Annotated in this window: 36 protein-coding genes and 1 riboswitch (1 of these 37 cut by a window edge); of the genes, 26 read left to right on the top strand and 10 right to left on the bottom strand. The window is 72.4% G+C overall.

The features are described from left to right. Positions 1-512: 512 nt before the first annotated feature. Positions 513-1,784, bottom strand: coding sequence for an ABC transporter substrate-binding protein (locus ISP_RS27020; protein WP_013227014.1), 1,272 nt, complete (start codon positions 1,782-1,784; stop codon positions 513-515). Between the two features lie 227 nt (positions 1,785-2,011). On the opposite strand from ISP_RS27020, the gene ISP_RS27015 reads away from it, so the two are divergent. Continuing rightward, the gene (locus ISP_RS27015; RefSeq protein WP_013227013.1) at positions 2,012-2,962 is read left to right on the top strand and encodes a LacI family DNA-binding transcriptional regulator; all 951 of its coding nucleotides are present in this window, start codon (positions 2,012-2,014) and stop codon (positions 2,960-2,962) included. A gap of 75 nt (positions 2,963-3,037) precedes the next feature. Here the strand turns inward: ISP_RS27015 and ISP_RS27010 are convergent, their stop codons facing one another. Continuing rightward, the gene (locus ISP_RS27010; protein WP_013227012.1) at positions 3,038-4,162 is read right to left on the bottom strand and encodes a lytic polysaccharide monooxygenase; all 1,125 of its coding nucleotides are present in this window, start codon (positions 4,160-4,162) and stop codon (positions 3,038-3,040) included. 168 nt (positions 4,163-4,330) lie between these two features. On the opposite strand from ISP_RS27010, the gene ISP_RS27005 reads away from it, so the two are divergent. Together ISP_RS27005 and mgrA are read left to right on the top strand one after the other, a co-directional pair. Then, entirely contained in the window at positions 4,331-5,524 is a 1,194-nt protein-coding gene (locus tag ISP_RS27005; protein ID WP_013227011.1) for an AGE family epimerase/isomerase, read from the top strand. 32 nt (positions 5,525-5,556) lie between these two features. Beyond that, the gene (gene mgrA, locus ISP_RS27000; RefSeq protein ID WP_013227010.1) at positions 5,557-6,552 is read left to right on the top strand and encodes an L-glyceraldehyde 3-phosphate reductase; all 996 of its coding nucleotides are present in this window, start codon (positions 5,557-5,559) and stop codon (positions 6,550-6,552) included. Between the two features lie 6 nt (positions 6,553-6,558). Here mgrA and ISP_RS26995 read toward each other — a convergent pair whose 3' ends face one another. Further along, on the bottom strand, positions 6,559-7,737 hold the full coding sequence (locus tag ISP_RS26995) for a cellulose-binding domain-containing protein (RefSeq protein WP_013227009.1): 1,179 nt from the start codon (positions 7,735-7,737) through the stop codon (positions 6,559-6,561). A gap of 556 nt (positions 7,738-8,293) precedes the next feature. On the opposite strand from ISP_RS26995, the gene ISP_RS26990 reads away from it, so the two are divergent. The 5 genes from ISP_RS26990 to ISP_RS26970 are packed head-to-tail and all read left to right on the top strand — an operon-like array spanning position 8,294 to position 13,149. Further along, positions 8,294-9,736: a hypothetical protein gene (locus ISP_RS26990; protein WP_235190576.1), complete on the top strand. Its 1,443-nt coding sequence runs from the start codon at positions 8,294-8,296 to the stop codon at positions 9,734-9,736. A 32-nt stretch (positions 9,737-9,768) separates the two neighbouring features. Next, a complete protein-coding gene (locus ISP_RS26985; RefSeq protein WP_013227007.1) occupies positions 9,769-10,569 on the top strand; it encodes an AfsA-related hotdog domain-containing protein in 801 nt (266 codons plus the stop codon). Positions 10,570-10,605: 36 nt separating this feature from the next. Beyond that, complete coding sequence (locus ISP_RS26980) at positions 10,606-11,421, top strand: carboxymuconolactone decarboxylase family protein (protein ID WP_013227006.1); 816 nt, start codon at positions 10,606-10,608, stop codon at positions 11,419-11,421. Then, positions 11,418-12,119 (top strand): HAD family hydrolase, encoded by a 702-nt coding sequence (locus ISP_RS26975; RefSeq protein WP_013227005.1) that lies wholly within the window; start codon positions 11,418-11,420, stop codon positions 12,117-12,119. The genes ISP_RS26980 and ISP_RS26975 overlap by 4 nt, the downstream gene beginning before the upstream one ends. A 28-nt stretch (positions 12,120-12,147) precedes the next feature. Continuing rightward, positions 12,148-13,149, top strand: coding sequence for a zinc-dependent alcohol dehydrogenase family protein (locus ISP_RS26970; protein ID WP_013227004.1), 1,002 nt, complete (start codon positions 12,148-12,150; stop codon positions 13,147-13,149). A 351-nt stretch (positions 13,150-13,500) separates the two neighbouring features. Here ISP_RS26970 and ISP_RS26965 read toward each other — a convergent pair whose 3' ends face one another. Beyond that, positions 13,501-16,260, bottom strand: coding sequence for a cellulose binding domain-containing protein (locus tag ISP_RS26965; protein ID WP_013227003.1), 2,760 nt, complete (start codon positions 16,258-16,260; stop codon positions 13,501-13,503). A 300-nt stretch (positions 16,261-16,560) separates the two neighbouring features. On the opposite strand from ISP_RS26965, the gene ISP_RS26960 reads away from it, so the two are divergent. Next, positions 16,561-17,961, top strand: a complete 1,401-nt coding sequence (locus ISP_RS26960; protein ID WP_071831418.1) for a sugar porter family MFS transporter — start codon at positions 16,561-16,563, stop codon at positions 17,959-17,961. Positions 17,962-18,013: 52 nt separating this feature from the next. Here the strand turns inward: ISP_RS26960 and ISP_RS26955 are convergent, their stop codons facing one another. After that, positions 18,014-18,868 carry an LLM class F420-dependent oxidoreductase gene (locus ISP_RS26955; protein WP_013227001.1) on the bottom strand — a complete coding sequence of 285 codons (855 nt, stop codon included), beginning with the start codon at positions 18,866-18,868 and terminating at the stop codon, positions 18,014-18,016. A 269-nt stretch (positions 18,869-19,137) separates the two neighbouring features. Further along, a riboswitch (S-adenosyl-L-homocysteine riboswitch) is annotated at positions 19,138-19,216 on the top strand. A gap of 14 nt (positions 19,217-19,230) precedes the next feature. Here ISP_RS26955 and metH point away from each other — a divergent pair. After that, positions 19,231-22,860: a methionine synthase gene (gene metH, locus ISP_RS26950; RefSeq protein ID WP_013227000.1), complete on the top strand. Its 3,630-nt coding sequence runs from the start codon at positions 19,231-19,233 to the stop codon at positions 22,858-22,860. On the opposite strand, the gene ISP_RS26945 is transcribed toward metH, so the two are convergent. Both ISP_RS26945 and ISP_RS26940 read right to left on the bottom strand, forming a co-directional pair. Then, the gene (locus ISP_RS26945; protein ID WP_013226999.1) at positions 22,842-23,993 is read right to left on the bottom strand and encodes an FAD-dependent monooxygenase; all 1,152 of its coding nucleotides are present in this window, start codon (positions 23,991-23,993) and stop codon (positions 22,842-22,844) included. The two genes, metH and ISP_RS26945, sit on opposite strands and share 19 nt — an antisense overlap. A 131-nt stretch (positions 23,994-24,124) precedes the next feature. Beyond that, complete coding sequence (locus ISP_RS26940; RefSeq protein ID WP_013226998.1) at positions 24,125-25,531, bottom strand: PI-PLC domain-containing protein; 1,407 nt, start codon at positions 25,529-25,531, stop codon at positions 24,125-24,127. A 270-nt stretch (positions 25,532-25,801) separates the two neighbouring features. Here ISP_RS26940 and ISP_RS26935 point away from each other — a divergent pair, with 270 nt between their 5' ends. Continuing rightward, the gene (locus tag ISP_RS26935; RefSeq protein ID WP_235190577.1) at positions 25,802-28,381 is read left to right on the top strand and encodes an AAA family ATPase; all 2,580 of its coding nucleotides are present in this window, start codon (positions 25,802-25,804) and stop codon (positions 28,379-28,381) included. A gap of 139 nt (positions 28,382-28,520) precedes the next feature. On the opposite strand, the gene ISP_RS26930 is transcribed toward ISP_RS26935, so the two are convergent. Next, positions 28,521-29,417: a hypothetical protein gene (locus ISP_RS26930; protein ID WP_265049862.1), complete on the bottom strand. Its 897-nt coding sequence runs from the start codon at positions 29,415-29,417 to the stop codon at positions 28,521-28,523. Positions 29,418-29,464: 47 nt separating this feature from the next. Here ISP_RS26930 and ISP_RS26925 point away from each other — a divergent pair, with 47 nt between their 5' ends. The 11 genes from ISP_RS26925 (at position 29,465) to ISP_RS26875 (ending at position 40,291) form a co-directional block, all read left to right on the top strand. Then, entirely contained in the window at positions 29,465-31,306 is a 1,842-nt protein-coding gene (locus ISP_RS26925; protein ID WP_013226995.1) for a dynamin family protein, read from the top strand. Further along, on the top strand, positions 31,303-32,775 hold the full coding sequence (locus ISP_RS26920) for a dynamin family protein (RefSeq protein ID WP_013226994.1): 1,473 nt from the start codon (positions 31,303-31,305) through the stop codon (positions 32,773-32,775). The genes ISP_RS26925 and ISP_RS26920 overlap by 4 nt, the downstream gene beginning before the upstream one ends. Next, entirely contained in the window at positions 32,772-34,076 is a 1,305-nt protein-coding gene (locus ISP_RS26915; protein WP_013226993.1) for a hypothetical protein, read from the top strand. Before ISP_RS26920 ends, ISP_RS26915 begins: the two co-directional genes overlap by 4 nt. A gap of 1 nt (position 34,077) precedes the next feature. Continuing rightward, on the top strand, positions 34,078-35,652 hold the full coding sequence (locus ISP_RS26910) for an Hsp70 family protein (RefSeq protein ID WP_013226992.1): 1,575 nt from the start codon (positions 34,078-34,080) through the stop codon (positions 35,650-35,652). Between the two features lie 31 nt (positions 35,653-35,683). Continuing rightward, positions 35,684-36,013, top strand: coding sequence for a divalent-cation tolerance protein CutA (cutA, locus tag ISP_RS26905; protein ID WP_013226991.1), 330 nt, complete (start codon positions 35,684-35,686; stop codon positions 36,011-36,013). A 9-nt stretch (positions 36,014-36,022) separates the two neighbouring features. After that, on the top strand, positions 36,023-36,724 hold the full coding sequence (locus ISP_RS26900; protein ID WP_013226990.1) for an RraA family protein: 702 nt from the start codon (positions 36,023-36,025) through the stop codon (positions 36,722-36,724). Between the two features lie 67 nt (positions 36,725-36,791). Continuing rightward, on the top strand, positions 36,792-37,256 hold the full coding sequence (locus ISP_RS26895; RefSeq protein WP_013226989.1) for a DUF6292 family protein: 465 nt from the start codon (positions 36,792-36,794) through the stop codon (positions 37,254-37,256). A 67-nt stretch (positions 37,257-37,323) separates the two neighbouring features. Beyond that, complete coding sequence (locus ISP_RS26890) at positions 37,324-37,971, top strand: response regulator transcription factor (RefSeq protein ID WP_013226988.1); 648 nt, start codon at positions 37,324-37,326, stop codon at positions 37,969-37,971. Between the two features lie 71 nt (positions 37,972-38,042). After that, positions 38,043-38,441, top strand: a complete 399-nt coding sequence (locus tag ISP_RS26885; RefSeq protein ID WP_230468370.1) for an ATP-binding protein — start codon at positions 38,043-38,045, stop codon at positions 38,439-38,441. A gap of 51 nt (positions 38,442-38,492) precedes the next feature. Next, positions 38,493-39,914, top strand: a complete 1,422-nt coding sequence (locus ISP_RS26880; RefSeq protein ID WP_013226986.1) for a PAS domain-containing sensor histidine kinase — start codon at positions 38,493-38,495, stop codon at positions 39,912-39,914. Beyond that, positions 39,911-40,291, top strand: a complete 381-nt coding sequence (locus tag ISP_RS26875; RefSeq protein ID WP_013226985.1) for a response regulator — start codon at positions 39,911-39,913, stop codon at positions 40,289-40,291. Before ISP_RS26880 ends, ISP_RS26875 begins: the two co-directional genes overlap by 4 nt. 4 nt (positions 40,292-40,295) lie before the next feature. Here the strand turns inward: ISP_RS26875 and ISP_RS26870 are convergent, their stop codons facing one another. After that, positions 40,296-40,685, bottom strand: a complete 390-nt coding sequence (locus ISP_RS26870) for an STAS domain-containing protein (protein ID WP_013226984.1) — start codon at positions 40,683-40,685, stop codon at positions 40,296-40,298. A 255-nt stretch (positions 40,686-40,940) separates the two neighbouring features. Here ISP_RS26870 and ISP_RS26865 point away from each other — a divergent pair, with 255 nt between their 5' ends. Both ISP_RS26865 and ISP_RS26860 read left to right on the top strand, forming a co-directional pair. After that, complete coding sequence (locus ISP_RS26865; protein ID WP_013226983.1) at positions 40,941-41,249, top strand: DUF4326 domain-containing protein; 309 nt, start codon at positions 40,941-40,943, stop codon at positions 41,247-41,249. Positions 41,250-41,295: 46 nt separating this feature from the next. Continuing rightward, positions 41,296-43,869: a tetratricopeptide repeat protein gene (locus tag ISP_RS26860; RefSeq protein WP_013226982.1), complete on the top strand. Its 2,574-nt coding sequence runs from the start codon at positions 41,296-41,298 to the stop codon at positions 43,867-43,869. On the opposite strand, the gene ISP_RS26855 is transcribed toward ISP_RS26860, so the two are convergent. Then, positions 43,866-45,311 carry a phenylacetate--CoA ligase family protein gene (locus ISP_RS26855; RefSeq protein WP_230468369.1) on the bottom strand — a complete coding sequence of 482 codons (1,446 nt, stop codon included), beginning with the start codon at positions 45,309-45,311 and terminating at the stop codon, positions 43,866-43,868. The genes ISP_RS26860 and ISP_RS26855 overlap by 4 nt on opposite strands. 28 nt (positions 45,312-45,339) lie before the next feature. Between ISP_RS26855 and ISP_RS26850 the strand changes: the two genes are divergently transcribed. Together ISP_RS26850 and ISP_RS26845 are read left to right on the top strand one after the other, a co-directional pair. After that, complete coding sequence (locus ISP_RS26850) at positions 45,340-45,828, top strand: MarR family winged helix-turn-helix transcriptional regulator (protein WP_013226980.1); 489 nt, start codon at positions 45,340-45,342, stop codon at positions 45,826-45,828. 180 nt (positions 45,829-46,008) lie between these two features. Beyond that, positions 46,009-47,289 carry the 5' portion of a hypothetical protein gene (locus tag ISP_RS26845; RefSeq protein WP_141748451.1) on the top strand. 123 nt of this gene lie beyond the right edge of the window, so the window shows 1,281 of its 1,404 coding nt (coding positions 1-1,281); it begins with the start codon at positions 46,009-46,011; its stop codon lies beyond the right edge, outside the window.

Below are 47,289 nucleotides of genomic sequence, written 5' to 3'. Positions count from 1 at the left end.
GGTGGTGGGGGGGCCCCGCCGGGGCCCCCCCGGGCGGCCCCCCCCCCCCCCCGGGGCGGCGGCGCCGCGGGCGCGGCGCGCGGGGGTCCGGCCCGCCCGGGGGGGCGGGCGGCGGCCGCCCCGCCCCCCCCGGCCCCGCCCCCCCCCCGGGGGGCGGGCCCGGGCCCCGCCCGGCCCCCCCCCTGGGCCCCCCCCGCCCCCGTGTGGCGCCCGCGCGGGACAGCGGGATCCGGCCCGGTGTGTCCCCGGGCCGGATCCCGCAGCGCGCACCTCCGGCGGTTCAGCCGAGGTCCTTGCGGAAAACTCAGCCGGTCCCGGCCGGCACCCCATCGAAGTCCTTCGGCCCTGGTTCGGTGACGAACCCCCATCCGGGTGTGGAACGCGTGCGAACCCTTGTTTTCCGGCGAAGCGATCGCCCGGCCCACCGAGCGCCCGTGCGCGGCGCTGCGCCCGTGTGCGGGCAGGGGAGTGACCCTGCCCGATCCTGCCGGCCCCGACGAGCGGGTTCCCGGTCAGGGAACGAGCCGGTGCACCCCGATCAGCACCTGCTGCCAGACGGCGGCGGGGTCGGCGCCCTGCTCGACCGACTTGAGCGCCGGCGCGATCACCGTTTCCTGGATCTTGCCGTCGCCCGGCCCCTTGTACTGCGGTTTCCCGACCTTGCGGGCCTGGGCGACGAAGACCTGGCCGCTCAGCGCCCCGCCGAAGTAACCGTTCATCTCGCTGAGCAGGTCCGGGGAGGTGAAGGCCTCGACCTGGCTGGGGAAGTTGCCGCTCACCCGGAACGCGTGCAGCTGCTGCTCCGGCGCGGTCAGCCAGGCGGCGAGCGTGGCGGCCTCCTTCTGGTGCGGGCTCGAGGCCGGCACGGTGAGGTAGGAACCACCCCAGTTGCCGCCGCCGTCCGGGAAGGCGTCGGTGAGCGCCCACTTGCCCGCGTTGCCGACCCCGGCCTGCTGTTCGATGATGCCGAGCATCCACGACGGACAGACCTTCGTGGCGAAGGCGCCGGTGCGCAGGCCGTTGTTGCCGTCGTCTTCGAAGGCGGTGAGCCCGGCCGACTGCCCCTGCTTCACCGCGGCGGTGACCTGGTTCCAGGCGTCCCGCAACGCGGTGTTCGTCTCCAGCGTCGGGCGGTTTTCGCGGTCGAGGTAGCCGACCGGCAGCTGGTTGACCTTGGCGTTGAAGATCTGCGCCGAGGAGTCGAACCACGGCTTGCCGTGCGAGTGCTGGACGTACTTCTCACCGGCCTTGAAGAAGCTGTCCCAGGTCGCGAACATCGTCTTCACCGAGCCCGGGTCGGTGGGCAGGTTGGCCGCTTCGAGCAGGTCCTTGCGGTAGCACATGGCCAGCGGGCCGATGTCCGTGCCGTAGCCGACGAGCTTGCCGTCCTTGCTGCGGCCGGCCTCGTACTTCCACTCCAGCCACCGGCCGGGTTTCACGTCGGGCGGGCCGATCTCGGCCAGGTCGGCGAACTTGTCCGCGTGGGCGAGCACGTCGGCGAGGTGGCCCTCCTCGACGGCCTGGATGTCGGCGAGCTCCTGGCCCTTCTGCAGCTTGTCCAGCAGGTCCTGGTGGTACGGACCGCCCTGCTCGGTCCGGACCTGGCGGATGGTGAGCCCGGGGTGGGTGAACTCGTAACCGGGGATGAGGTCCTCGTAGCCGAACTGGCCGAACGTCGACACCGTGAGCGTGATCCGCTCCGGCGTGGCCGGTCCGCATCCCCCGATCAGGAAGAGCAGGACGACGACGGCGGCGAAGGCCGGTTGTCTTCGGATCTGCCTCATGCGCGCGCACTCCCCATCCGCGGCACGCTCCGGGCCCCCGTTGGCTGGGAGCGCTCCCGGGGCGAGTCTTGTTTCCCGGTGCGGCGGGTGTCAAGGTGCGCGACGGCGGGTGTCCGCGCAAACACGGAACGCGGGCTCCGGCCCCTGCCGGTTCCAGACTCGTGGTGCCCGAGCCCGGGGTGCCCAGGCCCGTGGTGCCCGGACCCGTGGTGCCCGGAAAGGCTGCGATGAAGCGTCCGACGATCACCGACATCGCGAAGGAGGCCGGGGTCTCCAAGGGCGCGGTCTCCTACGCCCTCAACGGCCGCCCCGGTGTCTCGGAGGCCACCCGGCGGCGGATCACCGAGATCGCCCGGGAGCTCGGGTGGGCCCCCAGCAGCACCGCGCGGGCGCTGTCCGGCGGCCGGTCCGGGGCGCTCGGCCTGGTGCTCGACCGGCCCCTGGAGGCGTTCGTCCCGGCCCTGCTCGACGGGTTCGAGGGCGAGCTTCTGGTGCAGGCCGCCCCCGGCCGCGACGCCGCGCTGGCCGTCTACCGCCGCTGGCGTGCCGAGCGGAAGGTCGACGGCGTGCTGCTCACCGCGCCGGGCTGCGCGGCCGAGCTGGTGCGGATCGGCCTGCCGGCGGTCGTGCTCGGCGGGCCGGGCGGCGTGCCGGGCGTGCCCTCGGTGCTCGTGGACGACGTCGCCGGCGCCGCCGAAGCGCTGGCGTACCTCGCGGCACTCGGGCACCGGCACGTGGTCCGGATCGCGGGCGCGGCGGTGTTCGCCGACCCCGCGGCGCGGCGGCGGGCGTTCACCACCGCCGCGACCGGCCTCCCGTACCCGGGCACCGTCCACCCCGAACCGTCGGCCGACGCGGTCCGCCGGGTGCTGGCCGCGCGCCCCCGGCCCACCGCGCTGCTGTGCGACACCGACGACCTGGCGGTGGCCGCGCTCGCGGCCGCGCGCGAACTCGGCCTGGCGGTGCCGAAGGACCTCTCGGTGGTGTCGTGGGACGACACCCCGCTCTGCCGGCTGGTCCGCCCCGCCCTCACCGCGATCCGGCGCCCGCTGGCCGAACTCGGCGCGCTCGCGGCCTCCGTCCTGCACGACGTGCTGGCCGGGGCGCGCCCCGGCGACGTCCACACCTCCCGGCCGCGGCTGATCACCCGCGGCAGCACCGGCCCGGCGAACGGGTGAAGGCCGCTTCGGGGATCTTCGCGTTCCCCGAAGCGGCCTTCACCGGTCTGTCCACTTCTGTCCACTCAGGACGGTTCAGGTGCCCTGGCACGTCGGCGACGGCGCCGCGCTGCCTCCGGTGGTGTTGACGACCAGCCCGAAGGTGGTCGTGCCGTCGGCCGCGACGGAGCCGTTCCAGTTGGCGTTGCGGACCGTGACCGCCGAACCGGACTGGCTCAGCGTGCCGTTCCACACGCTGGCGATCGTCTGGCCCGCGGGCAGGGTCCACCCGGCCTGCCAGCTCGTGAACGGCCTGGTGCCGTGGTTCATCACCGTCACCGTGGCCTGGTAACCGCCGCTCCAGGTGTTGGTGATTTCGTACATCGCCATGCACGAGCCCGCCGGGGTCGTCGGGGTGGTCGGCGTGGTGGGCGTCGTGGGTGTGGTGGGAGTCGTCGGTGTCGTCGGGGTGGTGGGTGTCGTCGGGGTCGTGGGCGTGGTCGTCGTGCCGGTGCCCGGGTCCTTCACACCGGTGACCTCGCCGTGCCCGCCGTCGAAGGTGACGTCCGAGCAGCCGTAGAACGTCTCGGCGCTGTCCGAGCGCTTCCACACCGAGTAGATGATGTGCCGGCCCGACTTGTTCGACGGCAGCGCACCGCTCCACTTGTACTGGCCGTCCACCGTGCCGACCTGCCCGGTCACCGGTGGGTGGTCCACCGTCAGGAACGGCTGGTCCTCCAGCGAGTCCCAGGTGAGCGGCTGGTTCGGGTTCCACCCGTCCTTCGTCACGTACGTGTAGAACCAGCCCGGGTGCGCGGCCCACGCGTTGTAGGAGAAGTCGAACTGGGCCCCGGAGGTGAGGTGGGTCAGCGGCCACGCGCCGACGCCGTCGAAGCCCGCGTAGTTCGGGTTCCCGCCGGAGCACAGCTTCCCGTCGGGGATGAACCCCCGCGTGCGCCCGGCGCCGTCGGACCGCAGCACGGCGAACCAGTTGTACAGCGAATTGGCACCGCTGACGCCCACGGCGGCCGCGCAGGCCGGGTTGATGGGCTTGATCTCGCCGGTCGAGCTGAGCCCGTCCTGCCAGCACAGGAAGGTCCGGCTGCCCGGCTTCATCATGGCGCCGTGCGCCTCGGCCGTGCCGGTGTTCAGCAGGATGGCGGTCAGGCTCGCCAGCAGCACGGTGACGGCGGCGAGGATGGTACTTCGTCTCCTGGTCACGTCAGTCCCTTCATTGGGTTGCGTGCGTCGAAGACTGGGAGCGCTTCCAAGGTCAGGATACGCGGTGGGGGTCACTTCCGGAACAGCCCGCGATGGCCGGGGCGGGGACCTTGGCCTACGTTGGCGGGGGCTCCTCGAACGGGGCGGGCCGGTGGAGAAAGGCAGAGAGTGGACAGTCCGTCTTCGGTTCCCGCCTGGGTGCGGGCCGAACCCGCCCGGCTGCTCGGGTTCGCCCGCGGCGCGGTGCACCCGGCCGGGGGGTTCGCCTGGCTCGACGACGCCGGGCGGCCGGTGCTCGACCGGCCCGTCGAGACCTGGATCACCTGCCGGATGACGCACGTCTTCGCGCTCGCGTCGCTGCGGGGCGCCGACACCGGCGAGCAGGTCGCGCACGGCGTCGCGGCGCTCACCGGGCTGCTTCGGGACGCCGAGCACGGCGGCTGGTACGCCTCGACGGCGGTGGCCGAAAAGCGGGCTTACGAGCACGCGTTCGTCGTGCTGGCGGCCGCGAGCGCGGCCGCGGCCGGTGCCGAAGGCGCCCGGCCGCTGCTGGCCGAGGCGCTCGAAGTCGTCGAACACCGGTTCTGGGAGCCCTCGGCCGGGCTCGTCGCCGACGTCTGGGACCGCGGCTGGACGCGCCTGGAGGACTACCGCGGCGCCAACGCCAACATGCACACCGTGGAGGCCTTCCTGGCCGCCGCCGACGTCACCGGCGACGCGGTGTGGGCGGCGCGTGCACTGTCCATTGTGGAGCGCCTGGTCCACGGCGAAGCCCGCGCGCACGGCTGGCTCCTCCCTGAGCACTACGACCCGGACTGGCGCGTCCGGCTGGAGTTCAACCGCGGCGAACCCGCCCACCCGTTCCGCCCGTTCGGGGCGACCATCGGGCACCTCTTCGAATGGGCGCGGCTGGCCGTCCACCTCGGACGGGCGCTCGGGGCCGCCGCGCCGCCGTGGCTGCTGCCCGACGCGGCCGCGCTGTTCGAGGCGGGCGTGCGGTACGGCTGGGCCGTCGACGGACGGCCGGGGTTCGTCTACACGACCGACTTCGCCGGGACGCCGGTGGTGCGCACCCGGCTGCACTGGGTGGTCACCGAGGCGATGGCCGCGGCGTGGACGCTGCACCGGGAAACCGGTGACCCGGCCTACCTCGCCCGCTTCGAGGAATGGTGCGCGCACGCCGAAGCCTGCTTCGTCGACCGCGAACTCGGTTCGTGGCACCACGAACTCGACCCGGACAACCGTCCCGCCGCGACGGTGTGGGCCGGCAAGCCGGACGTCTACCACGCCTACCAGGCGACCCTGCTGCCGGACCTGCCGCCCGCGGCGTCGTTCGCCGGCGCGGTGATCACCCGCGGCTAGACTGCGGGGGAACCTCTTCGACAAGGAGCACCATGTCGCCTTTCGCCGCGGCTGAAGACCGATACGCGGACATGCCCTACCGGCGGGCCGGGCGCAGCGGGCTGAAGCTGCCCGCCGTGTCGCTCGGCCTGTGGCACAACTTCGGGGACGACAAGCCCCTCGACGTCCAGCGCGCCGTGCTGCGCCGGGCGTTCGACCTCGGCGTGACGCACTTCGACCTGGCCAACAACTACGGCCCGCCGCCCGGCTCGGCCGAGGCCGGCTTCGGGCGGCACTTCGCCGCCGACTTCCGCCCGTACCGCGACGAGATCCTGGTGTCGTCCAAGGCGGGCTACCTGATGTGGGACGGCCCGTACGGCGAGTGGGGCTCCCGCAAGAACCTCCTGGCGAGCCTCGACCAGAGTCTGGCCCGCACCGGGCTGGACTACTTCGACATCTTCTATTCGCACCGGCCGGACCCGGAGACGCCGATCGAGGAGACGATGGGTGCGCTCGACACCGCGGTCCGCTCGGGGAAGGCGCTGTACGCGGGGATCTCGAACTACTCGCCCGAGCAGACCGAAGCCGCGCTCGCCGCGTTGCGGGAGCTGGGCACGCCGCTGCTGATCCACCAGCCGCGGTATTCGATGCTGGACCGCTGGGTCGAAGACGGCCTGCTCGACACCCTGGACGAGCACGGCGTCGGCTCGATCGCGTACTCGCCGCTGAGCCAGGGCCTGCTGACCGACCGCTACCTCGAGGGCATCCCGGCCGACTCCCGTGCGGCCGGCGCCAGCCCGTTCCTGACCAGCGACCGGCTGACCGAAGACACCCTGGCGACCGTCCGCGCGCTGAACGACATCGCCGAGCGGCGCGGGCAGACGCTGGCCCAGCTGGCCATCGCCTGGGTCCTGCGCCGCGGCCGCGTCACCTCCGCGCTGATCGGCGCGAGCAGCGTCGCCCAGCTGGAGAACACCGTCGCGGCCACCGCGAACCTCGATTTCACCGACGAGGAGCTGGCCGAGATCGAGAAGGTCCTCGGCCGGTAGCCCTGCTCAGCAGCCGATCCGCGAAGTGCCGACGGCGACGTCGTCGAACCACAGCGTGTCGGCGTCGCCGGCGTAGCTCTCCCAGCCGAGCCGCAGGTCGATCAGGGCCGGGTGCCAGGCCCGGTTGAGCCACTGCTGGTCGATGTCGGGGGTCGGGACGCCGTCGACGACGAGCCCGGGTACCGCGGTGGAGTTCAGCCACGTCCGCAGCTGGCCCGCGCCGCCGTCGACCTCGAACTCGAAGCAGGACCAGGTGCCGGTGGCCAGCGGGACGCTCTGGGCCACCCCGGCCGGGCTCTGCGCGGGCAGCGTCGCGTCGTCGGACTCGCGGTTCCACTGCAGCGCCCGGTTCTGCCCGCCGGCCCGCAGGTCCCGGCCGTTGTCGGCGGTGTCGCGCAGGGCCATGAAGGCGACGTGCCCGGTGGGCAGCGCCGTCGTGTGCCGGACCCAGAACCGGCCGAAGAGGTGGGACGAGCCGACACCGGTGAGGCTGGTGCCGAGGAAGGCGTGGTTGCAGTAGCCGCCCTGGCCGGTGACCTTGACCGAGCGGCCGCCCGAGTGCGCGACCGAGGTGTCGACGGCGACCGTGCCGGTGCCCGAGCAGTTGGCCGCGCCGACGGTCCAGCGGCCGCCCGGGGTGCTGCCGGTCTGCTGTTCGAAGTCGTCGCAGATCGCGGCACCCGCACAGCCGGCGGGCGGCGGCCCGGACGTCGTCGTGGTCGGGGTGGTGGTGGGCGTCGTCGGCGTCGTGGAGGTGGTCGGCGTGGTCGTGGTCGGGGGAGCGGGGTCGCCGCACGAGACGCCGTTGAGCGCGAAGTCCGTGGGCGTGTCGTTCGTCCCGCTGTAGGTGCCCTGGAGGCCGAAGGAGACCGAGCCGCCGGCGGGCAGCGCGCCGTTGTAGGACAGGCTCTGCGCGGTGACCGCGGTCCCGCTCTGGCGGACGGTGGCGTTCCACGCGGACGTCACGGACTGGTTCCCCGCGTAGTGCCAGGTGAGCGTCCAGGAGGAGGCCGCGGTGGCGCCGTTGGTCACCGTGATGTCGGCGGTGTACCCGCTCTGCCACTGGTTGACGCGGTAGGCGACCGAGCACGCGGGCGCGGCGGTGGCCGGACCGGCCACGACGATCGCGGTGGTGCCCGCCGCGGCGAGGCAGAGCGCGGCCAAGGCGCCGGCGAACCTGTTCATGGGGTGGCTCCTCCTCCGGACGCGGACAGGGGCGCCGTGGCCTGCACCACGGCGCCCCTGGGTGGTGGCCGCGTTCTGGCGAGGCGACCTGGCATGGGAGCGCTTCCAGCCGCGGGAAAGGTAACCCCGGTGTGTCGCGCTTGTAAAGAGGGACCCGGACGCGGGCCGATCCGGTGGTCCGTTTTCCGCAGCCGGTGCGCCCGGCCTCGCCACTGAACGCTCCTGAACGGCCGAACTCGTTGGGGCGCGGGACATGTCCCGGTCGCCCTGCGCCACCGGTCCGCGGGTCCGGACGCCGCCGTTGGGGTGGATTCCGGAAAATCGTCCCAAGATCACGGACGGGCGCCGAACCGGGGAAAATGGGAGCGCTCTCAGTCAGGCTCGCAAAAGTGCGTCCGGCCGGAAACCCTTGTTGCGCACTCAACTTCCTTGTTGCGTCCTCAATTTCTCGCAAATCACACGTTTTCCGCCTTCGTGACGACCTGGGCCGCCGCGGACACGCTGCGGTAGGGTCGTCGTGGGGAGCCCCCGAACTCCGGAAATCGTTGGATGAACGATGAGTCGACAGGCCAAACCAGGGAGCAAGCCCTATCGTGCACAACTGCGGGACCGGCTGACGGCGTTGGGCTTTCCCGAGGAGGCGATCCCGGCCCAGGTGGCGAAGAACCTGATCGTCGAATGCCGGATCCCGCCGCGCGCCGCGTGGCGGCTGGCGTCGGAGCTTTCGCTCGACGTCGCGGCGCACCAGTACAACGCCGTCACCGGCGACCCCCGCGCGGGCATGCGCGGCACGCGGATCTGGGAGTACGAGCAGTGGCCGGATCGCGGCGTCCGGCCCACCGTCGCGGCGCTGCGGGTACTGGCCCAGGTCTACGGCACCGGCTGGAAATGCCTGCTGGGGCTGCGTGATCTCGAGCAGCTGCCGGCCAAGGACCTCGCCGAGTACCACGCCGACGCCGAGCCCGCGGTCGTCACGGTCGCCCAGCCCGAGGTGCCGCCGGCCCGCACCCCGGCCCAGGCGGAAGAGGAGTTCGGCGCCGGCGCCCTCGGCGACGCCCTCCTGCTCACGACGACCAACGTGGACGATGTCCAGCTCGACGACCTGTGGTCGGACCTCGACTTCCTCGGCGGCGCCTACACCCGGATCGCGCCCGACTCGATCCTCGGCCAGCTCGCGGTGATCGCCGACCGGACCGCGTCCCTGCTGAAGGGCCGTCAGCGGCCGAAGCAGACGCAGGACCTCCTGCTCATCGGGGCGAAGTCGAACGCGATGATGGCCTGGATCGCGGGCGACCTCGGCCGGTACCGGAGCTCGCGCGAACTCAATTCCGCCGCGTGGCTCTACACCCAGTACGCCGACGACTTCCTCGCCCGGCGCTGGGTGCGCACGTCCCAGGCCCGCGTGGCGTTCTGGGCCGGCAACGGCATCGAATCCGCGAAGCTCGCCGCCGACGGGCTCAACTACCACGTGGGCGGGCGGCTCACCGACGCCCCGCTCATCCTCGCCGAGGCGCGCGGCTGGTCCTCGGTGCAGGCGGAGCGGAAGGTGCTGGACGCGATCGCGCGCTGGACGGCCATCGAAGACCCGGACCTGGGGGCCGGTGGCGAGGACAAATTCTTCAACATCACGAAGGACCGGCGGCACTACATGGCCGGCAACGCGCTGCTTTCGGTCGGGCAGGCCTCGGCCGCGCTGCGCGAGTTCACCACCGCCCGCGAGGCTTTCGAGCAGCTGTCGACGGAAAACCGCTGGGAAGCCATGGATCCGATGATCCGGATCGACACGGGCCGCGCACACCTGCGGCTCGACGACCTCGAAGGGGCCGCCGCGCAGGTCGGACCGCTGCTGGACGCGGGCGTGGGCAAGCAGCCGGACATGGTGCGCGCCATGCTGAAGCTGATGGTCACCGAGCTGGCCGGCCCGCGCTGGCGGGCGGCCACGACCGCCCGCAACCTCACCGAGGCCCTCCTGGACGCCCACGCTTCGGCGCGCCCGTGACACCAGACTCGACCCGGACGGAGGCGCCCGAGGTGGCACCGCACGACGTCTCGTGCCCGAAGACCCCGTGCGCGGCCTGGGCGTTCGAGGGGCACACCCGGCGGGACGTCGTCGTGGTCGCCGACCGCTTCGCGCAGTTTGCCCGCGAGGACCGGGTGTTCACGCTGTCGGGCCTGCTGGCCATGCTCGGCTCCGGCGGTCCGGTGGCGCCGGGCTGCCACTGGATCGTCCACTTCGGCCAGGGCATCGACGCGACCGACGGCGAGCTGCTCGAAACCGCGTGCGAGAAGAGCGAAGGGACCGTGTGCCTCGCGGACCCGGCCGCGGTCCGGCGGCCGTCCGAACCGCCCGTCGTCGTCCACAAGAGCCGGCCGGAGAACGTCCTGCTCGCCGGCGTGCACAGCCCGGCACCCGCGCACTGCCGGGCCGAGCTGCGGATCCACCGCGACAACGAGCTGGTCCTCGACCACCACACCGGCGAGCACGTGCAGGGCATCGTGATCATCGAGGCGATGCGGCAGATCTGCATCGCGCAGTTCGAGACCGCGATCCGCCCCGGGCTCACCCCGGCGGCGTACGCCGGGGTGTGGAAGCGGATCGACCTGTCCTTCCAGGACTTCCTGTTCCCGCTCCCGGCCACGGTCGAGTCGCTGATCGTCGAATCCGACCTCGACCGGGAGACCAACCTCAAGTTCCGCGCCACGACGTCGGTGCGCCAGCAGGGGCGCACCGTGGCCACCGCCGGCATCGAGTACTCGATGATCGCGCAGGGGCGCGTCGGCACCCTCGAACGCCGCAAGGCAGGCCAGGCCACCCGGGCCTACCTCGGCTGAAGGCCGAACCCCGATCCGGAAGGAAACCACCCCACGATGTCCGACCTGCAACAGCAGGACCGCTCCGCGTCCTTCGCCCAGGGCCTGAAACTCATCCAGCAGCTCGGCGGGGCCGACCGGCCGGCCGTGCTGGACCTGTTCGAGAGCATCGGGGAGGCCGAGTTCGGCGAGCAGTGCGTCGGGTTCATCTACGGCGACGTCTACCACCGGCCCGGCCTGGCGCTGCCGGAGCGGCAGCTGGCGACCGTCGCCGCGCTCACCGCCCTCGGCTACGCCGGTTCGCAGCTGCAGTTCCACGCCAAGGCCGCGCTGAACGTCGGCTGCACCCGCCGTCAGCTGATCGAGGCGGTGATCCACGTCAGCTCCTTCGCCGGGTTCCCGGCCACGCTCAACGCCCTGACGGCGCTGAAGGCGGCCTTCGACGGCCTGCCCGACGAGGAGCCGGCGCCGGCCGAGGAGGTCGCCGAAGTGCCGTGGGCGGGCATCGAGGACCGCTACGAGCGCGGCCTGGCGGCGATGCGGGCCGTCGACGGCGAGGCGGGGGAGCAGGTCGCCGCGGGACTGCGGGACATCGCTCCGGACCTGGCCGTCTCCATCGTCGAATTCACCTTCGGCGAGATCTACAGCCGGCCGCACCTGAGCCTGCGCCACCGCGAGATCGTCACGATTGCGGCCTGCGTCGCCCTGGGCACCGCGCTGCCGCAGCTGAAGGTGCACGTCCACGGGCTGCTCAACGTCGGCGGGACCGAGCAGGAAGTCGTGGAGACCGTGCTGCACCTGGCGTTCTACTGCGGCTTCCCGGCCGCGCTCAACGCCATCGCGGCCGTGCGGGAAGTGTTCGCGCAGCGGTGAGCGGCTTCGAAAAGCTGCGCGTGGTCGCGCTCGACTGCGACGGCGTACTCATCGACGACACCTACCTGGCCATGATCGCCCGGTTCGTCACCGAGCACGGCGGGCGGTACGACGCCGCGGCCGAGCGGGACGTCATCGGGCTGCGCGACCTCGTCGTCGCCGAAAAGATCACCCGCCTCTGCGGTCTGGACCAGCCGGCCGAGCTGACGCTGAAGCAGCTGTGGGCCGCGCGGCAGGACTACCTGGCCGAGCACCCGATCCGGGTGGCCGCGGGCGCGCGGGACGGCCTGGAGGCGCTGGCGAAGCTCCCCGTGCGGCTGGTCTGCTACGGCGGCCGGACCCGCGAGCACACCTTCGACCACCACCTCGGTGACTTCGCGGACCTCCTGGATCCCGAGGTGCCGTACGTGAGCATCAACGAGCACCGCCCGGGCGTCGAGCACATCACGCGGACCGTGCTCGGCGTCGCCTTCGACGAGATCGTCTTCGTCGACGACGTCAGCCGGGTCGCCGAGGACGCCCGCGCGCACGGCGCCGGCTTCGTCGGGTTCCCGTCGAGCCCCGCCCACGCGCGGCAGCGGGAGTTCATGGCCGCCTGCGGTGTCCGCCACTTCGCCACGTCGCTCGCCGGGCTCACCCCGGAATTGCTGGCGACCGTCGACGGCGAGCTCGCGGCTTCGACACACTGGCCGCGTTGAGGAGTGCCCCCGACCCCTTGGAGCCGCTGTGAAGTTCTTTTCCCTGCCCCGCCCCGGCGCCGAACTCGTCCTGGCCGAGCGGGACGTTCCCGAGCCCGGTCCCGGCCAGGTCCTGGTCCGGCTGCGCGGGTGGGCGGTCAACGCCCGCGACCTGATGATCCTCAAGGGGTTCTACCCGAAGCCGGTGAAGCCGGACGTGATCCCGCTGTCCGACGGCGCGGGCGAGGTGGTCGCGGTCGGCGACGGGGTGCGCGCCTGGACCACCGGTGACCGGGTGGCGGCCACCTACTTCCCGGACTGGCTGGCCGGTCCCGGCACGCCGGAGAAGACCGTGGACGACCTGGGCGGCACGCTCGACGGCGTGCTCGCGGAGTACGCGGTCTTCGCCGAGGACGCCCTGGTCGCGATCCCCGCGCACCTCGGCTACGCCGAAGCCGCCACGCTGCCCAGCGCCGGCGTCACGGCCTGGCGTGCCGTCGTCGAGGAAGGCCGGCTGACGCCGGGGCAGACCGTGCTCACCCTCGGCAGCGGCGGCCTGTCCACGTTCGCCCTGCAGTTCGCCGCGCTCGGCGGCGCCCACGTCGTCTCGACGTCCGGCTCGGACGAGAAGCTCGAGCGGCTGCGGGCGCTCGGCGCCGCCGAGACGCTCAACCACGCGACCACCCCGGAGTGGGGAGCCGCGGTGGCCGGCCTGACCGGCGGCGGTGTCGACCACGTCGTCGACGTCGGTGGCGGCGGCACGATCGGCCAGTCGATGCTCGCCGCGCGGTACGGTGGGCACGTCAGCGTCGCCGGCGTCCTGACCCACGAAGGCGCCGCCGACCCGATCCTGGTGCTGGTCAAGCAGCTGACGCTGCGTGGCCTCACGAACGCCTCCCGCGAGACGTTCCAGGCGATGAACACCGCGATCGAGCGGACCGGCCTCAAGCCGGTGATCGACCGCCGGTTCGCCTTCGACGAGGTGGCCGGGGCGTTCGCGCACCTGGAGTCCCGGACCCACATCGGGAAGATCGTGCTGGAGAGCGCCTGAGCGGCCGCACCCCCGCCCACTGTCCGCCGGGTAACTTTTGCCCGCCCGGCTGGGTATTTTCGCATCCGCCGGTCCGGGTTTGCGCTGCTCAGCGCGGGTGTGCCGGGACGAAAAAGTCTCCTGGGGGCAGGAATGGCGGCGGCCGTCGGCAACGGGAAGAGTGGACCTCACCGGGGAAGGCCGCCCGAGCAGGCTGCGGCTGCTCGGGCGAGACCCCGGACTGGGGGCGCGGGGAGGGGGTTTCAACCGCCTGGGGGTGGGTTGAAACCCCCTTCCCGCCCGTGGACGCGAGGTCGCGCCGGACTCGTCCGGGATCGCCGCGGCCCGGGACGAGTCCGGCGAGGAACCGGCTCAGGACGTCGTGCAGGCCCGCCCGTTGAGCGAGATCGAGCTCGGCCGGGAGTTCACCATCCCCGAACTCCCGGTGAACCCGAACTCCGCGCTGCCGCCCCCGGGGATGGTCTTGTTCCAGCCCGCGTCCAGCGCCGTCACCGCCGCGCCGTTCTGGGTGACCTGCGCGTTCCACGCCTGGGTCACCCGCTGCCCGTCGGCGTAGGTCCACGTCACCGTCCACCCGCTCACCGCGGCGGTGCCGGTGTTGCCCACCTTCACCGAGGCCTGGAACCCGCCCTGCCACTGGTTGGTGACCGTGTAGGCCGCCGTGCAGGACCCCGACGGCACCGGCGTGGTGGTCGTCGTGGGCGTGGTGGTGGTCGTCGGAGTCGTGGTCGTGGTGGTCGGCGTGGTGCTCGTCGGCGGCGGTGGCTCGCTGCCCCCGGATTCGCCCACGATCACGCCGCGGCCGTTCGTCCCCACGTACACCCGGCCGTACACGCGCGGATCGCCGGTCAGCGCCGCCCCGATGTTGCCGTACTGGTGCCGGTCGTCGTTGATCCGCGTCCACGAAGCTCCCGCGTCGTCCGAGCGGAAGATCCCGCGCACGCCATCGATCTCGGCGATCGTGTACAACGCGGCATACGTCCGCCCGGGAGCGGCCTTGCCGAACCCGATGTTGTCGGCTTCGGCGACGTTCGCCAGTTTCGTGAAGGACGCACCGGAATCAGTGGAGTGCCACAGGCCGTACACAGTGCCGGAGCCGCCGGCCAGCCAGACGTCCCCGGCCACCCCCGGCATCGCCTTGAAGTGCGCCGACCCGGCCGGCAGCCCGGTGGCCGCGGTCGCGGTGAACTTCGCGCCGCCGTCGGTGCTGACGTAGAACTTGCCCGCCGCGAACCCGTAGAACCGCTTCGGGTCGACCCGGTCGGACTCGACCACCGCGCCGGCCGGGATGCCCGTCGACGCCGTCCACGACGAGCCGAAGCCGGCGGAGTAGCTGACGTTCGCGCCGTCCGGGCTCCAGACGAACCGGCTGCCGTCGGCGGCCGCGGCCACCGTGCCGCCGCCGGCGTTCCCGCCCGGCTCCGCGCCCTGGAACCAGTTCTTCCCGCCGTCGGTGGAGAAGGCGATCCGGTTGTCGTTCGGCCGCGCGGACCGGTCCAGCGTGCCCACGCGCACGATCGTCGCCGGCGACAGCTCGGCGTAATCCAGGCTGGTGGTCGTGGTGAACACAGGCTGCGTGTACATGGTGGCCGGGACCGCGTCGAGGCTGTCGTGCCGGAACCCGCCGATGTCACCGAGGCCGGACAGCAGGGGCGCGCCCGACGGCGGGCTGATCAGGTCCAGCACCGCGGTCTCTTCGAGGCCGCCGACGACCGGTTTGATCGTGATCTTCCCGCCGCTGTCCCACTTCGTGAGGTCGGACGTGCCGTAGACGGTCGCGCCCGTGCCGTAGAGCAGGTGGTTCGAGTCGAAGGGGTCGATCTCCACCGACTCGGTCATCCAGCCGAGCTTCGGCGAGGGCACCGGGGGAGCGGCTTGGACGCCGAAGGTCAGCCACGGCACCGAGGAGACGTCCTGCGTGTAGCGCAGCGACCGGTCGGGGTAGCTGGAGAAGTCCCAGATCCGGGTCCAGGTGGCGCCGCCGTCGGTGCTGCGGAAGAAGATCACGTCCGGCCACCACGACACCTGGGTGGCGACCATCAGCGTGTTCGGGTGCTGCCGGTCGATCGTCAACCCGCTGTAGCCGAAGTAGTCGTCGGAGCTGTCCGACGGGATCGGGCTGATCCGCGTCCACGTCCCGGTCTTGATGGCGTACTTCCAGACGTCGCCCTTCGCGCCGTCGTAGGGGCCGCCGGTGTCGCTGGTCGCGAGGTAGAGGTAGCCGCCGGCCGGGTCGACGACACCCTTGTGCGCCAGGAACCCGGTGGGCTGGCCGGCCAGCCGCGCCCACGTCGTGCCGCCGTCGGTGCTGCGGTAGACGGTGTTCTGCTTGTCCGCGACGCCGACGTAGATCGTCTGCGTGGTGGCGCCGCGGGTGCCGGTCGACGGGTCGAACGTCACCCAGGTGACGCCCTCGTTGTCGCTGGAGTAGCCCGTGGTGTCGTTCGGGTCGGGCGCGTAGTTGCCCGGGTTGGGGAAGGCGGTGACCTTAGCCCAGGTGACGCCGGAGTCCGTGCTGCGCCACAGCCCGTTTCCGCTCGGCGCGCCGAGGTAGAGGACGCTGTTGCGGTTCGGGTCGATGGCGAGCCGCTCGCCCATGCCGCGGCCGGGCATGTTGCCGCCGAGCTTGAACGGCAGCGCGGCCGCCTGCCAGGTGGCGCCGCGGTCGGCCGACCGCAGGATCGCGCCGGGGTTCGGGTCCCAGCTGTTGGTGTACATCCCGGCGGCGACGTAGACCCGGTTCGGGTCGACCGGATCGGTGGCCAGGCTGACGACGCCGTTGTGGCCCCAGTCGGTCCAGCCGACCGAGTCGAGCAGCGGGAGCCAGCGGCCGGTGGCGGTGTTCCACCGGTACGCCCCGCCGATGTCGGTGCGGGCGTAGACGAGCCCCGGTTCGGTCTGGTTGAAGACGATCCCGGGGACGAATCCGCCGCCGGCGATCTCCGCGTTGCGCCACGTCGTCGTGGCGGCCGCCGGTGCGGCCGGGGAAGCCGGTGCGCCCGCGACGACCGCGACGGCGGCGGGCACGAGCACGACGAGCGCGCCGGCGAGCAGCCGTCTCGCTGAGCGGAACCCGACGGGGGAACGAGTTTCTGGCACGACGTTGTGCACCTCTGCCTCCACACTCTGGGAGCGCTTCCAGAGGGACGGTAAACCAGCGTTCGGAGCGTTGTAAAGCGTTCGACGATTTCGGCGATCCGCACTGTCCACAGTGGATCCGAGGTGGAGCGGAACCCGGCTTCGCGCCGAACGGGTGCCGGTTTTGTCGGAATCACATACGTGAATGACGATCAGGTGTCTGAATTGTTATCGCGGATCTTCTTGCCCGCCATTTTCCGGCGTGTGAGTGTGGTGGCCGCTGGCTGGACTGGACCTACGCTCGACTGCACTCAAGAAAGAGGCGACCCGGCAATGACCGATCAGTCAAGTACGCAGACAGCATCGGCGCGGCAGATCGGCCGAACAACGTTGTACTTCTTCGGCGCGCTCGGCGGCATCCTCTTCGGTTACGACCTCGGCGTGATCTCCGGGGTGCTCCCGTTCATCGGGAAACTGTGGGCGCTGACCAGCTGGGACAAGGGCGTGATCACCGCCAGCCTGTCGGTCGGTGCGATCGTCGGCGCGCTGTTGTCCAGCCGCACCAACGAAGCCCTCGGCCGGCGCCGCACGATCATGGTCGCCGCGGGCATCGTCATCGTGGGCACGCTGGCGGCGAGCTTCTCGCCGACGTTCCTGCTGCTGGTGGTTTCGCGGCTGGTCATCGGGCTGGGCATCGGACTTTCGTCCTCGACCGTCCCGACCTACCTGTCCGAACTGGCCCCGGCGCGGTTGCGGGGCGCGATGGGCGCGCTCAACCAGATCTTCATCGTGCTGGGCATCCTGATCGCGTTCCTGGTGAGCTACTTGCTCGGCCCGCACTCGGCCTGGCGCTGGATGTTCGCCGGCGCGATCGTGCCCGCGGTGATCCTGCTCGCCGGGCTGGCGTTCCTGCCCGAGACGCCGCGGTGGCTGGTCAAGAACGGCCGGGAGGACGAGGCCCGGCAGGTCCTGGCGAGCGCGCACGGCAACACCGTGAACCTCGACGAGGAGATCTCGACCATCCACGAGGTCATCCAGCTGGACACCGAGGAGAAGCCTCGCATCCGCGACCTGTTCTCCGGCTTCGTGCGGCCGATGATCGTCGTGGCGCTGCTGCTCGCGGTCGGCCAGCAGTTCAGCGGCGTCAACGCGATCAACGCGTACTTCCCGACGATGCTCATCGGCCTCGGCTTCGCCACGCAGGCGGCGCTGCTGTCCGGCGTGCTGCTGGGCGTCACGAAGTTCCTGTTCACCGCGTGGGTCGTGTTCGTGGTGGACCGCTGGGGCCGCAAGCCCCTGCTGCTCATCGGCAACGTCATCATGGTGGTGACGCTGGTGGCGGCCGGCCTGGTGGTGCTGAACGTCCACGACACCGGCACGCGCGGCCTGCTGATGCTGGTGATGATGGTGCTCTACCTGGTCGGCTACGAGCTCGGCTGGGGCGCGGTCGTCTGGGTGATGATGTCCGAGGTGTTCCCGCTGAAGTACCGGGCCACGGGCATGGGCGTCAGCAGTGTGGTCCTGTGGGCGGCGACCGGGATCGTGAGCGCGGTGTTCCCGCTCATCTCCGACCCGAAGTCCCTCGGCATCGGCGGCTCGATGTTCCTGTTCGCCGGGGTGAACGTGGTGCTGTTCGTGCTCACCAAGTGGCTGGTCCCGGAGACCAAGGGCCGCAGCCTGGAGCAGATCGAACTCGACCTGCGGGCCCGTCAGGGCGTCGCGGCCAAGAGCTGACCCCGGGGGGTCGATCACCGGCGGGGCACGGATTCGTCCGTGTCCCGCCGGTTCAGTGCGCGGGGGCGAGGGTGAGTTTCCCGGCCAGCCGCCCGATCCAGGCTTCGACCTCGTCCGGCGAGCGGTCGGGGAGGCCGAAGATCGTCTCGGTCACACCCAGGGAATCCAGGTGCGCCAGGCGTTCGGGGTCGGGCCGCTCGCCGAGCGCGCAGATCTGCGGCGCGCCTTCCCGCCCTTCGGCATGCCAGATCTCCTTGAGCAGCGCCACGTGCCCGTCCAGGTCGGTGTCGGCCGGGGTGGTGAGCCAGCCGTCCGCGTGGCGGGCGATCCAGCGGAACGTCTTCTCGGTCGGGCCCGCGCCGAGCAGCACCGGGATGTGCGCCTGGACCGGCTTCGGCCACGCCCAGCTCGGTCCGAAGGAGACGAACTCGCCATCGTAGGAGGCTTCGTCCTGCGTCCACAGTGCACTCATCGCCTCGAGGTACTCGCGCAGCGCGGTGCGGCGGCGGTTCCCGGGCACGCCGTGGTCGGTCAGCTCGTCGACGTTCCAGCCGAAGCCGGCGCCGAGGGTGACGCGGCCGCCGGAGAGGTGGTCGAGGCTGGCGATCGTCTTGGCGAGGTTGATCGGGTCGCTCTCGACCGGCAGGGCCACCGCGGTGGCGAGCCGGATCCGCTCGGTGACCGCGGCCGCCGTCGCCAGCGCGACCCACGGGTCGAGCGTCCGGCTGTAGCGGTCGTCGGGCAGCGACGCGTCCCCGGTGCGCGGGTGTGGTGACTCGCGCTTCACCGGGATGTGGGTGTGTTCGGGGACGTAGAAGGTCGAGAACCCCGCGGCTTCCGCGGCGCGCGCCGCGGCCGCCGGGGTGATCCCCCGGTCGCTGGTGAACAGCACGATTCCGTAGTCCACCCGCGGAGCGTATTAGAACGTGTTTCAGTTTTCAAGCCGCCCCGGCAGCACGAAAAGTGAGGATGACGACCGCGGAGAGTAACATCGAGCCTCGCTTGAGCGATGGTGGAGGTGGCCCGGGTAAGCAGGCGGGAGCGGATCCGGCAGCGATCGCGACGCGGAGGCAGCGTGACCGGTACATTCCATTGTGGACATACGATGTCCCAGTCCGTGGACGCGCCGTCGGGGCGGGATGGCGTGCGCGGGCCCGGTTCCGATACCGTGGACCACAGGCCGAGAGGCGCTGCAACGGACCACCGGGTCCGCCACGCTCGGCCGGGAATGACCAACCAAGGGCGCCTCCCGATCGAGGGAGGCTGCCGGTGAACACCCCATCCGAGTCCGAAGCACGCTTGCGTGAGCTGCTCGACCAGCGCGTGGCGGTCCTGGACGGCGCCTGGGGCACCATGTTGCAGGGCGCCGGGCTGACCCCGGCCGACTACCGCGGCGACCGCTTCGGCGACCACTTCCACGACGTCACCGGCGACCCCGACCTGCTGAACCTCACCCGCCCGGACGTCATCCTCGACGTCCACCGCCAGTACCTGGCCGCGGGCGCGGACATCACCACGACCAACACGTTCACCGCGACCAGCATCGGCCAGGCCGACTACGGCCTGCAGGCCTACGTCCACGAGATGAACGTCCGCGGCGCGCAGCTGGCCCGCCAAGCCGCCGACGAAGCGGGCGGCAAGTTCGTCGCCGGGTCGATCGGCCCGCTCAACGTCACCCTCAGCCTGTCGCCGAAGGTCGATGACCCGGCGTACCGGGCGGTCACGTTCGAGCAGGTCAAGGCGTCCTACGCCGAGCAGATCGCCGGGCTCGCCGAAGGTGGCGTCGACCTGCTGCTGATCGAGACGATCTTCGACACGCTGAACTGCAAGGCCGCGATCGCCGCCGCGCGCGAGGTCGCGCCGCAGCTGCCGCTGTGGATCTCGGTGACGATCGTCGACCTGAGCGGCCGGACGCTGTCGGGGCAGACCGTCGAGGCGTTCTGGAGCTCGATCGAGCACGCGAAGCCGCTGGTCGTCGGCGTGAACTGCTCGCTCGGCGCCGAAGAGATGCGCCCGCACGTCGAGGAGCTCTCGCGGATCGCCGGCACCTACGTGGCCTGCCACCCCAATGCCGGCCTGCCGAACGCGTTCGGCGGCTACGACCAGACGCCCGAGGAGACCGCTGGGCTGATCGGCGGGTTCGCCCGCGACGGCCTGGTCAACCTGGTCGGCGGCTGTTGCGGCACCACCCCGGCGCACATCGCGAAGATCGCCGCGGCGGCGAAGGAGGCCGGCCCGCGGGAGGTGCCGGCGCCCCGCACGCACATGCGCTTCAGCGGCCTGGAGCCGTTCGGCATCGGCGCCGACACGGGATTCGTGATGATCGGCGAGCGCACCAACGTCACCGGCTCCAAGCGGTTCCGGCGGCTCATCGAATCCGGCGACCACCAGGGCGCCGTCGACGTCGCGCTGGAGCAGGTCCGCGGCGGGGCCAACCTGCTCGACGTCAACATGGACGCCGACCTGCTCGAATCCGAGCAGGCGATGACGACGTTCCTCAACCTGATCGCCACCGAGCCCGAGGTGGCCCGGATCCCGGTGATGGTCGACAGCTCCAAGTGGAGCGTGCTCGAAGCCGGGCTGCGCTGCCTGCAGGGCAAAGGCGTGGTCAACTCGATCAGCCTCAAGGAGGGCGAAGAGCCGTTCCTCGCCCAGGCCCGCACGATCCGGAACTACGGCGCCGGCGTCGTCGTGATGGCGTTCGACGAACAGGGCCAGGCCGACACCGCCGACCGCAAGGTGGCGATCTGCGGCCGCGCGTACGACCTGCTGACGCAGAAGGCGGGCTTCGCGGGCGAGGACATCATCTTCGACCCGAACGTCCTCGCCGTCGCCACCGGCATCTCCGAGCACAACGGCTACGCGAAGGCCTTCATCGAGGCGCTGCCCCGGATCAAGGAGCGCTGCCCCGGCGCGCGGACCAGCGGCGGCATCTCGAACCTGTCGTTCTCCTTCCGCGGCAACGACGTGGTGCGCGAGGCGATGCACTCGGCGTTCCTGTTCCACGCCGTGCAGGCCGGGCTGGACATGGGCATCGTCAACGCCGGCCAGCTCGCCGTCTACGAAGACATCCCGAAGGACCTCCTCGAGCTGGTCGAGGACGTGCTCTTCGACCGGCGCGAAGACGCCACCGACCGGCTGGTGAGCTTCGCGGAGAACGTCAAGGGCAGCGGCACCAAGCGCGTCGTCGACCTCTCCTGGCGCGAAGGCACGGTCGGCGAACGGCTGTCCCACGCGCTGGTGCACGGGATCGTCGACTACATCGAGGACGACACCGAAGAGGCGCGGCAGCAGCTGGCGCGGCCCCTCGACGTCATCGAGGGTCCGCTGATGGACGGCATGAAGATCGTCGGCGACCTGTTCGGCTCCGGCAAGATGTTCCTGCCGCAGGTGGTCAAGAGCGCGCGCGTGATGAAGCGGTCCGTCGCCTACCTCGAGCCGTACATGGAGGCGGAGAAGGAGAAGGCGCGCCAGGAGGGGCGCCTGGCCTCCACCGGCGGCCAGGGCAAGATCGTGCTCGCCACGGTCAAGGGCGACGTCCACGACATCGGCAAGAACATCGTCGGCGTCGTGCTCGGCTGCAACAACTACGAGGTGATCGACCTCGGCGTGATGGTGCCGGCGGCCAAGATCCTCGACACCGCGGTGACCGAAGGCGCCGACGCGGTCGGGCTGTCCGGCCTGATCACGCCGTCGCTGGACGAGATGGTCGCGGTCGCCACCGAGATGCAGCGGCGCGGGCTGAAACTGCCGCTGCTCATCGGCGGCGCGACGACGTCCCGCCAGCACACGGCGGTCAAGATCGCCCCGGCCTACGACAACGTCACGGTGCACGTGCTCGACGCGTCGCGCGTGGTCGGCGTCGTGTCCGACCTGCTCGACGCGGACCGCTCGATCGCGCTGGCGGAAAAGAACCGAGCCGACCAGGAGGTGCTGCGCGAGCAGCACGCGAGCAAGCAGCGCCGCCCGATGCTCACCCTCGAGCAGGCCCGCGCGAACCCCGAGAAGGTCGCGTTCGACGGCCTGCCGACGCCGGAGTTCACCGGCGTCCGCGTGCTCGAGCCGAGCATCGCGGAACTGCGCGAGATGGTCGACTGGCAGTTCCTGTTCCTGGCCTGGGAGCTCAAGGGCAAGTACCCGGCCATCCTGCAGCAGCCGGTCGCCCGCGAGCTGTTCGACGACGCGAACACCCTGCTCGACCAGATCATCGCCGACGGCAGCTTCACCGCGAAGGGCGCGTACGCGTTCTGGCCGGCGCACCGCGAAGGCGACGACATCCTGCTCGACGGCGAGTTCGCGCACGTCAAGTTCCCGATGCTGCGGCAGCAGACGGCGAAGCCCGCCGACCGCGCGAACCGCTGCCTGGCCGACTACATCGCCCCGGTCGGCGACCACCTCGGCGGCTTCGCGGTGGCCATCCACGGCGCCGAGGCGCTGGCGAAGCGGTTCGAAGCCGAGCAGGACGACTACCGCGCGATCATGGTCAAGGCGCTGGCCGACCGGCTCGCCGAGGCGTTCGCCGAGCACATCCACCTGCGGGCCCGCCGCGACTGGTTCGAGCCGGACGCGCAGCCGAAGCTGGAAGACCTGCACGCGGAGCGCTTCCGCGGCATCCGCCCGGCGCTCGGCTACCCGGCCAGCCCCGACCACAGCCAGAAGCGCGAGCTGTTCGAGCTCCTGGAAGCGGACGAGCTGGGCATGGCCCTGACCGAGTCGTACGCGATGACGCCGGCGGCGAGTGTGTCCGGGCTGATCTTCGCCCACCCGGACTCCCGCTACTTCACCGTCGGCCGGCTCGGCCGCGACCAGGTCGAGGACTACGCCCGCCGCAAGGGCGTCGAGATCGCCGAGGTCGAGCAGTGGCTGCGGCCGAACCTGGCCTACGACCCCGAGGCGTAGCCCGGCAGCTCGATGTCCGTGGCGAACTTGTCGGTCGCCTTGAGCATCAGGCCGAGCAGGAAGCGGGACTTGAACGTCCAATCCCGCAGGGTGATCCGGAGCCGGGACGGCGGCGCGAGGAACGGCCCCGCGCTGCCGCGCTGCGAGACCTTCGCGTAGTCCCGCATCAGCTCCTCGTAGCGGGCGAAGGCGACCCGGTGGTCGCCGCCGGCTTCGAGCAGTTCCCCGGCAAGCACGTACGCGCCGACGACCGCCAGGCCGGTCCCGAAGCCGCCGAGGGTGTTGCCGTAGGCCGCGTCGCCGAGCAGCACGACCCGGCCGCGGGAGTAGCGGTCGATCGTGACGCGGCTGAGCGAGTCCAGGTAGAACTCGCCCGCACGGGGGATCTTCGCCATCAGCTCGGGCAGCCGCCAGCCGCCGCCCCGGTAGGCGTCCATCAGCAGCTGCCGCTGCTTCTCGGTGTCGGTGCGGTCGTAGTCGAGTTCGGGGGAGGCGAACACGAAGAACGCCGACGCTTTCGGACCGCCGACGGCGGCCATCCGCCCCGGCTCGTTGTACATCACGGCTTCGCCGTCGGCGATGTCTTCGCCGAGCTCGGCGAGGGCGTAGTGGTAGCCGAGGTACCGGACGTAGTCGCGCTCCGGGCCGAATGCCAGCCGCCGGACGTTCGAATGGATGCCGTCGGCGCCGACGACGAGGTCGAACCGGCGCGGCTCGGCGTGGGCGAAGGTGACGTCGACTCCATCCGTGGTCTCGGTCAGCGACGTGATGGTGTCGCCGAAGAGGTACTCGCAGCCCGAGTGCGCGGAGAGGATTTCGGCGAGGTCGCCGCGGCGGATTTCGACGTCGCCGCCGGTGAACTCGCCGGGGATCACGGCCCGCGCGCGTCCGGTGGCGTCGACGATCGTCTGGTCCTGCCCGCCGGTCTGCCGCGCCAGGACGTCGTCGAGGATGCCCATGCGTTCGAGGACGGTCCGGTGGGTGGCGCCCTTGAAGTCGACGGCCTGGCCGCCGGGCCGGAGCGCGGGCGCGCGTTCGACGATGGTGACGGTGCAGCCGTACCGGGTCAGCAGGCAGGCGAGGGCGGGGCCGGCGATGCTCGCGCCGGAGATCAGGACGGTCGGGTTCTTCATGCGGCCGAGCTTCGCCAGGGCCGCTTACCGCTCCCTGGCGAAGCGCTGACGGCTGCCGTCAGCCGCGGGGGTCCCCCGTTTTCCACGCTACCGGAGGGCACCGACAGTTCCGGACCTTCGCCGGCGGCCCGCTACTCGACCGCGCCCGCTTGGGCGAGCAGGTTCTGGTACCAGCTGTCGTACGGGTGGTTGGTCGCCGGGTAGTTCGCCAGGGGAGTGGTCGCCTGGCCCGCGGAGTCGAAGTCCCAGCCGCGGACCAGCTTGCCCGCCAGGCGGGCCGAGGTGATGAACGCCGATTCCGTCGCGGGCGCGCCGTAGAACAGCGCGCCCTGCTGCAGCTCCGCGCTGTCGCCCTGCTGGAACTCGTCGAACGCGACCTGGCGGTAGCGGATCCGGTCGCCGCCGACCCGGTCGGTGTCGGCGCGCAGCGTCTGCGCCGAGGTCGGCCCGTCCGCGCCGGTCCAGACGCTCACGCGCCGGCTGCCGCCGGTGGCGCTCGCCTTGGCGAACCGCGCGTCGGAGGTCTTGGCGTTGCCGGTCCACGCCACCGTCGTGCCCGCCAGGACGCCGTCCCAGTCCCAGTTCTGGCTGCTGCTCTGGCTCTGGTGGATTTCCCGCAGGTGTGTCGCGTCGGTGAAGGCGACTGTCGGCAGCACGCCGTTGTCGTACTGGTGGCTGGCCTGCCAGGTGATCTCGCCGTCCGCGCCGAGCTTGCCGACGTGGTACCAGAGCGTGGCCGCGCTTTGGGACTGGTGGACCTCGACCAGGTCGCCGTTGTCGTTCAGCGCGACCGCCGGTGTTTGCCCGCTGTCGTACTTGCCGTGCCGCAGCCAGGTGATCCGCCCGTCGGCGCCGTAGGTCCCGGTCCAGTACCAGAGCGCGCCGGCCCCGGAGTCGTGCACCTCGACCACCTGGCCGCGGCCGTTCAGCGCGACCGCCGGGTGGTAGCCGACGTCGCGCTTGTACTCGGTGCGGGAGCCGCCGTCACCGGACAGCAGCGGCAGCACGCGCCCGCGCAGCGCGTCGACGTCCGGCTGCGCGGCCGGGTAGTCCTGCGCGCGCAGCAGCCGCGCGCCGAACACCGACTCGAGCTCCTGGTCGAGCGCGGTCAGGTTGCCCGCGGCGAACGACGGGTTGTCGGTCAGGTCGTCCTTGAGGTCGAGCATGACGACGATCGGGGCGGCGGCCGGGTGCTGCGCGGACCACGTGTTCACCACCGCCAGCCAGTCCCGGAGGTTGTTCGAAGCCGGGTTGCCGCCGCCGTGGTCCACGAGGTTCCCGGGCGAGTCGTGCCCCACGGCGTAGTCGCGCGAAGTGGCGTAGCCGTTGTCGTGCACGTCGAGTTCCAGGAACCGCACGCCGTGGTCGAGCTGGTAGGCGAGCGAGTTCTTGGCACCGTCGACATTCCCCGAATAGCTGTTGTGGGTCGCGCGGAACACCGACGCGGGGAACGGCGGGCTCGCGGCGTGGGCGGTTCCGGCGGTCAGCAGCGCGGAAGCGGTGAGCACGGCGGTGGCGAGTGCGGGCAGACGGCGCATCCTCGGGTCCTCACGTCGGGGAACGGGCCGTGCCCATCCTGGCCGTCCGGCGAGACATTGTCCTGAATTCCGCGGAAACGGTTGATCACGGCGTCCCGAGAATGGCTGGAAAATGCTCACGAAATCGCAGATCAAGTGTCTGCTATGTCGGTTATGTCGCACCGCTTGGCGATTTATGCCAAATTGCTGTGCGGATTCGGTACTTCGCGGGCCCCGGCGTTGTCATGATCCCAGCACGACTGTACGGAGGCGGGTGGGGAGGCAGTGGGGGTGGTGAACGACTGGCCATTGGTCGGCCGCGAACAGGAACTGGCGTTCGCGCGCCGGGCGCTGGCCGACGCCGAGGTGTGCGGCCTGCTGCTGACCGGGCGCGCCGGCGCCGGCAAGACGCGCCTGGCCAAGGTGCTGCTGGCCGAGCTGGCCGCCGGCGGGGCGCGCACGCACTGGGTGCGCGCGATGTCGTCCGCTTCGACGATTCCGTTCGGGGCCTTCGCCCACCTCCTGCCCGGCAGCGCCGACGGCACGGCGGACCGCGCCCACCGGCTCAACCAGGTCGCCGGCCACCTCACCCGCGGTGCGGAGGGGCGCCGGCTCGTACTCTGCGTCGACGACGCGCACCTGCTCGACGACCTGTCGGCGACCCTGGTGCACCAGCTGGCCGCGACCGCGTCGGCGTTCGTCGTCGTGATCGCGCCGCACGGGGTGAGCGTGCCCGACCCGGTGTTCGCGATGTGGAAGGACCGCGTCGCCGAGCGGCTCGACGTCGGCGAGCTGACCCGGCCGCAGACCGCCGAGCTGGTCACCGCGGTCCTGGGCGGGCGGCTCGAGGACGGCGCGGAGCACCGGCTGTGGCACCTGACCCTCGGGAACCCGCTGTTCCTGCGGGAGCTCCTCCAGGGCGGGCTCGACAGCGGTGCGCTGTCGGCCACCGACGGCGTGTGGCGGTGGAGCGGCGCCCTCCGTGCGACGCCGCGGCTGGTCGAGCTGATCGAAATCCGCACCGACCGCGTCGATGCCGACGAACGGCGGCTGCTGGAACTGCTGGCCTTCGGGGAGCCGCTGGGCTGCGAACCCCTGCTGCGGCTCGGCGCCGCGCGCGTGCTGGCCTCCGCCGAGCGCGCCGGGCTTGTCGTGTCAGAACGCACCGGGCGGCGGCTGAACGTCCGTCTCGCGCACCCGCTCTACGCGGAGGTGATCCGGCGGCGCACGTCGCCGCTGCGGCAGCGCGACACCTACCGCATCCTCGCCGGCACCCTGGACCTGACCGGCGCCCGGCGCGCCGAGGACAAGCCGCGGCTGGTGCGCTGGCGGCTGGCCGCCGGGCTGCCGACCGACCCGGAGCTCGTCCGCGCCGCGGCGGAGACGTTGCTGCGCAAGGACTTCCCGCAGGCCGAGCAGCTGGCCGCGGAAGCGGTCCGGCTGAGCGGCGGGTTCGCCGCGAAGTTCCTGCTGGCCCAGGTCCGGATCGCGGGCGGACGGCACGCCGACGCCGACGCGTTGCTGGCGGAGCTCGCCGGCGAAACGGTGTCGGACGTCCAGCACGCGCGCGTCGCCGGGACGCGGGCGCGGAACCTGGCGTTCGGCCTGAACCGGTTCTCCGACGCCGAAGTGGTGCTGGACACGGCCGAGACGGCGGTGTCCGGCACGGCCGACGACCTGGTGATCGCCCGGGCGGCCCTGCGTGCGGCGGCCGGTGCGTCCCGCGCGGCCCTGGACCTGCTCGGCCCGGCGCTGGACCGCAACCACCGCGGCGACGAGCTCCGCCTCGGGGCACTCGTGGTCGCGGCCGGGGCGCTGGCCGAGTCCGGGCGCACCGAGGCGTGCCTCGGCGTCGTCGAAGAGGGTCTCGCGATCGCGGCGTCCGGTGCTTCCGTGCCGGGGTCCCGGGTCCGGCTCGAGCACGCCCGGATCGTCGCGCTCTGCCGGGCGGGCCGCCTGGAAGAGGCCGAGGACCTGGCGGGCGAGGACTACCGGGATGCGGTCCGCGACCGCTGGGGTCCGGCCTTGGCGGGGGCGGCGGCGTCCCTCGGGACGGTCGCGCTCGCGTACGGCAACGTGCGCGCGGCGATCCGCCGGCTCCGCGAAGCGCTGGCCGTGGAGGGACATGACCAGCCGTACGAATTCCGCCCCGCGGTGACGGGGGCGTGGGCCCGGGCCTCGGCGATGGCGGGGCGACCCGAGGACGTGGACCTGCCCGGCCCCCTCGGTGACTGGGCCGGCGCCTGGGCGGCCGCGGCCCGGGGCGAGCTGACCCGGGCCGCGCAGCTGGCCGCAGCGGCCGCGTCGGCTGCGGAGGCGTCGGGCCGGGCGGCGGTCGCGGCGGAGATCCGGCACGACCTGGTCCGCTTCGGCGTGCCCGAGTTCTCGTCGGACCTGGACGGGCCGCTGGTGTCGCTGTACGCGGCCCACACGCGGGCGCTGTCCACGGGGGACGCGGCCGGTTTGGACACTGTCGCCTCGGCGTTCGCCGGCACCGGGGCCCGGCTGCTGGCGGCGGAGGCCGCGGCCGAGGCGGCGCGGCTCCACCGTACGGCGGGCAAGCTGGGCAGCGCGGTCGGCTCGGCCCAGCGGGCCCAGTCGTGGCTCGCGTCCTGTGAGGACGCCGCGACGCCGGCGCTGGCGTTGCTGGACACCCCGCTCGACCTGACGGTCCGCGAGCTGGAGATCGCCCGCTTGGTGGCCACGGGCTTGACGAGCCGGGCCGTCGCCGACCGTCTCGTCGTATCCGTCCGGACGGTGGACAACGTGCTGCACGGTGTGTACGCGAAGCTGGGAATTTCGGGGCGGCGGGAGCTCGCTTCGGTGGTAGGCCGGCCGGAGCCGGGGAGTAACCCGGGCGACGGTCCGTAGGTAGCCGGCCGGGTGCGCCGCCGGGAAGCCGAGTAGGTCGCTACTCATGACCCGGGCGTGCGGTGGCTCAACACTGGATGACAACGGAGGGGCACGGGCTTCACCGATCCGAATGTCAGGAGTGCACACGATGACGACTTCATCGGGCGACGTTTTCCAGAACGAGCAGGGCTCGAGTGGTTCCGGTGGGAACCAGTTCAACGAGCAGGCTTCCACGGGTGGTGGCGGGGACATCTTCCAGAACGAGCAGGGCTCGAGCGGTTCCGGCGGGAACCAGTTCAACGAGCAGGCCTCCTCGGGCGGTCGCGGGGACATCTTCCAGAACGAGCAAGGCGCCGGCCGCGGTGGCAACCAGTTCAACGAGCAGGCTTCGGCCGGCCACCACGGTGACGTGTTCCAGAACGAGCAGGGCTCGGGCGGTCACGGTGGGAACCAGTTCAACGAGCAGGCCTCCACGGGCGGCGGCGTCGGCGACATCTTCCAGAACGAGCAGGGTTCCGGTGGCCACGGTGGCAACCAGTTCAACGAGCAGGCCTCGACGGGCGGTCGCGGTGACGTGTTCCAGAACGAGCAGGGCTCGGGCGGACATGGCGGGAATCAGTTCAACGAGCAGGCTTCGACCGGCGGTCGCGGTGACGTGTTCCAGAACGAGCAGGCGCAGGGTCACCACGGTGGGAACCAGTTCAACGAGCAGGCCTCGACGGGCGGCCACGGGAGCATCTTCCAGAACGAGCAGGGTTCCGGCGGCCACGGTGGCAACCAGTTCAACGAGCAGGCTTCGACCGGCGGTCGCGGCAACGTCTTCCAGAACGAGCAGGCGCAGGGTCACCACGGTGGGAACCAGTTCAACGAGCAGGCCTCCACGGGCGGCCACGGCAACATCTTCCAGAACGAGCAGGCCCAGGGCCACCACGAGAACCAGTTCAACGAGCAGGCGGCCACCGAGCACCACGACCACGGCCACGAACACGAGCACCACCACGGCGGCCACGACCACGGCCACCACGTCGATCACCAGCACCACGACGTCGACCACTACTGAGCCGACACCGGCAATCGAGTGAACGAGCAAGAGGAGCGGTCATGCAGGAGCCGAGTGGCGGGGGGCGCATTGCCCTCGACACCCTGGACCTTGCCGTCAAGGGTGCGAAAGCCTACGGGCGGGACGATCTCGTCCAGCGCCTCACCGACGCCCGGCGCCTGCTGTCCGAACCCGACGTCACCGTCTACGTCGTCGGGGAATTCAAGCAGGGCAAGAGCTCGCTCATCAACGCCCTGCTGACCGCGAAGATCTGCCCGGTCGACGACGACATCGCGACCGCGGTGCCGACCGTCGTCCGGTACGCGCCGGAGTCCGGGGCCCTGGCGACCTACGAGCCGGCCGACCCGTCGTCGCCGCCGTGGACCGAGCGGATCTCCCTCGAAGACCTTCCGGCCCACGTGAGCGAAGCCGGCAACCCCGGCAACGTCCGCAGGCTCAAGTCGGTCACCGCGTCGATCAGCCGCCAGCTGCTCTCCGGGGGGCTGGTGCTGGTCGACACCCCGGGCGTCGGCGGGCTCGGCTCGCTGCACAACGCCGTCACCGTGAGCTCCCTCCCGCGGGCGCACGCGGTCCTCTTCCTCTCCGACGCCTCCCAGGAACTCACCGGCGCCGAGCTGCGGTTCCTCCGCACGGTGAAGGAACTCTGCCCGGCCGTCTTCTTCGTCCTCACCAAGATCGACCTCTACCCGCAGTGGCGGCGCATCCTCGAGCTCAACGCCGGCCACCTCGAAGCCTGCGGCATCGCCATCGACACGATCGCCGTCTCGTCGGAACTGCGCACCGTCGCCGCCCGCTCGGCCGACCAGGAGATGAACGTCGAATCCGGTTTCCCGCAGCTGGTCAAACGCCTGCAGGGCGTCGTCGGGGACGCCGAGCGGTCCGCGCTCAACGCCGTCGGCCTGCACGTCGGGTCCGCCGTCGGGCAGCTGCACGCCGGGCTGCGCGCCCGCCGCACCGCGCTCGCCCACCCCGAGCAGTCCGCCGCGCTCATCGCGGAACTGAGCCGGGTCAACGACCGCGTCGACGCGCTGCGCAGCCAGTCCGCCAAGTGGCAACAGCTGCTCTTCGACGGCTTCGCGGACATTTCGTCCGATGTGGACTTCGACCTGCGCGCCCGCTCCCGCGGCGTCCTCCACGAGGCCGAAGAGGCCATCGAGGACGGCGACCCCGCCAAGAACTGGGCCGAGTTCGAGAAATGGCTGCGGCAGCGCCTGGCGAACGAGACGCTCGAGAACTACACGACCTTCGTCAAGGAGGCCCGGGTCCTGGCCGGCCGGGTCGCCGACCACTTCGAGCTCGCCGAATCCCAGGCCGTGCTGCCGCGCGAGGTCCGGGCGCCGGTGAAGGTCGTCGAGGAGATCGACATCGACTCGTCCTTCACCGGCGTCAAGACCCGCGGCGCCACCGGGATGGCCGCGTTCCAGAAGGCCTACAGCGGCTTCCTGATGTTCTCCATGCTCACCAAGATGGCCGCGTTGGCCATCCCGACGCCGTTCGGCGTGGCGGCCGGCCTGCTGATGGGCCGTTCCGGCTTCGTCGACGAGCGCAAGCGGCAGCTGGAGAAGCGCCGCGGCCTGGCCAAGACCGCGGTGCGCCGGTTCGTCGACGAGTTCAACCTCCAGGTCGGCAAGGATTCACGGGACGCGATGCGCACCGTCCAAAGAGAACTCCGCGACGCCTACAGCGCGCGCGTCGAAGAACTGCAGCGTTCCCTCACCGAAGCACTCGCGAACGCCAAGAAAGCCGTTGTCGACGACGACGCCGAGGTGGCGGAGCTCAAGCGGCTGGAGGCCGACATCGAAGCACTCGAGGTGCTCGCCCGCCGCGCCGAAGAGCTCACCGTCCGCAGTGGTGCCAAGCCCGTCAAGGAGGTGGCCCGATGACCCCGCTCCACCTCCAGGTCCGCGGGTTCGTCGCCCGCGCGTGCGCCGGTTACGCGGGCTCGCCCGCCGAGCCGCAGCTGCGGCAGATCGCCGGCCGGCTCGCCGAACCCCTGCGCGTCGCGATCGCCGGCCGCGTCAAGGCCGGGAAGTCCACCCTGCTCAACGCGCTCGTCGGCCAGGAACTGGCGGCGACCGACGCGGGGGAGTGCACCCGCGTCGTCACCTGGTACCGCAACGGCCCGACCTACCGGATCATGCTGCACCCGGTCCGCGGCATGCCGCGCCAGCTGCCCTTCGGCCGTCTGTCCGGCACCCTCGGGCTCGAGCTCGGCATGGCGCCCGACGACGTCGAGCGGCTCGTCGTCGACTGGCCGTCGCCCGCCCTGCGCGCGATGACGCTGATCGACACGCCCGGGCTCGGTTCGGCCCGCGCGGAGGTCTCGGGCCGCACCGAAGCGGCGCTGGTGCCCGAGGGTGACGGCGTGGGCACCGCGGACGCCGTGGTGTACCTGATGCGGCACGTGCACGGCGACGACGTCCGGTTCCTCGACGCCTTCCACGACGACCCGGCGCAGCGCCGCCCGGTGAACACCATCGGCGTGCTGGCGAAGGCCGACGAAGTCGGGCACGCCCGGACCGACGCGCTCGACTCGGCGGCGAAGATCGCCGGCCGCTACGCCCGCGACTCCCGCGTCCGCGGGCTCTGCCAGACCGTGGTCCCGGTGGCCGGGCTGCTGGCCAGCTCCGCGGCGTCGCTCAAGGAGTCCGAGTTCCGCGCGTTCCGGCGGCTCGCGGCCGCGCCGGAGGCCGAAGTGGCGAGGCTGCTGACGTCGGCCGACCGGTTCGCCGGCGAGGCGGAGGTGGACGTCCCGGCGGCCGAACGCGCCGAGCTGCTGGACCGCTACGGCCTGTTCGGCGTGCGGCTGGCGCTCGAGCTGGTCGGCGGCGATCTTGTGACGGGCGCCCGCGCGTTGTCCGGCGAGCTGCTGGCCCGCAGCGGCCTGCACGGCCTCCGGTCACTGCTGACCACGCAGTTCGCCGCGCGGGCCGACGTGCTCAAGGCCCGCTCGGCGCTGCAGGCGGTGGAACAGGTGCTGCGCGCCTACCCGGACCGCACCGGCGGCCTGCTGCACGAATGGGAGCGGATCGTCGCCGGGGCGCACGAATTCGCCGAGATCCGGCTGATCGACGCGATCCGGCTCGGCGCCGTGCTGTTCACCACCGACGAAGCCCGCGACGCGGAACGGCTGCTCGGCGCGACCGGAGTGGACGTGCCGAGCCGGCTGGGCCTGCCGGGGGACGCGGGACGCACCGCGATCCGGCAGGCGCTCGGCGCGCAGCTGCTGAGGTGGCAGCGGCGCGCCGAGCACCCCGCCTCCCCGCGCGACGTCCGCGACGCGGCGCGGGTGCTGGTCCGCACCTGCGAGGGAATCCTGCTCAGCGAAGCCCGTGCGGAGGTCCTGTCGTGAACGAGCTGCCGAAGAAGATCAAGCGGACGGCCGCGGCCGTCGCCGGCGCCGTCGCGTCGGAGGTGGCGGGCAACGTGCTCACGCCCGGGTCGCCGGCCGCGTCGGCACCGCCGCCTCCGCCGCAGCCCGTCGTCGCCGAGACCGCGCACGACGTGCCTGCCCACGAGTACGTGCCGCAGGTCGAGACCAGCACCGTCACCCGCGGCGAGGACGGCCACGTGGAAGCGCAGACCGGCACGGTCTGGCACCCGGAGACGACCGGCGGCGTGCCGCTGGAGGAGCTGCCCACCGTCGAGGAGTTCGAACAGATCGACGTGCGCGAGGACGAGTTCGGCAACTTCATCATCGACGCCACCGAGCGGTTCGTGGTGCACAACCACGGCCGCGACGAGGTGTACGTCGACCACCAGCACCTCGTCGTCCCCGGCGACGGGACCCCCGGCGACACGGACATCGACATCGTCCAGGACGCCGGCATCGTCGTCCACGAGAACCCGGACGGCACGATCACCGTGGAGCACGAGGGTTCGCTGACCTACGAGCTCACCCCCGACGCGCCGGGGCACGGCGACATCGAGGTGTTCCAGGACGAGACGGTGCTCCTCGACGAGGCCGGGACCGGGCCGCCCGGGATCGAGGTCGGGGTCGTCGTGGACGAGCAGGCCGAGGCCGAGGACCCGTTCGGCGAGCCGGCCGGGCCGGTCGTCCACCAGACCGAGGTGATCGCGGACAAGGGGCGCGGCGCCACGGTGACCGCGCAGGTCACCGCCCCGGCGCCGGCGCTGCCGGGCCCGCTGCCCCCGCCGGTCGTCACGGCCGTCCGTGTACCGTCCACAGTGGACAGCGCGCCGGTGGCCGTCGAGACCACGCTGGCGGCGTCGGCGTCGCTCGCCGAGCACCCGGTCCCGCGGCACAGCTTCGCCACCGGACGCGAACCGGTGCACCACGACGCCGGTGAGGTCACCGGCACCCGGCCGCACCCCGCGGAGAAGGAGCATCCGTTCGAGCCGCCACGGCACCCGGATCCGGCGGAGAAGGAGTCTCCGTTCGAGCCGCCAGGGCACCCGGATCGCGCGGAGAACGAGCACCCGTTCGAACCACCGCGGCACGACGGGCCGCAGCCGGACTCCGTACCGGCCGCGCGGCACCTGCCGGACGACCCACCGCCGGCACCGCACGACCCGACGCCGGAGGTGCCGCACCACCTGCCGGCGCACGAAGACCACCACATCGAGGAGCCGGAGCCGGTTCCCGCAGACCACCCGGCCGCGGATCACGCGCACACCGGCGACGGAGGCTGAAATGGGTTACGGACTGGGCATCGACCTCGGCACGACCTTCACGGCCGCCGCCGTCGACCGGGCCGGCCACGTCGAAATGGTCTCGCTCGGCGACCGCACGGCGGCCATCCCGTCGGTGGTGCTGCTGCGGGCCGACGGCAGCGTGCTCGTCGGTGACGCGGCGAGCCGGCGCGCGTCCGTCGAACCCGACCGCGTGGCACGGGAGTTCAAACGGCGCCTGGGCGACCCGACACCGGTGCTGCTCGGCGGCGCGCCGCACTCGGTGGCGTCGCTGATGGCCCACCTGCTCGGGTACGTGGTGCGGACGGTCGCCGGGCAGCAGGGCGGCCGCCCGGACAGCATCACGCTGACCCACCCGGCGAACTGGGGACCGTACAAGCGGGAACTGTTCGAGCAGGTGCCCAGGCTGACCGGGATCGACCACGTCGGCCTGGTCACCGAGCCCGAGGCCGCGGCGGCGCACTACGCGGCCCAGGAGCGTCTCGACGACGGTGCGGTCGTCGCGGTGTACGACCTCGGCGGCGGCACGTTCGACGCGACCGTGCTCCGCAAGCGCAACGGCGGGTTCGAAATCCTCGGCACCCCGGAAGGCATCGAGGGCCTGGGCGGCATCGATTTCGACGAGGCCGTGTTCGGGCACGTCGACCGGGCCCTCGACGGGAAGCTGTCGCAGCTCGACCCGGACGACCCGGGCGCGGTGGCGGCGGTCGTGCGGTTGCGCCAGGAGTGCGTGCTGGCGAAGGAAGCCCTGTCCGCGGACACCGAGGTGGCCGTCCCGGTGCTGCTGCCGTCGGTGCAGACCGAGGTGCGGCTGACACGCGGTGAGTTCGAGGAGATGATCCGCCCGTCGATCGCGGCGACGATCGGTTCGCTGCACCGCGCCCTGCGTTCGGCGAACCTGCGCCCGGCCGACCTCGGCGCGGTACTGCTGGTGGGCGGCTCGTCGCGCATCCCGCTGGTGTCCCAGCTGGTGTCCGCGGAACTCGGCCGCCCGACGGCCGTCGACATCCACCCGAAGTACGGCGTCGCGCTCGGAGCGGCGGCCCTCGCCTCCGGACGCTCCGGGCTGGTGCAGGCGGCGGAGCCGAGGCCGGCGGTCCCGCCGGTGGTGGCCGACGCCCCGCGCGTGCCGTCGCCGCGGCAGGAGACGCGCGCGATGGCGACGCCCGGGTTCGGAGCGGGCGCACCGCCACCGGCGCTGGGCGGTGCCAAGGGCGCGACCCCGGGGCGGCGGGCCTCCCGCCGCGGCGTGGTGGTGGGCCTGTGCGCGGTGGCGGTCGTCGCGATCGGCGGCGTGGCGGTGGCGGTGAGCAACTCCGGCGGCAGCCCGGCGGGGAACACCCCGGCGCCGGCGACGGCGACGAGCTCGGCGAGCGAGACACCCACGCTGGTGACGCTGCCGTCGCCGGAGAGCCCGGAGACGACCCACGCGACGGTGGTACCGCCGCACACGGATCCCGCGACGACCCGGCGCAAGACGCCGACTCGTACGACGACGACGTCCCCGACCACGACGAGCTCGAAGACGACGACCACGACACCGACGACCACGACGAGCCCGAGGACGACGACCTGATCCCCGTCGCGGCGGCGGTAGCCTCGCGAGCATGGCGGCAGAACACGTGATCGTGACGTCCACGACGGATTCGGAAGCGGCGGCGCGGGAACTGGCCGCGCAGGCGGTCGAAGCCCGGCTGGGGGCCTGCGCCCAGGTCGTCGGCCCGATCACCAGCGTCTACCGGTGGGAGGGCGCCGTGCAGACCGATCAGGAGTGGCGGGTCGAAATCAAGACCACCGCCGATCGCGTCCCGGCGCTCACCGAACGCCTCCGGCAGCTGCACGGCTACGACCTGCCGGAGGTGATCGCCACCCCGATCGTCGGCGGCAGCGCGGAGTACCTGGCGTGGCTGAGCGGGGAGACTCGCGACGCTGGCTAAGTTCGGGGCATGGACGATCTCAGACAGCGTTTCGCGGCGCTGACCACCGCCCACCTCGCCGACGCGTGCATCCGCGCCGGGCTCCCGGTGCGCTGCGCGCCGGCGCCGACGCGCGCGGTGGTGCCGGGCAGCCGCTTGTTCGGCCCGGCCGTCCCGGCCCGGCACGTCGGCAGTGTCGACGTCTTCCTCGAAGCCTTCGAGGACGCCCCCGAAGGCGGCGTGCTGGTGGTCGACAACGGCGGCCGGCTCGACGAAAGCTGCGTCGGTGACCTCGTCGTCCTCGAAGCGCGCGCCGCCGGGCTCTCCGGGGTGGTGGTCTGGGGCCTGCACCGCGACACCGCGGACATCCGCGCCATCGGGCTGCCGGTGTTCAGCCTCGGCTCCCTGCCCACCGGTCCGCTCAGCCTGGGACCCCGCGTCGACGGCGGGCTGGCCGAGGCGATCGTCGGGACCTGGCGGATCGGCCCGGCGGACCTCGTCCTGGGCGACGACGACGGTGTCCTCTTCGTCCCGCTCGCCCGTGCGGGTGAATTGTTCGCCCTCGCCGAAGGAATCCGCGACACCGAACGCCGCCAGGCCGACCGGATCCGCGGCGGCGAACCGTTGCGGCAGCAGGTGCGTTTCGGTGAATTCCTTGCGGCGCGGGAAACGGATCCCTCCTTGACTTTCCGCGCGCACTTGCGGGCGGGGGGCGGGGCGATCGAAGAATGAACACGAAAGTGTGATCGCCCACCGAATCGGGTATTCCCAGCCTGCAGCGGGCGCGGGAGGCGGAACCATGAACACGCTCATCGGCTTCGGCAGGGACATCGAATACCACTTCGCCCGGGGGCTGCGTGCCTACCTCGCCCGGGTCGCCCGGGCCGTCGGCGTCGGCTTCGAATCGTGTTCACTCGACCTCGACGTGCCCGCCTCCGGGTACGTCGCGCTCGACCGCACGCTGCCGGACCTGCCGGGCCACGACCTGGCCCTCATCTGGGACGAGGTGCACGGCTGGTCGGCGGTCGTCGAGCCCGCGGGCGCAGGTACGGCGAAGGTGCTCGGCTACCTCGGCGGGCCGGAAATCCTGCCCGCGCCGCGCGCGGTCGCCCGGTTCCTCGAGGTGCTGCGGGTCGCCGGACCGCCCGCCGGCTCGTTCCGCCCGCCGGTGTTCCGGGCGGCGGGCCACCACGAGGACCTCGTCGACTGGCTGCCGGTGACCGGTCCCGAAGGACTGCTGCGGCCGAGTTCCCCCGCCTGGTGACCCGCGGCGATCCCCAACCCGGGCGCCTAGGATGGGCGGTCAGTCACCACCGGAGTGAGGGAACACCGTGAGCAGCGCCGATGAGCCCCGTCCCGTTCGTGTCCTGCTGGTGGAGGACCACGACATGGTCGCGGAGGCGTTGCAGCTGGCCCTCGACCGCGCCGACGGGATCACCGTGGTCGGCCGGGCCCGCTCCCGGACGGAGGCGGTGCCCTACGCGCTCGAGCACGCCCCGGACGTCGTGGTGCTGGACCGGCGGCTCGCCGACGGCGACGCCCTGGACGTCATCCCGCGGCTCGCCGCGGGTGGCGCGCGGGTGCTGGTGCTGACCGGCGACGCGACGCCCGCCGTCGCCGTGCAGGTCGCCAAGGTGGGTGGCGCGGGGCTGCTGCTGAAGTCCGCTCAGCTCGGCGTGCTCGAATCGGCTGTGCGGGACGTCGCCGCCGGCGGCGTGGTCTTCGACCCGGAGCTGCTGCCCGGCGTCTTCGACCGGCTCACCGGCCGGGGGTCCGGCGGGGGCGCGGCGCTGACCGCGCGGGAACGCGAAACCCTCGACCTGCTCGCCGAGGGCGCGACCACCGACGAGATCGGCGCCCGGCTGGGCGTCTCCCGCAACACCACGCGCAACCACGTGCAGCGGGTGCTGGAGAAGCTCGGCGCGCGGTCGAAGCTCGAAGCCGTCGCGGTGGCCCGCCGGGAGGGCCTCATCGGCTGATGCACCTGCACCAGGCGGGTGGGGTCTTTTGCATCTCGCGCCGCCGGGTGCCCGGCGAGCAGGCTGGCAGCGTGAACTTCCCTGTCCCGCTGACCGCGGAGTGCGTGCTGACCGGCTCGGCGGGCGACCTGGCCGCCGCTCGCCGGTTCACCCGGCTCGCCCTGCTGGCCTGGACCGCCGGTGCCGCCATCGACGACGCGCTGCTGGTCGTCACCGAGCTCGCGGCCAACGCGCTGCGCCACGGCTGCGGTGACCCGGTCCTGCGGCTGAGCGTGGACGGCGCGGATGTCCGCATCGAGGTCTTCGACGACAACCCGGCGCCCCCGGTGCGGCGTCCGGCCGGGCCCGACGGCGGCTGGGGGCTCCCCCTCGTCGACCGCCTGTCCTCGGTGCGGGGGACCGCGCGCCACGGCCGCGGGAAGGTGGTCTGGTGTGTCCTGCCCGCCGCGGCCGCCGAGCTCGCGGGCTGACCCGCCGCCGGTGGCCGTGCCGGGCGGGCGGCGATCCGGCAGAGTTGCCGCATGGACGACGACCGGTTCCGCCTGTTGGTGCAGGGAGTACTGGACTACGGGATCTTCATGCTCGACACCGGGGGCCGGATCTCGACGTGGAACGCGGGGGCGGAGCGCATCAAGGGGTACACGGCGGCGGAGATCGTGGGAAAGCACTTCTCGGTGTTCTACCCGGCCGAGGACGTGGCGGCCGGAAAGCCGGCCCGCGCCCTCGAGGTCGCGGCCGCACAGGGGCGGCTGGAGGACGAAGGGTGGCGGCTGCGCAAGGACGGCACCCGGTTCTGGGCGAACGTGGTGATCACCGCGCTGTTCGACGAGCAGGGGCGGATGCGCGGGTTCGGGAAGGTCACCCGTGACGTGACCGAACGCCGCACGGCCGAGCTGGCGCTGCGGGAGAGCGAGGAACGGTTCCGCCTGCTCGTCCAGAGCGTCCAGGACTACGGCATCTTCATGCTGGACACCGGCGGGCACATTTCGAGCTGGAACACCGGCGCCCAGCGCATCAAAGGGTACGCGGCCGAGGAGATCATCGGGAAGCACTTCTCGGTCTTCTACCCGGCTGACGACGTGGCGGCCGGGAAGCCGGCGCGGGAGCTGGAGATCGCCGTCGAACAGGGGCGGCTGGAGGACGAGGGGTGGCGGCTGCGCAAGGACGGCACCCGGTTCTGGGCGAACGTGGTGATCACCGCGCTGTTCGACGAGCAGGGCCGGCTGCAGGGCTTCGGGAAGGTCACCCGCGACATGACCGAACGCCGCAACGCCGAGCAGGCCCTGCGCGAACGCCGCCGGCTGGTCGGGCACCTCGTCGAGGCCCAGGAGGTGGAGCGGCGCCGGATCGCCTGGGACGTCCACGACGAGTCGATCCAGTCCATGGTGGCCGTCGGCATGCGCCTGCAGCTGCTGGCCTCCCGGCTGCCGGAACCGCACGCGAGCGCGGTCGGCAGCCTCGACGAGTCGGTCACCGCCGCGATCGCCCGGCTGCGCGGCCTGGTCTCCCGGCTGCGGCCGCCGGAACTCGACCGGCACGGCCTGGTGGAGGCGGTCACGGCCTACACCGACGACGTCGCGGGCCGCTGGGGACTGGCGCACGAGGTGCGGGACGAGCTGACCGCCGAGCCGTCGCCCGAAGCGGCGATCACCGTGTACCGGATCTGCCAGGAGGCGCTGAGCAACGTCCACAAGCACGCGCGCGCCACCCGGGTCGGCGTCACGCTGTCCACAGTGGACAACGGAACCCTGGTGCGGATCAGCGACGACGGCGTCGGGACGGCCGGCGGCGACGCCGGCACCGGCCACTTCGGGCTGGTCGAGATGCACGAGCGCGCCGAAGCGGCGCACGGCTGGCTCTCCGTGGACAGCACACCCGGGGTCGGCACCGTCGTCGAGTTCTGGCTCCCCCTGCTGCCCGACGCGACGGAGCTCGAACCGTGACCGAACTGAGCGTGCTGATTTCCGACGACGACGTGATGATCCGGGACGTCCTGAAGGAGGTCCTGGATTCCGAGGCGGACATCGCCGTGGTCGCGGTGGCCGGCGACGCGGACGAGGCGATCCGGCTCGCCGAGCGGCACCGGCCCGCGGTCGCCGTCCTCGACGTCCGGATGCCGGGCGGCGGCGGGGCGCGGGCGGCCCGCGAGATCGCCCGGCGCAGCCCGGGCACCGCCATCCTGGCCTTCTCCGCCTACGCCGACCGGGCCTCGATCGCCGGGCTCGCCGCGGCCGGCGTCACCGAGTACCTGGTGAAGGGCGTGCCGAACGCGGCGATCGTCGAAGCCGTCCGGCGGCTGGGCCGTCAGGCGGCCGGGTGAGCGGTCACGGCACCGGCCGGACGTTCGCGACGCTGTCGAAGTCGGTCGGCAGCAGGGTGAACAGCCGCCGCACCGCGCGGGACCGCCCGGCGTCCACGGTGAGGCGGGCCCCGGCCGCGTCGGCGAGCAGCTGGGCGCGCAGCAGCGAGTTCAGCCCGGCGACGGAGAAGAACGTGACGCCGGCCAGGTCGATGACGAGTTCGCCGAGCTCGCCGTGGACGTGGTCCTGCAGGAGCACGTCGAGGCGGCGGGCGGTGCCGAGGTCGACCTCGCCGGTCACCTCGACGAGCAGGGTGCCGGTGCCGGGGGAGCGCAGGCGCACGGACATGTGGCCGCCGGCGGTCAGCCAGTCGGTGGTGAGCTGGTGGTCGGCCGAGCGTGGTTCCGGAACCATCGCGGCACACCCTTTCATCGGGCAGCTTCATCGGGCAGCGGGAGCGGACCGGACGTGGCGGGACGGGGGATGCCCGACATGAGGCAGCCTGCCGGCCCGGGCGCGGGAACGTCCGGCAGCGGCTGACGGCTCAACCGTGAGCCTTCAGCATAGTGCATCTGCACTAGATGGACCATCGGGTGTAACCGGATGGAGAGCGAACCGGTGGATTGTGGACAACGGTGTCGCAGCCGTCGAGCCGGGCAGGAGGGCCGCATGCCGACCACGGTCGTCAACCTGAAGGGGCACCGGGACGATCCGGACTACGCCGACGTCGTCTACGTCGGGCGGGCCATGCACCGCGGGGGCTGGCACCTCGAGGGGTCGAAGCTGGCCAGCCCGTTCCGGCCGGGGCCGGACGGCACGCGCGAAGAGGTGGTCGCGCGGTACCGCGCGTACCTGCTGGCCCGGCCGGACCTGCTCGCGCTGCTGCCCGGGCTCCGCGGCCGCCGGCTCGGGTGCTGGTGCGTCCCCGAACCGTGTCACGCGCAGGTGATCGCCGAGCTCGCGGATAACGGGCCGTAACGAAACGCACCCCCTCTGCGAGTAATCTGACACGAGGGGGTGATCGATGGTGCACGCGCGTCGGCTCGGGGGCTTCGACCAGGCCGAACTGCCCGCGGCTCACCGGATCCGGTGGTGGCTGGCGGCGGTGGCGGCCGGGCTCGTCGCGGCCGGTTTCGCCGTCGTGCCCTACCTGCCGTTCTTCCAGGCCTGGACGTTCGTGCGCGACCCGAAGGTCGCCACCGTGATCACCTGGACCGTCCTGCAGACGTCCGTGGTGCTCGTCTCCGCCGTCCTGACGCTGTACTTCGTCGGCAAGGCGCGGCTGGAGGCCGCCGCCTACCGGGCCAACCAGATCGACATCCGGGTGTTCGTCGACGAGCGGCCCGAAGGCAGCCACGACCGCGAGATCGACTCCGCCGTCGAGCTGACCGCCACCTTCAAGCGGTTCCTCAACGACTCCCGCCTCTACACCCCGACGCCGGTCCCGGGTGCCGGCAGCTCCTACGACTTCCTCCAGATCGTCGAGCACGCCGGCGATTCCGCGGACGGCTGGTGGAAGGCCGTGACCAAGCTGATCCGGCTCGCCCAGCCACCGGCCGCGTTCACCGTCACCGGCACCGTCCGGCCCGGCAACACCCCCGGCCGCCACCAGCTCATCCTGGAACTCGTGCGCGTCCCGCGCTTCGCCGCGAGCCCGCTGGTGATCGAGGACGCGAACTGGCCGCGCGTGCTGCACCGCGCCGCCAACTCGGTGGCCGCGCTGGTCATCCCGCGCAGCGCCTACGTCCGCACGAACATCCACTGGGCCGCCTGGCGCGACGCGAAGATCCCGTGCGAGCTCTTCGACGCCTACCAGCGCGCCAACCACTTCATCGCCTACCGCCGCTACGACGAGGCCCTCGCCGAGTACTACCGCGCGATCAGCCTCGACCCGGCCAACGTCTACATCAGACTCGAGATCGCCGCCCTGCAGGAACAGCTGGACCTGCACCTCGACGCGCTCGCCACCTACGACGACGTGATCACCGTCTGCAGCCGGGGCCACCCGCGGCTGGCCCGCTGGTGGATCGGCCCCGACTTCGCGCGCCAGCCCCGCCACGCCGGCCGCGACCGCGACGTGGCCCTGCTCATCGCCCGCTACCGGCACGCCCTCGTGCTCGGCCACGGCGACTCCGTGGCCGGGTCCTGGTGGGTGCGCCGCACCACCGCGGGCACCCCCGGCGACGCACGGGCGCAGCGCCGCGCCGAACTGCGGGCGGCGATCGAACTGCGCTTCCGCCGGTACATCGACCTCGACGTCCGGACCCGGCCGTACGCGATCCCGCGGGAGAAGCGGCTCGAGCTGCACCGGCGCGTGCTGCGCGCGCCGGTCGAGGAACTCCTGGTCAGCGCGGCGACCCCGGCGCAGCTGGCCGAGTACAACCAGCGCGCCGCGGAGATGCGGTCGTACTTCTGCGCGCTTTCGCAGTACGAGATCGAGCGGCTCATCGAGGACTACCGGCGGTTCGGCCGCCGCTGGCGCCGCAGCTGGCAGCAGCTGACCAACCGCGCGCTCGACCTGTCCCTGGTCTGGTCGGTGGTGCGGCGCGCGATGGCGGACGTCGAACCGGTCACCGGCGCGGTGCCCGAGCCCCAGCCCGCCTACCCGGGCAGCCGCGTCCGGCTGGCCGACGTCTGCCCGGACCGGCGCTGGCCGCCGGACCCGCGCGCGCTCGACGACACCGTCGAAGCGGCCGGGCCCCGCCGCTCGTGGGAAGAGTGCTACAACGCGGCGAGCGTGTACGCGGTGGCGATGCTCGAAGTCGGCCCGCACGGCGAACGCGACCTGCGCGACCGCGCGCGCAACCCGCGTCTGCTCGGCGAATCGCGGGACGAAGTGGCCCGCCGCGCGGTCCGGGAGCTCTACCACGCGGCGACGATCAGCCACAGCGGACGGCTGCCGGAGCGCCGGTCCTGGGTGATGGGGGAGGACCCCGACCTGGCGGCCCTGCGCGGGCACGAGCTGTTCCGGGTGTTCGAGATGGTGACGTTCTCCCCGGACCGCGCGGCGCCGCTGCGCCCGCAACGCGCCCACGTCTGGGAACAGGTCGGGTACGTCCGCCGGCTCGTCGCCGAGATCGCGGGCTGCCGGGCGCACTTCTGGCGCGGCCGCGCGCTCGACGAGGGCCCGCGGCCGGACGGACGCACCCTCGACCGCTGGCGCGCGGCCGACCGCGACGCCTGGCGGAAGCTGGCGAACCTGGCGGCCGGGAAACAGGACTGGTACACGCGCTACCAGGCGATCTGCGCGTTCCGCGAGTGGGCGGCCGAGTGCGGCTACCCGGGCTCGATCTCCGGATTCCCGCGGTATTGCGAGGAAAGCCTGCACGCCCAGCTGCGCGGGGCGGCGGGCCCGCGCGCGAAGACGGGCCTCGACGCGAACATCGTCGTCCGCGAGTACGTCCGCCTGTGCGACCGCCGCCTGGACCACCTGGTGGCGGACGTGGCGGAACTCGAGCAGACCCCGATGGCCGCGGACGACTTCATGGCCCGCGCCCAGCTGTGGGCGGCGCTGTGTTCGTGGTTCGACGACGACATCGCCGACGGCTCGTCGGCCGAGGAGCGCCGCGAGCGGTTCCGCAAGCTCGCCCGGCCCTAAGCCGGCCGCGTGTAGCGGTGCTTCACGCCGACCGGGAAGTACTCGGGGTCGCCCGCCGGGCGCAGGACGACGTCGGGCAGCTGCCGCTCCGCGGGGACGTAGTGCGCGAACTCGCTGTTCAGCCGCACCAGCTCGGCACGCACGGCGGCCGCGATCCGGGCGGGGTCGGCGGTGGCGCCCGGTGCCGTCTCGACGGTGAGGCGCAGCCGGCGGTCGCGGTCGGCGTCCTCGACCGACTCGATGACGAACTTGCCCGTCACCGTGTCGCTGATGCCGGGCTGCTCCAGGCCCACGGTGACGTTCTCCGGGTAGACGTTCGCGCCGAAGAACGACACCGTGAACAGCGAGCGGCCGAACACGTACACGAACGGCAGCTCCGGCCCCGGCGGCGGTGTGAAGCCGTGCTCGGCGCAGAAGGCGAGCAGCTCGGCGTGCGGCAGGAGCCCGCCGTCGTCGGCGATGTGGTAGCGGATCAGCGGGATGCCGCCGTCCGCGGTGAAGACGAGGGTGCCCTCGTGCACCTCGAAGAAGCGGCTCGCCGGGTCGTACTGCACCAGCGTCGGCAGGCGCGCGTCGCCGAAGACCTCGCGGGCCAGCTCCGGGCGGCCGGCGAGGAACCGCCGGATGCTCGCCGACACCGGGGTTTCGTTGCCGAGCACCCCCGCGTCGGCCGTGCCGTACAGCGACGCGATGTCGCGGACCGGGTCGGCGATCCCGGCCCGCCGGGTCACCAGCTCGCGCCACTGCTCGCTGAACACCTCGCCCGCCAGCACCAGCTTGATCGCGTACGCGGGCCAGTCGAGGCCTTCGGCCAGGCCGGTGTCGACGACGTCCTTGACGAACGGCGGGTAGCCCAGCAGCACCACCTGGTCGAAGTGCGGTGCGAGCTCGGGCAGCACCCGCAGGATCTCCGCCTTGTTGTTGCCGGGCGCCACGACGGTGATCGGGCAGCCCTTGGCGGCGAGGTGCCGCACGCACGCGGTGGTGAACAGGCCGCCCACCCAGGTCCCGAGCGGGAAGCAGACGACGGCGAGCGTGCGGCGCCGATCGGCGGCGAAGGCGCCGGCCAGCACCTGTTCGAAGCGGCGGGCGACGTGCAGTTCGTCTTCGAGCGCCCGCGGCCAGACGGTCGGATGGCCGCTGGAGCCCGAGGAGACGGCGATCATGTCGAGGTCGTCGAACGTGCCACCGCGGAGCAGTTCGGGCAGCGGATACTTCCGGTGGTAGCCGGCCTTGTCGGTGCGGGGCAGCCGCTCGAAGTCGGCCATCGTCGTGACGGTCTGCGGCTCGATCCCGTGCTCCCGCAGGAACTTCCGGTACGCGGGCACCGTTTCCGCGGTGCGGTGGAAGAGCGCGAGGACGGGGTTTTCCGACGGCGGTTCCGCGGCCCCGAAGAAGGTGTCGAACGCCTGCCGCACGCGCGTCTGCCGACCGAGGTCCATGATCGGAGCATAGCGGCGGCCGCGTGTCATGATGGGCGCCGTGAGCACCTCCGCCCAGGAGCACCCCGCCGGCGCGCCGTTGACCCTTTACCTGGTCAAACGGCTCGAGCTGGTGATCAGGGCCCTGCTCGACGACGCCCTGCGGCCGCTCGGGCTCACCACGCTGCAGTACACGGCGCTGACCGTGCTCGAAGCCAGCGGCGCGCTGTCCTCGGCGCAGCTGGCCCGCCGGTCGTTCCTGCGGCCGCAGACCATGCACGAAATGGTGCTGACGCTGGAAAAGCGCGGCCTGATCGCGCGGACTCCCAAAGCGGACAACAGACGGGTTTTGCTGGCCGGCCTCACCGACGCCGGACGCGCGCTGCTCGCGGGCTGCGCGCCGGCGGTCGGCGAGCTGGAGAACGCGCTCCTGGCCGACCTGAGCCCGGGCCAGCGAGCGACGTTCCGCGAAGGTCTGCAGCACGGCGTGACAGCACTCGGCGCGCTCTCGGGCCGGCGACGCGCACAGGAAGCCTGATGTCGGCGGAGGTATCGCTGAGCGGTCACCCGGACCATCGACCTCACCCGACTGGAGTCTCGATTCGGATTTGCCACTAGGCCGGAAGTGTGGTCGCGCCGGATGGCCCGTAGCAGGCGTGTGACCGGCGGCGTTGAAGGGTAAGTCCCAGGCCTGTTCTCACCGTGGAGGTTCGCCGACGTGACCCGGGCTCGCGAGGTGGGCGGCGCGTCCGTCGCCGCTCGCCGGCTGCTGATACTGGCGGGAGCCGTGGCGGGCTTCTGGCTGGTGTCCTGGCTGACGTCCGGCAACGCCGACGCGGCGCCGGGTAACCCGGCCACCGGAGATCCGATCGCGGCGGTGGTGGACGCGCTGGTCCCGCCGGACCACGGAACCCAGACGGCGAAGGTCTCTGTCGTGCCGCGGGGTGGGCCACAAGCTGCCACTCGGATCTCGCGACCGGGCACTGAGGCGGTGGCCGGCGCGGCTCCGCGGACGGTGCGGGCGGATTCGCGCACGGGGAAGGTGGCGGTGGCGCCTGTCGCTTCGAGTGCGGTCGTGGCGCCTGCGGCGGGGCGTTCGGCTGCGCCAGTGACGCGCGCTGTGGGGGCGGTTGCCGCGCCCGCCGCTTCGAGTTCGGCCGCCGCGCCGGTGTCACGGGTGGCGCGTTCGGCTGCGCCGGTGGCGCGTGTCGGGCAGGCGGTCGCTTCGCCGCTGGGCGAGACCACAGCGGCGGTTGTGGCGCCGGTGGCGGGAGTCGTGCGTTCGGCTGCGCCGGTAGCGCGTGTCGTGGGGGCGGCTGCCTCGCCCCTGAGCGAAACCGCCGCCGCTGTTGTCGCGCCTGTGGCGGGCACCGTGCGCGGCGCCGAGCCCGTCACTCGAACCGTGGGGGCTGTCGTCTTGCCGGTGACCGCGACTGCCGGCGCCGTTGTCGAGCCCGTGGTGCGTTCGGCCGTGCCGGTGCTCGAGCCTGTCTCACGTGCCGCCGAGGCGCTGCTCTCCCCGCTGACCAAGACCGCCGCGCCGCTTGTCGCACCGATCGTCTCTGCCGTCACCTCGCCCGTGAGCGGTCTCCTCGGCGCTCTGAGCAGTGCCGTCAAGCCGGTGAGCGGCCCCGTGCTCGGCGGTGCTTCTCCGATCCTGACCCACGTCCTCACCCCCGTCGCCGGCGGGGCCGGGCGGCCCGTTGTCGCTCGTGTGGCCGGCTCCGCCGTCCGGGCCGTGCTCCCGCTCGCCCGGGCGGTGACCACCCCGCCGCCGAACCAGCAGGTCGTTCCGACCGTCGTCGGCCGACCCGCGGCAGCCGTCGCGCCGGCGAAGCCGGTTGGCCCAGGCTGCGCCGCGACCGCCGCCGGTGCACACCGAGGCAAGGCTCAGCGCCAAGAGGCCCGGCTCGGCAGTCACCAACCCGGGGAGACCCCGGCGCAGCCCGGCGCGCCCGTGCCCGCGTCCTCGTCCGATGTCGCCTCCGGCGGCGGCTCG

It is taken from the genome of Amycolatopsis mediterranei, from assembly GCF_026017845.1.
In the GTDB taxonomy this organism is placed as follows: Bacteria; Actinomycetota; Actinomycetes; order Mycobacteriales; family Pseudonocardiaceae; genus Amycolatopsis; species Amycolatopsis mediterranei.
Note: the sequence above shows the minus strand (reverse complement) of the source record. Positions and strands in the feature narration are given on the sequence as shown.

What these genes read in the sequence shown, in the direction of transcription:
- ISP_RS27020 (WP_013227014.1), bottom strand. Translation starts at nt 1,784, where the DNA reads ATGAGGCAGATCCGAAGACAACCGGCCTTCGCCGCCGTCGTCGTCCTG.
- ISP_RS27015 (WP_013227013.1), top strand. Translation starts at nt 2,012, where the DNA reads ATGAAGCGTCCGACGATCACCGACATCGCGAAGGAGGCCGGGGTCTCC.
- mgrA (WP_013227010.1), top strand. Translation starts at nt 5,557, where the DNA reads ATGTCGCCTTTCGCCGCGGCTGAAGACCGATACGCGGACATGCCCTAC.
- ISP_RS26995 (WP_013227009.1), bottom strand. Translation starts at nt 7,737, where the DNA reads ATGAACAGGTTCGCCGGCGCCTTGGCCGCGCTCTGCCTCGCCGCGGCG.
- ISP_RS26990 (WP_235190576.1), top strand. Translation starts at nt 8,294, where the DNA reads ATGAGTCGACAGGCCAAACCAGGGAGCAAGCCCTATCGTGCACAACTG.
- ISP_RS26980 (WP_013227006.1), top strand. Translation starts at nt 10,606, where the DNA reads ATGTCCGACCTGCAACAGCAGGACCGCTCCGCGTCCTTCGCCCAGGGC.
- ISP_RS26960 (WP_071831418.1), top strand. Translation starts at nt 16,561, where the DNA reads ATGACCGATCAGTCAAGTACGCAGACAGCATCGGCGCGGCAGATCGGC.
- ISP_RS26945 (WP_013226999.1), bottom strand. Translation starts at nt 23,993, where the DNA reads ATGAAGAACCCGACCGTCCTGATCTCCGGCGCGAGCATCGCCGGCCCC.
- ISP_RS26940 (WP_013226998.1), bottom strand. Translation starts at nt 25,531, where the DNA reads ATGCGCCGTCTGCCCGCACTCGCCACCGCCGTGCTCACCGCTTCCGCG.
- ISP_RS26925 (WP_013226995.1), top strand. Translation starts at nt 29,465, where the DNA reads ATGCAGGAGCCGAGTGGCGGGGGGCGCATTGCCCTCGACACCCTGGAC.
- ISP_RS26920 (WP_013226994.1), top strand. Translation starts at nt 31,303, where the DNA reads ATGACCCCGCTCCACCTCCAGGTCCGCGGGTTCGTCGCCCGCGCGTGC.
- ISP_RS26910 (WP_013226992.1), top strand. Translation starts at nt 34,078, where the DNA reads ATGGGTTACGGACTGGGCATCGACCTCGGCACGACCTTCACGGCCGCC.
- cutA (WP_013226991.1), top strand. Translation starts at nt 35,684, where the DNA reads ATGGCGGCAGAACACGTGATCGTGACGTCCACGACGGATTCGGAAGCG.
- ISP_RS26900 (WP_013226990.1), top strand. Translation starts at nt 36,023, where the DNA reads ATGGACGATCTCAGACAGCGTTTCGCGGCGCTGACCACCGCCCACCTC.
- ISP_RS26895 (WP_013226989.1), top strand. Translation starts at nt 36,792, where the DNA reads ATGAACACGCTCATCGGCTTCGGCAGGGACATCGAATACCACTTCGCC.
- ISP_RS26880 (WP_013226986.1), top strand. Translation starts at nt 38,493, where the DNA reads ATGGACGACGACCGGTTCCGCCTGTTGGTGCAGGGAGTACTGGACTAC.
- ISP_RS26870 (WP_013226984.1), bottom strand. Translation starts at nt 40,685, where the DNA reads ATGGTTCCGGAACCACGCTCGGCCGACCACCAGCTCACCACCGACTGG.
- ISP_RS26865 (WP_013226983.1), top strand. Translation starts at nt 40,941, where the DNA reads ATGCCGACCACGGTCGTCAACCTGAAGGGGCACCGGGACGATCCGGAC.
- ISP_RS26860 (WP_013226982.1), top strand. Translation starts at nt 41,296, where the DNA reads ATGGTGCACGCGCGTCGGCTCGGGGGCTTCGACCAGGCCGAACTGCCC.
- ISP_RS26855 (WP_230468369.1), bottom strand. Translation starts at nt 45,311, where the DNA reads ATGGACCTCGGTCGGCAGACGCGCGTGCGGCAGGCGTTCGACACCTTC.
- ISP_RS26850 (WP_013226980.1), top strand. Translation starts at nt 45,340, where the DNA reads ATGATGGGCGCCGTGAGCACCTCCGCCCAGGAGCACCCCGCCGGCGCG.